Origin of the sequence: Bradyrhizobium sp. 87 (genome assembly GCF_023073015.1) — a bacterium.
GTDB lineage: Bacteria > Pseudomonadota > Alphaproteobacteria > Rhizobiales > Xanthobacteraceae > Bradyrhizobium > Bradyrhizobium canariense_D.
Map to the genome: position 1 here is coordinate 338,146 of NZ_JADPIQ010000075.1, position 47,475 is coordinate 385,620.

At 64.2% G+C, this 47,475-nt stretch carries 48 protein-coding genes and 2 tRNA genes (1 of these 50 only partly in view); 15 read left to right on the forward strand and 35 right to left on the reverse strand.

What is annotated here, in order from left to right; all coding sequences use genetic code 11:
• The 5 genes from IVB50_RS18185 to IVB50_RS18205 all read right to left on the reverse strand — a co-directional run.
• On the reverse strand, positions 1-1,932 hold the 5' portion of the coding sequence (locus tag IVB50_RS18185; protein ID WP_247296788.1) for a tetratricopeptide repeat protein. Its footprint begins 309 nt before the window's first position; the window shows 1,932 of its 2,241 coding nt (coding positions 1-1,932); it begins with the start codon at positions 1,930-1,932; its stop codon lies off the left edge, out of view.
• A gap of 100 nt (positions 1,933-2,032) precedes the next feature.
• Positions 2,033-2,770, reverse strand: coding sequence for an amino acid ABC transporter ATP-binding protein (locus tag IVB50_RS18190; protein WP_018457791.1), 738 nt, complete (start codon positions 2,768-2,770; stop codon positions 2,033-2,035).
• Positions 2,771-2,781: 11 nt separating this feature from the next.
• Positions 2,782-4,302, reverse strand: coding sequence for an amino acid ABC transporter permease (locus IVB50_RS18195; RefSeq protein WP_018457790.1), 1,521 nt, complete (start codon positions 4,300-4,302; stop codon positions 2,782-2,784).
• Positions 4,299-5,504: an ABC transporter permease subunit gene (locus IVB50_RS18200; protein ID WP_085394800.1), complete on the reverse strand. Its 1,206-nt coding sequence runs from the start codon at positions 5,502-5,504 to the stop codon at positions 4,299-4,301. Before IVB50_RS18200 ends, IVB50_RS18195 begins: the two co-directional genes overlap by 4 nt.
• A gap of 25 nt (positions 5,505-5,529) precedes the next feature.
• Positions 5,530-6,546 carry an amino acid ABC transporter substrate-binding protein gene (locus IVB50_RS18205; protein WP_247296790.1) on the reverse strand — a complete coding sequence of 339 codons (1,017 nt, stop codon included), beginning with the start codon at positions 6,544-6,546 and terminating at the stop codon, positions 5,530-5,532.
• 395 nt (positions 6,547-6,941) lie between these two features.
• On the opposite strand from IVB50_RS18205, the gene metC reads away from it, so the two are divergent.
• A complete protein-coding gene (gene metC, locus IVB50_RS18210; RefSeq protein WP_247296791.1) occupies positions 6,942-8,126 on the forward strand; it encodes a cystathionine beta-lyase in 1,185 nt (394 codons plus the stop codon).
• Positions 8,127-8,281: 155 nt separating this feature from the next.
• Complete coding sequence (locus IVB50_RS18215) at positions 8,282-9,973, forward strand: Na/Pi cotransporter family protein (RefSeq protein ID WP_247296794.1); 1,692 nt, start codon at positions 8,282-8,284, stop codon at positions 9,971-9,973.
• A gap of 10 nt (positions 9,974-9,983) precedes the next feature.
• Here IVB50_RS18215 and IVB50_RS18220 read toward each other — a convergent pair whose 3' ends face one another.
• The 6 genes from IVB50_RS18220 to IVB50_RS18245 all read right to left on the reverse strand — a co-directional run bounded on the left by IVB50_RS18220 (position 9,984) and on the right by IVB50_RS18245 (position 21,177).
• Complete coding sequence (locus IVB50_RS18220; RefSeq protein WP_247296796.1) at positions 9,984-10,322, reverse strand: lipid-A-disaccharide synthase N-terminal domain-containing protein; 339 nt, start codon at positions 10,320-10,322, stop codon at positions 9,984-9,986.
• A complete protein-coding gene (locus IVB50_RS18225) occupies positions 10,319-11,065 on the reverse strand; it encodes a glycosyltransferase family 2 protein (RefSeq protein WP_018457785.1) in 747 nt (248 codons plus the stop codon). The genes IVB50_RS18220 and IVB50_RS18225 overlap by 4 nt, the downstream gene beginning before the upstream one ends.
• 63 nt (positions 11,066-11,128) lie before the next feature.
• The gene (locus tag IVB50_RS18230) at positions 11,129-11,974 is read right to left on the reverse strand and encodes a phosphatase PAP2 family protein (RefSeq protein WP_247296797.1); all 846 of its coding nucleotides are present in this window, start codon (positions 11,972-11,974) and stop codon (positions 11,129-11,131) included.
• Position 11,975: 1 nt separating this feature from the next.
• On the reverse strand, positions 11,976-13,718 hold the full coding sequence (locus tag IVB50_RS18235; RefSeq protein ID WP_247296800.1) for a glycosyltransferase family 39 protein: 1,743 nt from the start codon (positions 13,716-13,718) through the stop codon (positions 11,976-11,978).
• Between the two features lie 50 nt (positions 13,719-13,768).
• The gene (gene pbpC, locus IVB50_RS18240; RefSeq protein ID WP_247296802.1) at positions 13,769-15,877 is read right to left on the reverse strand and encodes a penicillin-binding protein 1C; all 2,109 of its coding nucleotides are present in this window, start codon (positions 15,875-15,877) and stop codon (positions 13,769-13,771) included.
• Between the two features lie 95 nt (positions 15,878-15,972).
• Positions 15,973-21,177, reverse strand: a complete 5,205-nt coding sequence (locus IVB50_RS18245; RefSeq protein WP_247296804.1) for an alpha-2-macroglobulin — start codon at positions 21,175-21,177, stop codon at positions 15,973-15,975.
• A gap of 402 nt (positions 21,178-21,579) precedes the next feature.
• Between IVB50_RS18245 and IVB50_RS18250 the strand changes: the two genes are divergently transcribed.
• Positions 21,580-21,656: transfer RNA gene (locus tag IVB50_RS18250), tRNA-Arg, on the forward strand.
• Positions 21,657-21,774: 118 nt separating this feature from the next.
• Here the strand turns inward: IVB50_RS18250 and IVB50_RS18255 are convergent.
• The 3 genes from IVB50_RS18255 to IVB50_RS18265 form a co-directional block, all read right to left on the reverse strand.
• Positions 21,775-21,948 carry a hypothetical protein gene (locus IVB50_RS18255; RefSeq protein WP_245288489.1) on the reverse strand — a complete coding sequence of 58 codons (174 nt, stop codon included), beginning with the start codon at positions 21,946-21,948 and terminating at the stop codon, positions 21,775-21,777.
• A 169-nt stretch (positions 21,949-22,117) separates the two neighbouring features.
• A complete protein-coding gene (locus tag IVB50_RS18260) occupies positions 22,118-22,483 on the reverse strand; it encodes a hypothetical protein (protein WP_204511151.1) in 366 nt (121 codons plus the stop codon).
• 15 nt (positions 22,484-22,498) lie between these two features.
• The gene (locus IVB50_RS18265; RefSeq protein WP_085349861.1) at positions 22,499-23,782 is read right to left on the reverse strand and encodes a hypothetical protein; all 1,284 of its coding nucleotides are present in this window, start codon (positions 23,780-23,782) and stop codon (positions 22,499-22,501) included.
• A 148-nt stretch (positions 23,783-23,930) separates the two neighbouring features.
• Here IVB50_RS18265 and IVB50_RS18270 point away from each other — a divergent pair, with 148 nt between their 5' ends.
• Complete coding sequence (locus IVB50_RS18270) at positions 23,931-24,158, forward strand: DUF2171 domain-containing protein (protein WP_247296806.1); 228 nt, start codon at positions 23,931-23,933, stop codon at positions 24,156-24,158.
• A 335-nt stretch (positions 24,159-24,493) separates the two neighbouring features.
• On the opposite strand, the gene IVB50_RS18275 is transcribed toward IVB50_RS18270, so the two are convergent.
• A complete protein-coding gene (locus IVB50_RS18275) occupies positions 24,494-24,643 on the reverse strand; it encodes a hypothetical protein (protein WP_018457776.1) in 150 nt (49 codons plus the stop codon).
• Positions 24,644-24,887: 244 nt separating this feature from the next.
• Here IVB50_RS18275 and IVB50_RS18280 point away from each other — a divergent pair, with 244 nt between their 5' ends.
• Positions 24,888-25,049, forward strand: a complete 162-nt coding sequence (locus IVB50_RS18280; RefSeq protein ID WP_085349841.1) for a hypothetical protein — start codon at positions 24,888-24,890, stop codon at positions 25,047-25,049.
• A gap of 109 nt (positions 25,050-25,158) precedes the next feature.
• Here the strand turns inward: IVB50_RS18280 and IVB50_RS18285 are convergent, their stop codons facing one another.
• From IVB50_RS18285 to IVB50_RS18295, 3 genes are all read right to left on the reverse strand, one after another.
• Positions 25,159-25,965 (reverse strand): hypothetical protein, encoded by an 807-nt coding sequence (locus IVB50_RS18285; protein ID WP_085385254.1) that lies wholly within the window; start codon positions 25,963-25,965, stop codon positions 25,159-25,161.
• 184 nt (positions 25,966-26,149) lie between these two features.
• On the reverse strand, positions 26,150-26,398 hold the full coding sequence (locus tag IVB50_RS18290) for a hypothetical protein (RefSeq protein WP_247296808.1): 249 nt from the start codon (positions 26,396-26,398) through the stop codon (positions 26,150-26,152).
• A 76-nt stretch (positions 26,399-26,474) separates the two neighbouring features.
• Entirely contained in the window at positions 26,475-26,711 is a 237-nt protein-coding gene (locus IVB50_RS18295) for a hypothetical protein (RefSeq protein WP_085385256.1), read from the reverse strand.
• Positions 26,712-26,979: 268 nt separating this feature from the next.
• On the opposite strand from IVB50_RS18295, the gene IVB50_RS18300 reads away from it, so the two are divergent.
• On the forward strand, positions 26,980-27,327 hold the full coding sequence (locus IVB50_RS18300; protein WP_018457771.1) for a DUF6481 family protein: 348 nt from the start codon (positions 26,980-26,982) through the stop codon (positions 27,325-27,327).
• 138 nt (positions 27,328-27,465) lie between these two features.
• Here the strand turns inward: IVB50_RS18300 and IVB50_RS18305 are convergent, their stop codons facing one another.
• Positions 27,466-27,708 carry a pentapeptide MXKDX repeat protein gene (locus IVB50_RS18305; RefSeq protein ID WP_247296810.1) on the reverse strand — a complete coding sequence of 81 codons (243 nt, stop codon included), beginning with the start codon at positions 27,706-27,708 and terminating at the stop codon, positions 27,466-27,468.
• A 325-nt stretch (positions 27,709-28,033) separates the two neighbouring features.
• Between IVB50_RS18305 and dctP the strand changes: the two genes are divergently transcribed.
• The 3 genes from dctP to IVB50_RS18320 are packed head-to-tail and all read left to right on the forward strand — an operon-like array spanning position 28,034 to position 30,962.
• Positions 28,034-29,056 (forward strand): TRAP transporter substrate-binding protein DctP, encoded by a 1,023-nt coding sequence (dctP, locus tag IVB50_RS18310; RefSeq protein WP_085349845.1) that lies wholly within the window; start codon positions 28,034-28,036, stop codon positions 29,054-29,056.
• Positions 29,053-29,607 carry a TRAP transporter small permease gene (locus IVB50_RS18315; RefSeq protein ID WP_247296812.1) on the forward strand — a complete coding sequence of 185 codons (555 nt, stop codon included), beginning with the start codon at positions 29,053-29,055 and terminating at the stop codon, positions 29,605-29,607. Before dctP ends, IVB50_RS18315 begins: the two co-directional genes overlap by 4 nt.
• Positions 29,604-30,962, forward strand: coding sequence for a TRAP transporter large permease (locus tag IVB50_RS18320; protein ID WP_007591317.1), 1,359 nt, complete (start codon positions 29,604-29,606; stop codon positions 30,960-30,962). Before IVB50_RS18315 ends, IVB50_RS18320 begins: the two co-directional genes overlap by 4 nt.
• Positions 30,963-31,007: 45 nt before the next feature.
• Here the strand turns inward: IVB50_RS18320 and IVB50_RS18325 are convergent, their stop codons facing one another.
• From IVB50_RS18325 to IVB50_RS18340, 4 genes are read right to left on the reverse strand one after another with little or no spacing between them, the layout of a single operon-like run.
• The gene (locus IVB50_RS18325; protein ID WP_247296814.1) at positions 31,008-31,919 is read right to left on the reverse strand and encodes a hydroxymethylglutaryl-CoA lyase; all 912 of its coding nucleotides are present in this window, start codon (positions 31,917-31,919) and stop codon (positions 31,008-31,010) included.
• Position 31,920: 1 nt separating this feature from the next.
• A complete protein-coding gene (locus IVB50_RS18330; RefSeq protein WP_247296817.1) occupies positions 31,921-33,936 on the reverse strand; it encodes an acetyl/propionyl/methylcrotonyl-CoA carboxylase subunit alpha in 2,016 nt (671 codons plus the stop codon).
• 4 nt (positions 33,937-33,940) lie between these two features.
• Complete coding sequence (locus tag IVB50_RS18335; RefSeq protein ID WP_247296820.1) at positions 33,941-35,545, reverse strand: carboxyl transferase domain-containing protein; 1,605 nt, start codon at positions 35,543-35,545, stop codon at positions 33,941-33,943.
• A 24-nt stretch (positions 35,546-35,569) separates the two neighbouring features.
• Positions 35,570-36,742: an isovaleryl-CoA dehydrogenase gene (locus tag IVB50_RS18340; RefSeq protein ID WP_018457765.1), complete on the reverse strand. Its 1,173-nt coding sequence runs from the start codon at positions 36,740-36,742 to the stop codon at positions 35,570-35,572.
• Between the two features lie 113 nt (positions 36,743-36,855).
• Between IVB50_RS18340 and IVB50_RS18345 the strand changes: the two genes are divergently transcribed.
• The gene (locus tag IVB50_RS18345; RefSeq protein WP_247296823.1) at positions 36,856-37,884 is read left to right on the forward strand and encodes an AraC family transcriptional regulator; all 1,029 of its coding nucleotides are present in this window, start codon (positions 36,856-36,858) and stop codon (positions 37,882-37,884) included.
• Between the two features lie 72 nt (positions 37,885-37,956).
• Here the strand turns inward: IVB50_RS18345 and IVB50_RS18350 are convergent, their stop codons facing one another.
• From IVB50_RS18350 to IVB50_RS18360, 3 genes are all read right to left on the reverse strand, one after another.
• Positions 37,957-38,256 carry a DUF3551 domain-containing protein gene (locus tag IVB50_RS18350; RefSeq protein WP_247296826.1) on the reverse strand — a complete coding sequence of 100 codons (300 nt, stop codon included), beginning with the start codon at positions 38,254-38,256 and terminating at the stop codon, positions 37,957-37,959.
• A 273-nt stretch (positions 38,257-38,529) separates the two neighbouring features.
• A complete protein-coding gene (locus IVB50_RS18355) occupies positions 38,530-39,015 on the reverse strand; it encodes an Lrp/AsnC family transcriptional regulator (RefSeq protein WP_247296841.1) in 486 nt (161 codons plus the stop codon).
• A 193-nt stretch (positions 39,016-39,208) separates the two neighbouring features.
• Positions 39,209-39,514, reverse strand: coding sequence for an ETC complex I subunit (locus IVB50_RS18360; RefSeq protein WP_007591346.1), 306 nt, complete (start codon positions 39,512-39,514; stop codon positions 39,209-39,211).
• A gap of 260 nt (positions 39,515-39,774) precedes the next feature.
• Between IVB50_RS18360 and IVB50_RS18365 the strand changes: the two genes are divergently transcribed.
• On the forward strand, positions 39,775-40,944 hold the full coding sequence (locus IVB50_RS18365) for an OpgC domain-containing protein (RefSeq protein ID WP_018457761.1): 1,170 nt from the start codon (positions 39,775-39,777) through the stop codon (positions 40,942-40,944).
• A gap of 40 nt (positions 40,945-40,984) precedes the next feature.
• On the opposite strand, the gene IVB50_RS18370 is transcribed toward IVB50_RS18365, so the two are convergent.
• Complete coding sequence (locus tag IVB50_RS18370) at positions 40,985-41,179, reverse strand: hypothetical protein (protein WP_018457760.1); 195 nt, start codon at positions 41,177-41,179, stop codon at positions 40,985-40,987.
• Between the two features lie 335 nt (positions 41,180-41,514).
• Between IVB50_RS18370 and IVB50_RS42440 the strand changes: the two genes are divergently transcribed.
• Positions 41,515-41,646 carry a hypothetical protein gene (locus IVB50_RS42440; RefSeq protein ID WP_256374433.1) on the forward strand — a complete coding sequence of 44 codons (132 nt, stop codon included), beginning with the start codon at positions 41,515-41,517 and terminating at the stop codon, positions 41,644-41,646.
• 333 nt (positions 41,647-41,979) lie between these two features.
• Here the strand turns inward: IVB50_RS42440 and IVB50_RS18375 are convergent.
• The 4 genes from IVB50_RS18375 to IVB50_RS18390 all read right to left on the reverse strand — a co-directional run bounded on the left by IVB50_RS18375 (position 41,980) and on the right by IVB50_RS18390 (position 44,354).
• A tRNA-Pro gene (locus tag IVB50_RS18375) sits at positions 41,980-42,056 on the reverse strand.
• Between the two features lie 108 nt (positions 42,057-42,164).
• On the reverse strand, positions 42,165-42,650 hold the full coding sequence (locus IVB50_RS18380; protein WP_247296828.1) for a DUF192 domain-containing protein: 486 nt from the start codon (positions 42,648-42,650) through the stop codon (positions 42,165-42,167).
• 111 nt (positions 42,651-42,761) lie between these two features.
• The gene (locus IVB50_RS18385; RefSeq protein ID WP_018457757.1) at positions 42,762-43,394 is read right to left on the reverse strand and encodes a cold-shock protein; all 633 of its coding nucleotides are present in this window, start codon (positions 43,392-43,394) and stop codon (positions 42,762-42,764) included.
• A gap of 198 nt (positions 43,395-43,592) precedes the next feature.
• Positions 43,593-44,354: an NAD-dependent protein deacetylase gene (locus IVB50_RS18390; protein WP_247296832.1), complete on the reverse strand. Its 762-nt coding sequence runs from the start codon at positions 44,352-44,354 to the stop codon at positions 43,593-43,595.
• Positions 44,355-44,625: 271 nt separating this feature from the next.
• Here IVB50_RS18390 and IVB50_RS18395 point away from each other — a divergent pair, with 271 nt between their 5' ends.
• A complete protein-coding gene (locus IVB50_RS18395) occupies positions 44,626-44,790 on the forward strand; it encodes a hypothetical protein (protein ID WP_018457755.1) in 165 nt (54 codons plus the stop codon).
• Between the two features lie 67 nt (positions 44,791-44,857).
• Here the strand turns inward: IVB50_RS18395 and IVB50_RS18400 are convergent, their stop codons facing one another.
• Positions 44,858-45,151, reverse strand: coding sequence for a hypothetical protein (locus IVB50_RS18400; RefSeq protein WP_026233439.1), 294 nt, complete (start codon positions 45,149-45,151; stop codon positions 44,858-44,860).
• Between the two features lie 278 nt (positions 45,152-45,429).
• Here IVB50_RS18400 and IVB50_RS18405 point away from each other — a divergent pair, with 278 nt between their 5' ends.
• Positions 45,430-45,660 carry a hypothetical protein gene (locus IVB50_RS18405; RefSeq protein ID WP_007610151.1) on the forward strand — a complete coding sequence of 77 codons (231 nt, stop codon included), beginning with the start codon at positions 45,430-45,432 and terminating at the stop codon, positions 45,658-45,660.
• A gap of 78 nt (positions 45,661-45,738) precedes the next feature.
• The gene (locus IVB50_RS42445) at positions 45,739-45,864 is read left to right on the forward strand and encodes a hypothetical protein (protein ID WP_256464728.1); all 126 of its coding nucleotides are present in this window, start codon (positions 45,739-45,741) and stop codon (positions 45,862-45,864) included.
• Here the strand turns inward: IVB50_RS42445 and IVB50_RS18410 are convergent.
• The 3 genes from IVB50_RS18410 to IVB50_RS18420 form a co-directional block, all read right to left on the reverse strand.
• A complete protein-coding gene (locus IVB50_RS18410) occupies positions 45,861-46,058 on the reverse strand; it encodes a hypothetical protein (RefSeq protein WP_247296834.1) in 198 nt (65 codons plus the stop codon). The two genes, IVB50_RS42445 and IVB50_RS18410, sit on opposite strands and share 4 nt — an antisense overlap.
• 210 nt (positions 46,059-46,268) lie before the next feature.
• Positions 46,269-46,565 carry a hypothetical protein gene (locus IVB50_RS18415; RefSeq protein ID WP_247296836.1) on the reverse strand — a complete coding sequence of 99 codons (297 nt, stop codon included), beginning with the start codon at positions 46,563-46,565 and terminating at the stop codon, positions 46,269-46,271.
• Positions 46,566-47,232: 667 nt separating this feature from the next.
• On the reverse strand, positions 47,233-47,475 hold a 243-nt coding region (locus IVB50_RS18420; protein ID WP_247296352.1), incomplete at its 5' end, for a transposase.

Genomic DNA, 47,475 nt, shown 5'->3' on the forward strand with positions numbered 1-47,475 from the left:
CGATTCCCAGGTGCTGACGCCGCCATTTTGCGGGAACGTGTCGAGCGATATGTCGACGTTCGCAAAGGCCCGCAGGTGCTCGGGGCGCGGCGACGAGCCCAGGCAGGTGACATTCTCCTCGGCAACGCCCTGTGCCACGAACCGCGCGACCAAATTGTCGCGCAACATGGGATCGTCAAGCAGGGTATGTTTGACGATGATCTTCGAACCGGTCACCTCGCGCATCAATTTCGACCACACCCGGATGGCCTCGTCCGAGATCTTGTAGATGCGGTTGAACACGCCGAAGGTGACATGGCCGTTGCGGAGCATGGGCGGCTCCGATGCAGGTAGATCCAAAATGGGATCGATCGTGATCAGGCACGGCAGGTCGTAGACCTTTTCAGCCAGCAGATGGCGCGCCGATTGCGGAATGAAGACGGGATCCGCGAGCACGTAGTCCATGGTCTGAAGGCCCGTGCCCGTGGCGTGACCAAACCCCGAGACCTGGATCGGGGCCGGCTTGCGGGCGAAGACATGGAGCCTGTTGCCGGTCGTGTGCCCGGATACGTCGATCAGGATATCGACCTTGTCGGCCTGAATGCGATCGGCCAGTTCGTCGTCCGACATCTGCCAGGCGTCGACCCAGACGTCCGCCGAGGACCTGAATGCGGCGGTCATCTCATCTCTTACCGGCGAGCACGAATAGCAGACGATCTCGAACCTGGCATGATCATGATGGCGCAGCACCGGCAACAGAGCGAACGCTGCCGAGTGGTTCCTCAATTCGGAAGCGACATATCCGATCAAAATCCGCTTGTCCGGATCAAGCGTGCGGGGCGCCAACGCCCTTTGCGCCAATTTGGCGCCGATCGCGTCCCACCATTGTTTTCGCGCAGCCTGCTGAACCGAAAAATCGGCCTCCGGGAGATAGTCCAGGAAGAATATCTTGCGCCCGATCAAGTCCGCATAATCAGGCGCCATTGCCAGCCCGGCGTCGAGATGTTCGAGCGCCGTCGCGATGTCTCTCTGGCTCGCATAGCAGGAAGCAAGGAGCGCAATTCCGATGTCGGACCGCGGATTTTCCTCCAGCAAGGTCTCGACGGCCGCAATCGCCTCGGCCGTGTTGCCCTTGACAAGGTTGACTTGCGCCTTTCCCTGCAAGGCCACTTCGAGCCTCGGCGAAAGCGCCAGCGCCGCATCAAAGTCCGCGAGCGCCTGCTCCAGCCGCAACAGATCGAGATTGAGCCGTCCGCGCTGCGCCAGAATCTTCGGCGAATCCGGCTTGATCGCGAGCCCTGCCGCGATCGCCGCGGCCGCCTCTTCGTAGTGCCGGAGCTCGATGCATACCATGCCCCTGCCTGCGATCGCTTCCGCGTGACGCGGTTGAAACGCGAGGGCGCGATCGAAACTCTCCTTGGCGCGCTGGGACTGGCCTTCGATCAGCTCCGCCATGCCCCGATTGCAAAATGCATCGGCATAGTCCGGCTTCAGCCTGATAGCGCGATCGTGCAGCTCGATAGCCTGCTCGGCGAGGCCCATGTGCAGCAGCGTATTGCCGAGATTGGTCAAGGCGATCGGAGAATTCGGCTTCAGCGCAACGGCCTTCTCCTGGCATGCGCGAGCCTCCTGAAACTTCTGGAGGGTGAAATACACCGCCCCGAGATTACCATGGGCATCGGGCGAACGCGGATCGAGCACGGTCGCGCGCTCGAGCAGTTGTTGCGCCTCATCGAGCCGCCCGCCATCATACGCGCGCAGACCGAGCAAGTGCGCGGCGTCGAAATGATCCGGAACCTCCGTCAAAATCCGGCGGCAGAGTGTCTCGACCTCCGCGTATCTGCCCTGGCCGAGTGCCTGAACCGCGGCGGACATGAGTGCGTCCGCCTGCTTCTTCAATTTCTTTTGCAATCGCGCGTTCTGGAATGCGCGCGCGCCGGCGCTGCTCTGCAAAGTCTCTCTCCGGAGGATGGCCCGAAAAGAGCTTGGCCGATTCGCATGGTGCCAAGCTGGCGGGCCGGTTAGACCCGCGACGCCACCGGATTGCAGGTGCTCAGCGCAGGATCTGGCTCAGGAACAGTTTTGTTCGGGCGTGCTGTGGGGCCGCGAAGAACTCGTTGGGCGTGTTGGCTTCGATGATCTGGCCCGCGTCCATGAACACCACGCGGTTGGCGACCTCGCGGGCAAAGCCCATCTCGTGGGTGACCACCAGCATGGTCATGCCCTCCTCGGCAAGGTCGACCATGGTGTCCAGCACCTCCTTGACCATTTCGGGGTCGAGCGCCGAGGTCGGCTCGTCGAACAGCATCACCTTCGGGTTCATCGTCAGCGCGCGGGCGATCGCGACGCGCTGCTGCTGACCGCCGGACATCTGTCCCGGAAACTTGTTGGCCTGGTGCGGGATCTTGACCCGCTCCAGAAACTTCATCGCCGCAGCCTCGGCGTCCTTCTTGGGGATGTTGCGCACCCAGATCGGCGCCAGCGTGCAATTGTCCAGCACGGACAGGTGCGGAAACAGGTTGAAGCTCTGGAACACCATGCCGACTTCGCGCCGCACCGCATCGACGTGCTTGAGGTTCGGCCCGAGCTCGATGCCGTCAACGACGATCTCGCCTTCCTGAAACTCCTCGAGCGCGTTGATACAGCGGATCAGCGTCGACTTGCCCGAGCCGGAGGGGCCGCAGATCACGATGCGCTCGCCCTTCTCGACCGTAAGGTCGATGTCGCGCAGCACGTGAAACTCGCCGTACCATTTGTTCAGGCCGGAAATCTTGACGATGGGGTCGGACATGGTGACCTCGATCAGTTGCGGCGGTGAGCGTTGAGGCGGTGCTCAACGAAGAGCGAGTAGCGTGACATTCCAAAGCAGAAGATGAAGTAGATGATCCCGGCGAAGGCGAACCCTGTGAAAGCGGTCGATGGCGACGACCATTTCGGATCCGAGAACGACGCCCGCAGCGAGCCGAGGAGATCGAACAGCGCCACGATCGAGACCAGCGAAGTGTCCTTGAACAGCGAGATGAAGCTGTTGACGAGGTTCGGAATGACGTGGCGTAGCGCCTGCGGCAGCACGATCAGCGAGGTCGTCTTCCACCAGGACAGCCCCAATGCCGCGGCCGCCTCGCCCTGCCCGCGCGGGATAGCAGCCAGCCCGCCGCGGACGTTCTCGGCCTGATAGGCGCCCGTGAACAGAGAGATTCCAATCAGCGCACGCACGAGACCATCGACCGTGAAATTGCCCGGCAGAAACAGCGGCAGCATGTAGGTGGCAAAGAACAGCACGGTGATCAGCGGCACGCCGCGCCAGAACTCGATGAAGGCGATCGAGAAGATCCGGATCAACGGAATGGTCGAGCGGCGGCCAAGCGCCAGCGCAATGCCGATCGGCAGCGAGGTGACGATGCCGGTGACGGAGACCACCAGCGTCACCAGAAGTCCGCCCCACAGGTTCGTCTGCACGATCGGCAGTCCGCCGTGATCGAGCCCCATCAGCTTGATCACGATTGCGATGGCGGCGAAGGTGACGATGCTGGATGTGAGGGCCCGCCCCCCGGTGCGGAGGCCGCCGCCGAGAACGAAGGCGATCAGTGAGACGATCGCGGCAGTGATGGCGAAATCGGCCCAGACCGACTGGCCTGTCCCCTGCAACTGGTCACGCAGCCAGGTCAGCGGAAAGATCAGCCAGTAGATCGCGGTACCCACGAGCACGATGACATTGCCGACGACCCACAACAGCGGTGCGGCAGAGGAGGTCTTGCCGAGACCGAGCAGAGCCTGCCCAGCGCCGATGATGCTGTCGTCGAACAATTGCAGCAGGTCAGCGGTCCAGCTCAGGCCAAATCCCTTGATGCCGCCGCCATGCAGCAGAAAGAATGCGACCACCGGAAACGCAAGGAAGAACAGGCCAGCGTTCAATCCTTTCGACGGCAGTCGCGGAATGAGCAACGGCACCAACAGGACTACTGACAACACGAGCGTGAGGTTGACCCGCCAGCGTTCGGCTTCGGGGTAGAAGCCGTAGATCAGTTGCGGCAGCTTGGCCTGGATGTAGGGCCAGCAGGCGCCGACCGTAAAGCCGGCGTTCTCGGCGAGGCAGGCCGTGCGATCCTTGCCGGTCCAGACTGCATCGACCATCAGGAATTTGACGGAAGGAATGATGGTGAACCAGAGCAGCAAGGCGCCGACGATCGTGAGCAGGATGTTGGTCGGCGAGTTGAACAGGCGCGTCCGCACCAGGCCGACGAAGCCCGTGGTCTTCACCGGCGCGGGACGCTCATCCAGAAGATCCCGGCGAACGAAACTGGACGAGGTGATATCGCTCATGCGCCGAGACTCCGGCTGACGCGCCAACCGTAGACGCTCATGACGGCGCTGGTGATCAGCGAGATCAGGAGATACACGCCCATCGTCATGGCGATGATCTCGATGGCCTGCCCGGTCTGGCTCAGCGACGTGCCGGCGAACACGGAGACGAGGTCGGGATAGCCGATCGCGACGGCCAGCGACGAATTCTTGGTGAGATTGAGGTACTGGTTGGTCAGCGGCGGAACGATGACGCGCATCGCCTGCGGCACGACGACCAAGCGCAGCGTGGTGCCGCGGCTCAGGCCCAGCGACGATCCCGCCTCCATCTGTCCGCTGTGGACGGAGAGGATGCCCGCGCGCACGATCTCGGCAATGAAGGCGGCCGTATAGGTCGACAAGGCCAACGTGAGCGCCACGAACTCCGGGATGATCCGCGAGCCACCGGCGAAATTGAAACCCTTGAGCTGCGGCAGCTCGAAGCTGAAGGGCAGACCCGCTACCAGCATGGTGACGAGCGGCAGTCCGAACAGCAGGCCCAGCATATAGGGCCAGATCCGGATCACCTGACCCCGCTCGAACAGCGCCCGGCGCGCATGGATGCGCAACGCCACCGAAGCCACAATGCCGAGGGCCAGCACCGCCAGAAACGCCTCGAAGCCGCTCTCGCCGATCGGGCGGGGAATGACGAGACCGCGATTGCTGACGAAAGCTATGCCGAGCAGCGAAATGCTCTGTCGTGGATTGGGCAAGGCCGCGAGCACCGCCAGGTACCAGAACAGGATCTGGAATAGCAGCGGCAAGTTGCGGATGATCTCGACATAAATTTCGCCAATGCGCGCGAGCAGCCAGTTGGGCGACAGCCGGCACAGCGCGACGATGAAGCCGATCAAGGTGGCGAACACAATGCCCACCACCGAGACCACGAGCGTGTTGAGGAGCCCGACCAGGAATACGCGCAGGAACGTGTCCGAGCCGGTATACGAGATCAGCGTCTGATTGACGTCGAAACCGGCGTTGTTCGCGAGGAAGCCGAAGCCGGCGGCAATATGCTGGTTCTCGAGGTTGGCGCGGGCGTTGGAGACGATTTCATAGGCAATCCAGCCCAGGATCGCAGCGAAGGCAAACTGGACGGCGATGCCGTTCCAGCCTGTCTTGCCCCCCAGCACCCGCCTGATCTTCAGCGCGATCTGGGGCGGGGGTTTGCGAGCCTCGATGCTCATCGCCGCGAGCGCGGGTCAGGCCGGATCAGCGGATCGGCGGGGCGTATTGGAGACCGCCCTTGTTCCAGAGATTGTTGAGACCCCGATTGATACCGAGCGGCGAGCCTGCGCCGACATTGCGGTCGAACACTTCGCCGTAATTGCCGACGGCCTTCACGATGCGCACCACCCAATCCTTGCTTATGCCGAGCTGTTCACCGAAATTGCCATCGGTACCCAGAACGCGCTTCAGTTCAGGATTTTCCCCTTTCGCCTTTTCGTCGACGTTTTTCGCGGTCACGCCGAGCTCTTCGGCGGTGATCATGGCAAACAGCGTCCATTTCACGATGTCGAACCATTGGTCGTCGCCGTGGCGCACCATCGGACCGAGCGGCTCCTTCGAGATGATTTCCGGGAGCACCATGTGATCGCCGGGATTGGCAAGCTTCAGGCGGTTGGCGTACAGGCCCGACTGGTCGGTGGTGAAGACGTCGCAGCGCCCGGCCTCGTAGGCCTTGACCGTTTCGTCGTTGGTGCCGAACGCGATCACCTCGTACTTCATGTTGTTGGCCTTGAAGTAGTCGGCGAGATTCTGCTCGGTCGTGGTGCCGGTCTGGACGCAGACCGACGCGCTGTTGAGCTCGAGCGCCGAGTTCACCTTGAGCGACTTCTTCACCATGAAGCCCTGCCCGTCATAATAGGTCACGCCGGTGAAGTTGGCGCCGAGCGAGGTGTCGCGCGAGATGGTCCAGGTGGTGTTGCGCGACAGCACGTCGACTTCGCCGGATTGCAGCGCCGTGAAACGGTCCTTGGCGGAGAGCGGCACGTATTTGACCCTGGTCGGATCGTTGAAGATCGCCCCGGCGATCGCGCGGCAGACGTCGACATCAAGCCCGGTCCAGTTGCCCTTGTCGTCCGGCGAGGAGAAGCCGGGCAGGCCCTGGCTGACACCGCAGGACAGCATGCCGCGGTCCTTGACGGTCTTGAGCGTTTGCGCATCGGCGGCTTGGGCAGTCAGGCCGGCGGCGAGAGCGAGAGAGAGAGCCAGGGTTACGCGTTTCATGGGCTTTGGGCCTTTCAAAGTCGTCTCAAGGTCAGGAACGTTGTCTTTGCGATCGCCTCTGCCAGGGCTAGCCGTCTCAAGATCAGCCCTGCAAGAGTCATGCTGGAAATCCTTGCCGATCACCCGCCGATCCCGGGAGGCCCTGCCTTAATCCCCGCCGACAGGCGCCCGCCGTTACGGCTGTGGCGCTAGGTCCGGTCAGGCGATGGATCGATGGTCGCGGCAGGCCCCTCAACATGCGGCGACTGAATAGCACCTGCGATAACAGAACGACTGGCGTGCCGGGTCAAGGGGTTGACGGGACTCTTCTGTGTTCTGTTATTAACGACAGCGGCCTTTCGGCCAGCCCGCCGGCGCAGCGCGCCTCGTGGAAACGCGCTTTTGAAAGCAGACGCATGGATTCCTCACACCCCTCCGAGCAGCATGCCGAGACCCGATTGGTCACCTCCGGCCGCGACACCAAGGCGCAGAAGGGGTTCATCAACCCGCCCGTCTTCCACGGCTCGACCGTGCTCTATCCGACCGCCGAGGACCTGCACGCCCATCGCGGCGAGTTCCAGTACGGCCGGCACGGCACGCCGACGACCCGCGCGTTCCAGGAGACCCTGACGGCGCTGGAGGGGCCGCAATGCGCCGGCGTCGGCATCGTGCCGTCTGGGCTGTCGGCGATCTCGACCACCCTGCTCTCGGTGCTGAAGGCCGGCGACCACATCCTGGTCTGCGACAACGTCTATCGGCCCTCGCGCAATTTCTGCAACGGCATGCTCACCCGCTACGGCGTCGAGACCACCTACTTCGATCCGATGATCGGCGCCGGCATCGACAAGCTGTTCAGGCCCAACACAAGTGCCGTTCTGGTCGAGGCGCCCGGCTCGCAGTCGTTCGAGATGCCAGACATCCGCGCCATCGCCGAGGTCGCGCATGGGCGCGGCGCGCTCGTCATCGACGACAACACCTGGGCGACGCCGCTCTATCACCGCTCGCTCGAACAGGGCGTCGACATCAGCATGCAGGCCGCCACCAAATATATCGGCGGCCATTCCGACATCATGTTCGGCACCATCTCGGCCAATGCCAAGGCCTGGCCGCAGATCGCCGAAGGCATCCGCCTGCTCGGCGTTTGCGCCGGTCCCGATGACGTCTTCCTGGCACTGCGCGGCCTGCGTACGCTGTCGGTGCGGCTGGCGCAGCATCATCGCTCCGGGCTCGACATGGCGCGCTGGCTTGCGAGCCGTCCCGAGGTCGCGCGCGTGCTGCATCCGGCGCTCGAGACTGATCCCGGCCATGCGATCTGGAAGCGCGACTTCACGGGCGCGTCGGGCCTGTTCAGCATCGTCCTGAAGCCGGCGCCACAGAAGGCGGTCGACATCATGCTCGATACGCTCAAACTGTTCGGCATGGGCTTCTCCTGGGGCGGCTTCGAGAGCCTGGTGATTCCCTTCGATTGCGACGCCTATCGCACCGCGACCAAGTGGGCGCCGGGCGGCCCCACCCTGCGTCTGCATATCGGGCTCGAAAGCGTCGACGACCTCAAGGCCGACCTCGATCGCGGCTTCGCTGCCCTCAAGGCAGCAATGTGAGGCTGCTCACAAGGCATCGCGCCGCGGGACGCGCCAACGCGCACCGGGGGGACGTGCATAAGCCGCAAACGTTAACGCCGACGCGCCAACAAATGGTTTGAACCTCAAGCATTTGGCGCTAGCCTCACCAATCGACTCCAATCCGGACACGGAGCATGGGAACGTTGGTACTGCTCGATCTGATGGGCGGCGTGGCGCTGTTGCTGTGGGGCCTGCACATGGTCCACAGCGGGATTCTGCGCGCCTTTGGCCCCGACCTGCGACGGCTGCTCGGCAAGGCGCTTGGAAATCGCTTCAACGCGTTTGCCGCCGGTCTCGGGCTGACAGCGCTGCTCCAGAGCAGCACCGCGACCGCGCTGCTCACGAGCTCGTTCGCAGCCGAGGGCCTGCTCAGCCTGGTCACCGCACTGGCGATCATGCTCGGCGCCAATGTCGGCACGACGTTGATCGTGCAGGTGCTGTCGTTCAACATCGCCGCCGTCGCGCCGGTCCTGTTCGTGCTCGGACTGGTCGCCTTCCGCGTGGGTCCGCGCTCGCGGATCAAGGATGTCGGCCGTGTCTTGATCGGTCTCGGACTGATGCTGCTGTCGCTGCACATCCTGCTCGACACGCTGGCGCCAGCCGAGAACGCACCGGGCGTCCGCGTCGTGATGTCCTCCATTACGGGGGATCCCGTTCTGTGCATCGTGATCGCGGCGCTCGTCACCTGGGCGGTGCATTCGAGCGTCGCCAGCGTGCTGCTGATCATGTCACTCGCCTATTCGCAGTTCGTCTCGCCTTACGCGGCGCTCGCACTGGTGCTTGGCGCCAATCTCGGCAGCGCCATCAATCCCGTATTCGAAGGCGCCAAGCGTGACGATCCCGCCAGCTATCGCTTGCCGGTGGGCAATCTCGTCAATCGCGTGATCGGCATCGCCCTGGTCCTGCCCTTCCTGGGCCCGATCGCCGAGCACATGCACGCCTGGCAGCCTGATCTGGCCAGGATGACGGCGGCGTTTCATATCGCCTTCAACGTCGGCACGGCCGTCATCTTCATCGGGCTGCTCGATACCATGTCGCGCTTGTTGACCCGGCTCCTGCCCGATCGTGTTCAGGAGGCCGATCCGGCCCGGCCGCGCTATCTCGACGAGACCGCGCTGGAATCGCCGTCGCTGGCGCTGGCCGATGCGGGCCGCGAAACCCTGCGCATGGGCGATCTCGTCGAGATCATGCTGCGCAAGGTGATGGCGGCGATGATGAGCGGCGACCGCGCGCTGGTCGACCAGGTCTCGAAGATGGACAATATCGTCGACGGCCTCGACGAAGCCATCAAGCTCTACGTGACCAAACTCATGCGCGGCAGCCTCGACGAGAGCGAGGGCCGGCGCGCCATGGAGATCATTTCCTTCGCCATCAATCTGGAACATATCGGCGACATCATCGACAAGAGCCTGAGCGAGCTCGCGACCAAGAAGATCAAGCGCCGCTTTCAGTTCTCGCCCGAGGGCGCCGAGGAGCTCGCCGCCTTCCACAAGCGCACGATGGATTCGCTGCGCATCGCCTTTGGCGTCTTCATGTCGGGCGACGCCAACGAGGCACGCAAGCTGCTGGTGGAGAAGACGGCGCTGCGCAACACCGAGCTTGCCGCCGTCGAGCGCCACCTCGATCGCCTCCGCGAGGGCCGTCCCGAGACCATCGAAACCACGTCGCTGCATCTCGACGTGCTGCGGGACCTGCGCCGCATCCACTCGCATATCTGCTCGGTCGCCTACCCCGTGCTCGACGCGGCTGGCGAGCCCCATCGCAGGACCGAGACGGAGACCGCCGCCCTCCCCGCGTCGGGAGCAGCCTCGGCGCTGCCGCGCTAGTCGCCTCGGATCAGCGCTCCAGCGTCTTCGAGCCGCGGCCGCGGTTCTTGATGATCAGCATGATGTTGCGGATATAGATGATGGTCGCGAGCGCCTGGCCGAGGATGATGACAGGCTCGCGCTTGACGACGCCATAGACCAGCGTCATCAGCCCGCCGCCCATGGAGCAGAACCAGAACGCCATCGGCACTACGCTGTTGCCGGCGCGCTCGCTCGCGATCCACTGCACCAGGAAACGCGCCGTGAAGAACAACTGCGCGACGAGGCCGAACGCGAGCCAGAAGTCGAACTTGGCGACGAAGACGTCGTAGAAATAATTGCTCAGCGCCTGACCGTATTGGATGATCATGCCGTCACCTCAGTCACATCTGGCGTCGGCTTCTTGCGGCGGATCAGCCACCACACGCCCACGAGATCCATGATGCCGATCCACAGCCGGTCGAAGAACCCGTAGTTTGACACGCCGGAGCGGCGCGGACGGTCGATCACGTCGACATAGGCGATCTCGTAGCCCTCGCGGCGCACCAGCGCCGGCAGGAAGCGATGCAGCCCGTCGAAATAGGGCATCATCAGGAACACCTCGCGCCGGAACGCCTTCAGGCCGCAGCCGGTGTCGCGCGTACCGTCCTTCAGGATAGCGTTGCGGACGCCGTTGGCGACGCGCGACTGGAACTTCTTGAAGCCGGTATCCTTGCGGCCGACGCGTTGTCCGGCGGCAAGTCCGACCTTGCTTCCGTTCTCGACAGCCGAAATCAAGTCCGGCAGGAAGGCCGGATTGTTCTGGCCGTCGCCGTCGAGCGTCGCCACGATCGCGCCGCGTGCCGCACGCACCCCGCTGCGCACGGCCGCGGATTGGCCGCCTGATCTGGCATGGCGCAGCTGGCGCAGATTGTCCCGCTGCTTCATGACCGCGCCAAGCCGTTCGCCGGTCGCGTCCGTCGAACCGTCATTGACGTAGATGATCTCATAGGCCCAGCGGCCGTCGAGCGCCGCGCCGATCTCCTCGATCAGCGGCACGATGTTGTCGGCTTCGTTGCGCACGGGAACGACGATGGAAACCGAGGGCTGGAAAACCGAAGGCTGGGACGACAAATCGAAGCTCGTGGTTGGAATTGGCTTGGCTCGGGAACCGGCGGTCCCGGCAGGCAGCCGCTTTTATGGGGCGGATGCCCCGTGGGCAACCCTTTTGAGGCGGCCCGAGACCGCCCCTGCAAGAGGCACAATGGTGCCGTCGGCACGGATGGCAAAGCCGAGCCTGCGGGCCGCGAACCAGTAGCGCACCGCCAAGGCGCCGACCAAGCCGACCAGGGCGCCGGCCACCACGTCACTCGGGTGGTGCGCAAGCAGCACCAGTCGCGTTAGCAGGATCACGATAGCGTAAGTGAACATGAACACGCGCAGGCGCGGCCACAGCGCCGAGACCGCGAACGCCAGCGCGAACGCCGTCACCGCATGACCCGACGGCAGGCTGGCATAGGCCCCGGTCCCCTCGAACGGCACGAAGTTGAACGGATTGGCTTTGCCGCCGACGAACGGACGTCCTCGACCGATAAGATATTTCAGGATCTCGGCGACGAATACGGGCACGGCAACAGACAAAAACATGAACTGCAGCCGCGTGCCGAGGCCGAGCAGAAGCGCGCGGCTGGTGCCGTGCAATCCCGCCGCAACCAGCGCCAGGACCACCAGCAGGCCCCCGAGCACCGAGAGCACATACTCGTCCTTGCCGAAATCGGTAAGGATGCGGATCGGCCACAGTCCGGGCGCGCCACGTGCCGGCATCAGCTGGATCTCGGTCAGGTCGAACACGACCATCAGCGCGATGACCAGGGCTGCACCTGCAGCACTCAGCCAAAGCGAATGCCGCGCCAGCTTTCGCGCGGCCTCGGCGCGGCGCGAATGCGAGGGCGTGCGCACGAGCTGTGCCAGGGCGCGCCCCGAGAGCGTGAGCAATTGTGCGGGATAGCTCGCGCGCGGCGAGATGTCGGTTGGTGCCGACATCCTACTCGGTGCCTTCCGAGCGGAAGATCGAGATCGAGATCGCGCGCCCTTGCGAGAAATTGTAGCCGTCGATGCGGGTGCCAACCTTGTAGCGCAGCCCGATCGCCTCGGCGCGCTGCACGAAGCCGCGCTCCGAACGCTGCTCGATCAGCGCGAAACGGCAGCTCCCCTGCCGCAGGAAATCCGCCGCACCCGAACCGTCGGTGAGCAGCGTCTGCGTACCCGTCAGGAAGACCAGGCTCGGCTCGTGATAGCCGGCCGCGGCCGCCTTCGGGCCCACGCAGGTGACGTTGCGAAGCGCGCGTGCGATCTCGATGCTCGGAAACAGCGGCGTCAGCGACGGCAGCACGATGCCGTAGACCGTTAGCGCGAGCATCAGGGCTGCGACCAGCGCGTTGAGCAGCGAGCGCTCGGCGTGATTGTTGTCGTGAAGCCACCAGGCGAACAGGCCGAAGATCAGCGAGGCCGCGATGAACGGCCATGCCACGAAAGCAGGCTGCCGCGTCAGCATCACCGCGCCGACGACCGCGATGATCGAGCCGCCAACGGGGATCGCGAACCACCAGGCCGAGCCGCGCATCAGCCAGGACCACGATAGCACGCGCCGCTCGAGCGCGCCCGCGGTGAGGATCGCGATCGCAGGATACAGCGGCAGCACGTAATGCGGCAGCTTGGTCAGCACCACCTCGAACACGATCCAGGATGGGACCAGCCAGGCCAGCAGGAATTGCGCACCGGGCTCGCGCCGCGCGCGCCAGACCGCAGGCGCCGCCATCGCCGCAAGCGGCGCGCCGGGCCAGAACGTGATCCAGAACAGCGCCAGATACAGTCCGGGCGGCGCGCCGTGGGATTCCTGCGCGCCCAACTTGCTCAGCATATCGCCGCCGACGGAATCGGCGAAGAAGGCATCGCCGGCGCGCCAGAAGATCGCGACGAACCAGGGCAGCACCAGCACCAGCATCCACATCAGGCCACAGAGCGGGCGCAACTTCCATAGCCAGGAGGCATCGCGGTCCTGGATCGCGAGCGCGACGATGGTCAGGCCCGCGAACATCAGGATCAGCGGGCCCTTGATCAGGATGCCGACAGCGAGAGCCGTCCAGAAGATCGCGGGCCAGCTCCAGGGCGGATGGGTCTCGTCCTCGGCGCGTTGCCAGGACAGATAGGCCCGCGCCATCGCGCCCATCGCGGCGACCACGCAGAACAGCAGCATCGCGTCGGTCTTCGCAAGCCGCGCCTCGACGCCAAGCAGCACCGAGGCGCACATCAGAAGTGCTGCAAGCACTGCGGCGCGCCGCGTGACGAAGCCGAGCGCCGCCCAATAGGTCATGAGCACGGCACCGATGGCGCCGATCAGCGACGGCAGCCGATAGACCCAGATCCGCAACTCGGCCTTCGGCAGACCGAGCGCCGATGCCGTCTCGACTGCGGCCGATTGCAGCCAGTAGATCCCGACCGGCTTCTTATAGCGGACGTCCTCCTGGAAACGGATGTCGACATAATCGCCGCTCTCGACCATCTGCTTGGTGGCTTGCGCAAAGCGCGCCTCGTCGCGGTCAACCGGCGGAATCGTGAAGAAGCCCGGCAGGAATAGCAGCAGCGCGCACAACAACAGGAAGCTCACCGCGCGGACGTGGCTGGCCGTGGCGATGTCGAACATGGAGACGAGCCGGCTGCCCGGATTCACCGGGGATTTCGGCTCGCGGGGAGCTCCAAAACGGGGTGTTGGATAGGTCTCGGCCATCGGTTCCGCTTACGCTGAAACCGCCATCGCCACAACCGCTTGAGGCAGGGTCACTGAATTCGAATGACAACTGTGTCCGCGGCGCCCGTGGCATCGATGACGGTCAGCCGCGCAAAGCCCGGACCGGGCGGATCGATCAGCCGCTGGCGCCGTCCGTCGATCTCGCCCTGCGCCGTTCCGTTAACCATGACGGTCATGGGCAGAACGCCGCCGGCGACCTTGACCGGCATGGCTGCGCCGCCCTCGCCACCTGAGCGATCGACGTCGATCCGCGAGCCGTTCAGCGGAAACTGGATGTGCAGGGCCTGCTCGCCCCCGGTCCGCACCAGATCCCCGAGCGGGCGGAACCGCCTCAAGGGCAACGGCAGCTTGGCGTTGCTGGCCACGAGAGTTCCTTTCGGCGGCTTCGGCAACGGCAGGAGCGTCTTGCCGGTGCGGGCGAAGGCGTCGAACAGGATCGGCGCGGCGGCAACCCGACCGATCAGGCCCGGAACCGGCGCGCCATCGGGCCGGCCGACCCAGACGCCGATGGTCATGCGCCCGTCGAAGCCCATCGACCAAGCGTCGCGGTAGCCATAGGAGGTGCCGGTCTTGAAGGCGATGCGGTTGTGGGCCGCGTTCTCCGGCGGCGGGGTACCGAGCAGCACGTTGCCGACCTGCCAGGCCGCGACCTGATCGAGCAGCCGCAGCGGCTCGCGGTCGTCCCTGTCGCTCATGATCTCGCGCAACGGCCTGGTGGTGCCGAGCCGGGCGAAGCCTGCATAGAGCTGGGCGAGGTCCTGCAGCGTCACGCCGACGCCGCCAAGGCCCATGGCCAATCCCGGCGCCTCGTCCTTGGGCAGAACCAGATTGCCACCGGCCTGACGCAGCCGCGAGGCCAGCCGGCTCGCGCCGACGCGGTCGAGCAGCACGATCGCGGGCACGTTTAACGACAGCTGCAGCGCCTTCTTCACCGGCACCGTGCCCTGAAACGTCATGTCGAAATTTTCCGGCGCGTAGGAGCCGAAGCGCACGGGCCGATCGTCGATCAGACTGTCCGGATGAACAAAACCGTCCTCGAAGGCCAGCCCGTAGATGAAGGGTTTCAGCGTCGAGCCCGGCGAGCGGATGGCGCGGGTCATGTCGACCTGCCCTGCCCGGCGCTCGTCGAAATAATCGGCCGAGCCGACGCGCGCGAGCACGTCGCCGCTCTCATTGTCGACGACGATGATGCCGACCGAGATGTTCGGCCCCAACGCAATGGCACGATCGCGCGCTAGCGGCTCCAGCACCTTCTGGAGGGTGGCATCGAGCGTCAGCTTGATGACTGGCGCGTCCTTGACCGTCGCAAGCGCCGCATCGGAGGCGTGCGGCGCCAGGATCGGCATCGGCTTGCGCAGTTTCGGCACAGGAACGGCTTTCGCCTGCTTCGCATCGTCGAGGCTGATCTGTTGCTCCTCGACCATGCGGTCGAGCACGCGGTCACGCGCTTTGCGCGCCGCATCGGGATAGCGATCGAGCCTGCGGGTCTCCGGCGATTGAGGCAGCGCGACCAGCAACGCGGCTTCAGCCAGCGACAACCGCTTCGGCTCCTTGCCGAGATAGGCGATCGAGGCAGCGCGAATGCCCTCGAGATTGCCGCCGTAAGGCGCGAGCGCCAGATAGAGGTCGAGGATCTGCTCCTTGCTCAAGCTGCGCTCGATCTCGATCGCACGCACGATCTGCCGCAGCTTTGCATGGAGCGAGCGCTGCCGCCGAGGCTCCATCAGCCGCGCGAGCTGCATCGAGATGGTCGAGCCGCCCGAGACGATGTGGCCGCGCGTCGCAAGCTGAAACGCAGCGCGCCCCAGCGCCACCGGGTCGATGCCGTCATGTGCGTAAAAGCGCTGGTCCTCGTAGGCGAGCAGCAGCTTCAGATAGGTCGGATCGACGTTCGTTTTTGTCTCGACCGGTAGCCGCCAGCGTCCATCCGCCATCGCATAGGCGCGCAGCAGCTTGCCATTCCGATCGACGATGGTGGTGGAAACCTGGCGGGCGTCGTCGAAAGGCAGCGGACCGAGGGAGTAAACCCACGCGACGACGCCGACGATGGTGAGGATGAGCGAGAATGCCAGCGCGGAGAGGACACGCGGGCCCCTGCCCCTTGCTCCGTTATGGCCGGGCTTGTCCCGGCCATCCACGTTCTTGCCTCTCGCACCAAAGTCCGTGGATGCCCGGGACAAGCCCGGGCATGACGGCGGAGCATGTGGCTCCTTGTCGCTCATCCCATCACCACTCACTTCGCCGCCCGCACCTCGACCGTGCCGGTGCCGGTGCGGCCGTAGCGCGAGGGATTGTACATGTCCTCGACATAGGCCTGCGGCAGCACGTATTTGCCCGGTGAGACCACACGCACGACGTAGGCCACCGTGAAGACCGCCTTCGAATCCGAGGCCCGATCGACGGCAGCCGTGAAGCGATCGTCGCGGAACTCGGTATCTTCGGGCTCTTCGCCATCCTCGATCCAGCCCAGCGTGCCGCTGTCGCCCGACGACACCAGTTTTGGATTGTCGATTTCCAGGCCGGCCGGCAGATAGTCGGACACCATGATGTGGCCGTATTCGGGCTTGGCCTCGGTGATCTTCAGCACCACGGCGAAGCGGTCGTTCTGCTTGACCTTGCTGATATCGGCGGGCTTGCCGTCGAGCGTGAAGAAACTGCGCTCGATCTTGAAGCCGTTCGATGCCGCGGGCTCAGGCGTCACCGGCGACCCCGACACCGAGACCACCGCCTGCACCGGCGCGTCTCCGGTGTTGGTGATCTTCAGCGGCTTGCCTTCCAGAGTGGCGGCCTTGTAGCTGCGGTACAGCGCGGTCTTGACCGGCTGGCCGTCCACCTCCATCGACAGATTCTCCTTGGCGAGCGCGCGCGCCGCCAGCACCAGCCACGCATTTTCCTGCGTGGAGGTGTAGGGCGTCAGCCCGCGCGCAGTCTCGACCCGCGACACCGCCTGCGTCAGCGTTGCCTTCGGCGCGTTGCCTTCACTGGCAAGCGACACCAGCGCTGCGGCATCGCGGAGCTGCGAGCCGTAGTCGGTGCGGCCGAACTCCAGCACCGGCTTTGGGGCGAGACTGTCGAGGGCTGCGCCATAGACCCGCTCCGCGCGGTTGCGGTCACCGACCAGCGCGAGCGCCGCGGCGAGCTGCGATTTCGCGATGGGAGTGGCGAGGTTGCTCAGCTTGGTGTCGGCGAGATAGCGGAGGTCGCCGATCGGCGCCGCGCCGTTGCGCGCCAGCACATAGAGGCCGTAGGCGAGATCGCGGCCGCCGTCCTTCTCCGGCTCGTTGCCGTTGACGACCGAGTTGCGGATGCGGTCGAGCGCGGTCTTGAACAGCACATCCGGCACCACAAAGCCCTTTTCGCGGGCGCGAGTCAGGAAGTCCGTCACATACGCGTCCAGCCAGGAATCGTCACCGCCTGCCGACCACAGCCCGAACGAGCCGTTCGAGCCCTGGCGGGCCAGCAGCCGCTCGATGGCGTCGCGGATGCGCTGGTCGACCTCGGTGTCCATGGCCAGGTGCGCACCGGCCGCGAGCTCGTTGACATAGAGCAACGGCATGGCGCGGCTGGTGATCTGCTCCGAGCAGCCATAGGGATAGCGGTCAAGTGCTTTGAGGATCGTCGCCGCATCGAGCGCAGTGGACAGGCTGGCCGAGACCGAGACGCTACCGGTGCCCGGCACGAGATCGGCGAACATATCCGAGGTCAACGTCAGGCTCTCACCCTTCGCCAGCGTCCGGATCGAGCGCCGCGCCAGCACTTGCGTCGCCGCCTTGACGTCGAGCGCATAATGGCGCGCCAGCGCCAGGCCATTCGGCCCCTTGATGTCGACGTCGAGTGTCGCCTGCCCCGCCGCCGTCGCGTCGATGGCGAGCGTGAACGAATTCCGCTGCTTGGCGGCAAGCTTGACCGTGGTCGCGGGATTGCCGGTCATTCTCACCGGCCCGCCGGTCTTCACGTTGATGACGTAATCGCCGGCCTGCCCCTCGACATTGTCGATCTCGAGATTGACCGTGCCGTGGTCGCCGTTGAGCAGGAAGCGCGGCAAGGTCGTGGTCAGCACGACAGGGTCGCGGATCACCACGTCCGTGTTGGCGCGACCGAGCTTGGTCGCGGTCCACGCCACCGCCATCACGCGCGCGGTGCCGGCGAACTCCGGAACGTCGAAGCTCACTTCGGCCGTGCCGTCGGCGGCAACGGTGACGATGCCCGAATAGAGCGCGAGCGGCTTTTGCGCGGGCGGCGAGCCCTGGAGCTCGGCGGCACCGGCGTCGCCGCCGGACTTGATCTGCCCGCGCGTGCCCGACATGCCGTCGATGAGTTGCCCATAGAGATCGCGGATCTCCGCGCTCAGGCGGCGCTGGCCGAGATAATAGTCGTCCGGCGCCGGCGGCTTGTAATTGGTGAGGTTGAGGATGCCGACGTCGACCGCGGCGATCACGATCTTGGCGTCCTCGCCCGGATTGAGCCCGTCGAGCTTGACGGGGATCTTCAGCAACCCATTCGGCCGGATCAGAGCCGGCGGCGTCAGCTTCACTTGCAACGTGCGGGTCTGCTTGTCGATGCCGAACCATTTGAGTCCGATCGCCCGGCCCGGCATGCGTTGCGCGGCCGCATCGAGCGGACGGCGCAGCGTTGCCACCACATAGGCGCCGGTGCCCCAGTCCTTGCCGACCGGGAGCTTCACCTGGGCGGTGCCTTCCTTGACGTCGATGGTCTGCGTCGTCAGCAGGCGATCGCCGAGCACGTTGACCGTCAGCTTGCCGGCGCTGCGGACGTTGACCGACACGATCATCGTGTCGCCCGAGGCGTATTGCGGCTTGTCGATCGAGGTCTCCAGGAGGTCCGGCGTGTCGGCGCTGCCGTCGGAATACCAGCCGACGTCGAACTGTACCGAGGTCACGGGCCCGTCGGCGTCGTTCGACTTCACGTCCAACCGGTAGCGGCCGGGCTGTGGGGTCATCGAAATCCGCGACGGCTTGTCCGCAGCGACGGTCACGTCGCCGTCAGAGACGCGCGAGGTCGATTTGACCGGCTCGTACTCCCAGTAATTGCTCTGGCGATACCATTGGTAGCGCGACTCCATCTTCAGGAGCTCGTAGCGCAGGCCGTCGCGGCGAAGCCTCTCACCCTCGGGCGAGACGAACACAACATCGAACTCGGCCTTGTCGCCCTCGGCGACGTTCTTGTCGCCGAATAGCGGCTTGATGCCGATCATCGCGGCAGCAGGCGCGACCGGCAGCACGATCTTGCGCTCGACGGCGCGGCCGCCGGCCTCGACCATGCGGACGAAGATCTGCGCCTCCTGCGGCCGCGTCGAGGCCGGCTGCTTGTCGAGCGTGACCGGGAAGGTCGCAACGCCGTTGGCGTCGGCTTCCGGCAGGTTCTCCAGCGGCGTGCGCTCGTTCGAGGTGGTCTCCTCGTCGGCGACGCCGAACTGGTAACCGGCGAAGCCCGGCCGCTCGGACGCGGGCGCGACCAGCATGTCGCCTTCGAGCGCTAGCCCCGAGGCCGGCGCGCCATAGAGGAAATGACCGTCCGCCTTAAGCTCCACTGGAGCGTTAGCTTTGATCAGCTTGTCCTTGGCAGACAAGTCGAATTCGATCCGATCGGGGACGTAGTCCTCGACCATGAAAGTGGTCTCGCCGACCGAAGAGCCCTTCGGATCGGTGAAGGCGCGCACCCGCCAGGTCCCGGTCGGGACGGCCGAGTTGAGCGGCACCGACAAGGTGCGCCCGCCCGCGCCCTGGTCGGACAGCACGGCGCGGCGGAATTCGACGCCATCAGGACGCTCGATCACCAGGGTCATCGGCCCGCCGGTGACGGCGTTGCCCTGCCCGTCGCGCAACAGCGCGGTGAGATAGACGGTCTCGCTGGAGCGGTAGACGCCGCGCTCGGCATAGACGAAAGCGTCGGCGCCCGCAGGCACGGCCCTGCCCGAAACGCCGCGGTCCGACAGGTCGAAGGCGGAGGACTTGAGGCTGAGGAAGGCATAGTCGGCCTTCTCGCCGGTCACGGTGAGCATCGCCGGCGACAGGCCGCCATCGCCACGCGCAAGCCCCGCCTCGAACAGCACATGGCCGCTCTCATCGGTCTTGCGGGTGGCCAGGATCTCGTTGTTGCGCGCGACCAGCCGCACCTCGGCTTTGCCGACCGGATCGGTCGAGGCCAGCGAATTCACGAAGACATGGATGCCGTCATTGCCGGAATAGGCCGTGACGCCGAAATCGGAGACGATGAACCATTGGGTGGCGAGCTGATAGTCGTCGTCCGAGCCCGGCCCCTTGGCCGCGGCCGTCATCACATAGACGCCGGGCTGGAGTTCACCAAGCGCCTGGTCGACCGGGAATGCCGTGGTGACGTCCTGGTTGAGCGTCATCGCGGTGGCAACCTCGCCGGTCCAGACTTTCACGCCGCGCTCGCCGCCGAGATCGCTGAGCTGGTATTTCGACAGGGTCTTCTGGAAATCGCTGTCGACCACCGTGTTGATCAAATTGCGGTCGCCGATCCGGAACACGTTGATGTTGACGGCTGGCGTGTTGACGCTGACGACGGGAATGCCGCGCTGGCCCGTCCTCGGCAGCACATAGGCGCGGCTGGTGAAGCGCACGAAGGGCTTGCGGTCGCGCACATAGACGTTGAACTCGGCCGATTTCGGAAGGCCTTCCTTCACGCTGGACGGCAGGCCGGCGTGCAAATTGATGTTGTAGCGCTCGCCATGCTTCAGCCCGTCGACGCAGAGCTGCTTGGCCTCGGCCGACAGGGCCGGCTTGTCCTGGCCGGCCAGCGCGAGGTACGGCGCGAAATCGGTGCGTTTTGCCAACTCCTCCGAGAACTGGAAGCAGGCGCGCGGACTGGCGGAGTCCGAGTCCACGGTGTAGTCGAGCAGCCGAAAACCGTGCTCGTCGCGCATCTTCTCATATTGGCCGCGGACGTCGGCGACCTCGCGCATGTCGAGCGACAGCCGCAGAGCATCCAGCGCCGGCCGCCACAGCTTGCGTTCGGAAAGAGACTTGCCGAGCACCGCGAGCGCGTCGGCCTCCTCGCCCGCATTCCCGGCGCGCTGGTAGGCGATGTAGGCGGCGGTCGAGGCGCGCTCCAGCAGGAACGTCTGCTCGCTCGAGCTCTTCGGCGATATCTGGAAGATGACCTTTGCCAGCCGCAACCAGTTGCCGGCGTCCTCCGGCGTGGTCGCCGCGATCTGGCCGAGCACCGACAGGCCGGTGCGATAGTCGTTGCGCCGGAAGGCAGCATCGGCGTCGGTGCGCAAGCTCGCGCCGGTCTTGGCGACCGGCCCCGCCTCGCCCTTGATCTGCGCCTCCAGCTTGATCGCGGAATCGGATAGGTCGTCCCGCTTGAAGGCTTTGTCGGCGGCCTGCGCGACGCTAAGGCCGAACGCCAGCGTGGCGCAGAGTGTGACGGCGCGAACAAGACCGATCATGGATGGACTCCCGGAAATCGCGGACGAACGCCGCTTGTCGCATGAAATGCGCGGAAAGGTGACGGACTCAAGGCGATGGAACCAAAGGTGCAAACCGTCGCATTCGCCATGACAAGGCACGCCCAGAGGAGACCGATCAAGCTACCGCCGCGCACGCCGTCCTGATGGCGCAGCAATATCCGACCAGTCGTCCGGCGGCCGTGTCCCGGAAGCTGATCAGCATTCCCGGCGATGTGATCCATCGTCCAGTCTGCTGCCGCTCAACCCGGCACCCTGACACCCCACCGTTCCGCTTTGTCGCGGCTTCGACGAAAACGGTTCGGTTCAGGCTTGGCGAAAGACGATATTTTTCATAATGGCATGGTAGATGAACAGCGGCCCCCAACCAGGGCGGCTCAAGACGGTCCCGTAGCTCAACTGGATAGAGCATCAGATTTCTACTCTGAGGGTTGCAGGTTCGATTCCTGCCGGGATCGCCAATTTCGGTCTCATCCGTTCATCGTGAGCCCGATCTACGGCGCGCACCTGCAGAATCCGTCCTTCACGAACGCGTGGGCCGCCTCGCTCCGGCCTTTGATCCGGGCAAACGAGCCCTATCTATTCGCCGGGCGACGTGCGCCCGATAAGGACTTCGATGCCACTATCCGACTTGACGAGAATGGCGATCGCGTCGGCGGTGGCGGTTGTAGCAATATCGTTTTTGGCAGTTGACGCGGGAGTCGTGAACTCCGGTGTGGTCACAAAGCCGATCGCGACGGCCCGGGCCACCATCGCGGACGCGGCAGCGAGTCAGCACCAACTCGCCTTCGCCGTTCAAGCGTGGGCGCGTCGCGGCCACCAGAAGCCGGCCGTGGAAGAATGCCTGGCGATCGATTGAAACAGCGCAGTTTGTCGCCCCTCTCGTCTGGCGGATGTATGCGCAACGTAACAATCATGTTTGTTATAGGCCGTTATTCCCCCGGATGAAGATCGTCCAAATCCAGCCGAACAGTGCGCTCAAGGCGGCGACCGATGCGGCGATTGCCGCGGTCCGAGTCCACCAGATCTGCCGCTCGTGCCGTTCGATATCCGCCTCGGATTTTTGATTATCTTTCCAGTTCAGCCATTCCTGGGCGAACCCGATCGTCATGACGGGCGCGGTTCCGATCGCGATCGCTCCTGCGGATGCCGCGTCGGTCTGGGCAAGGCGCGCTCGGACGTTGGCTGCACCCGTCTTTTCAAGCACCGCAAGCCATTGCCGGGACTGTTCGTCTGAAACATGCCACGTGCATTCCCTGTAAGGAAACGCTTTCGGTCGCTCTGTCATGGCCTTGCACCGCACTCACCCTTCAGTGTCGCCTTGATGTCGCGCCCACCACCCGGCAATCGCCGCTGCTAGATCCTTCCACAACTCAGTCGGCAAATCCGGCACCGCCACCCGGACGCTGTACCGATCCGTCGTCGCGTCGTGAAACCACTCGGTCGCCGCGAAATCGAAACCAAAACTGCCGGCGTGGCGAATGGGGAAGCCTTTGCCGCTCAGGTCGCGGCTCATGTCCTCGGCGGCCTGCCGCGCGGTCGCCTCATCGAGGGCGCGCCTGCCGCGAAGCGTGACATAGAGGCCGTGGGTGAAATGCAGCTCGGCCGAGAGCGAAGCGAGCTCGGCGGCGAAATATCGCGCCGCGTGGCGACCGTTGCGCAGAATCGCAGCGACGCGCCTTTTCGTCAGGGCCCAATAGGCCACAGAGCCCACGAATGGCGGGAAGTGCGCCGGCAACGCCGCGCCACCGAGAAGCCGGACGGCATTGCGGGTTTCCGCCGCCAGGCTTTCGGACAGCAGCTGGCCCGCCTTGAGGTCCTTCCGGCTCCAATGCACGAACACGGCAGAGCCGAGCCGGCCGTATTCCACCCCGAGCGAATCCAGCTTGTTATGGCTTCGCACCAACACGACTGCAATGTCCCATCGCGCGGCCCATCTCAGGACGCGCCGGATGCGCCCCGATCTGCCAGCGAAACATGTCGTGTCGAAAATCAAGAGATCGAGCCCCGAACCGTCGCAACGCAGAGCCGCTTCGAACGCCCCGGCAGGGGCGCATGAATCGAGCAGGAGAAAGCGTGGCAAGGCTGCCGCAGCGAACGCTTCGCCCAGCGGGAGGCTGGCGGTGACAAGCCGCAAATGGGGAACGAGGCTCTCGATCAGCTCCAGTGTCTCGCCGTAAGTGCCCGGCAGCACCACGACGTCTGCTTTGCCGATGATCCGTGCGGACGCGAGCAGCAGCGCGGAGATCGCGGCCATGCCGGAGGCGGTATAGATCGCCTCGCCCCTGCAGCCCCGCTCGAGTTCATAGAACGAGGGACCACTCACCTTGAGGTCCGCGCGCTGATAGTCGTAGCTGAACACGAACGGACCGCTGCTGGGAGACGCCGCATGCGACCAGGCCGTCTCCGTCGCTCTCCAGTCCTGCAGCGCATGTTCCGCGCGTAGTGCGGCGGCGAGCTGAAACTTGGAGACCACAACCTCGTCGACCGATTGCGGCCGAGCCAAATGCAGCGGGCTCCTCAGGCAATCGTTCAGCAGCCCGATTTCCCTGTGCTTTCGATCGAGATAGGCCTCGGAGGTCTCCATGCGGATCTTGATAAGCGTCTTGATGCGGATCTTGGCAATTGCGACTGCCATTCAACGTTCGGCGAGCGCATTGGCTCCAACAGCCGGGCCCGCCTATCCTTGCAACGAAGACCGGTCCTCGCCGTTGACACGGCACAAGGAGAACATCATGAGCGAGATCAGAGAGCACATGAAGATCGTCGGCAAGGACGGCGCACATGTCGGCACCGTCGACCGCGTCGAGGGCAACCGTATCAAGCTGACGCGGAAGGACAACCCGGAAGGTCACAAGGACCATCATCATTACATCGACACGAAATATGTCGGTGCCGTCGAAGGCGATGTCGTCAAGCTTTCGGTCAATGCCGAGGCGGTGCCGAAGTCGGAAGCTGCCTGACACAGTGCAGCCCGTCGGGGACTTTTTGTTTGTTCACGGTCCTGCTCCGCTTCGTTCCCCGAAACGAATCGCGATCGGAAAATCGTCGTCCGAACGAGTCTTAACGGAGCGTTTCGGCGGCTCGCGTCAGGCGTCGAGTGTCACGAGCATAGGCGCCGATGGCGGCGTTCTCGCGCGAAAAAATTGAAGGGGGCGCGGAACGAACTTGCGATCGGCGCGTTCGAAATCCAGTGGTGCCGATTTGCCAGCCCCGATCGGCTCTCGAGAACCCCGTGCTTGTCCCCCCGAGCACGGGGTTTTTCTGTGAATACCAGTTCTCTCGTAACAGAGAGAGCTCAGTCCGTCCGCTCTTCGCGCCGGTCGCGGGCGAGTTGATGCCAGGCCAGGGCCAGCTCGATGAGACGTTGCCGGTCAGGACCTTCGGCCGCCACGGCGCGCTTCATCGCCGTCTCGGCTTCATGCTGTGGATCGTACTTGGTACACATGAAGCCAATTCTAGCCGGACGATCTGGACAAGCGCGTGGCAATTTCGTCCGTATGATTGCGGGGTAATGCCGTCCTCGCGGATTTGCGACGCAATCCAATTCACGCATCTGTCGAACGACCCGCCCCGATTGGGGGCTTGATGCGTACCGATCTGTGAAGTGCGTCACAGCCGGCGCACGGCGCCTCCGCTAAACAGTCCTCAGCGCTCCCAGAGAGCGAGAAGGCTTGGGAGATATTCCCGTCATGACGCAAGAAGCCGCAGCCGAAATTCCCGTCCCGACGCGAGGCGAAAGATCCGACCCGCTCGGCATCGCTTATCTTGCGACCATCGGCATCGTGATGCTGGCCTGGATCGCAGGCCTGGTCTGGGCCGCCATCGCGTTCTTCAGCTGGCTAGTGTCCTGACGCGCGGGGCGATCCCCTTGAATCAATTCCCGGCCAGCTGAGGGCCAGCGCCAAAACGAAAAGAGGCGGCTTTTCGCCGCCTCTTCGCTTCAGCCCTCGCCTGGCGTGCTCAGTAACAAGCCCGTGGATCAGCCTGCACGTACTGGCCGCTCGGATAGCGGTAGTAGCAGTTGCCTTGGGCCAGATAGTAGCCGGGGCGCGAAGCAGCCGTCGCGCCGGCGATCGCGCCGGTGGCACCGCCGATCACAGCGCCTGCGGCCGCACCCGAGGCGTTGCCCGAGATCAGGCCGCCCAGCACGCCGCCGACGATAGCGCCGCCAAGCGCGCTCGCGCCGGGATCGGCTGGTGGCGGCGGCGGCGGCGGTTCGTAGGCGACGGGCGGAGCATAGGCCACGGGGACGTCGTCGTAATAATCCTCCGAGATATAGGCCGGAGGCCCGTCCATCCGCTGCGGATAATAATACCGCGCGCCGCCCACATCCCACCACCAGCCAGAGCGGCCGTTGTGGACTTCGTGGCGCCAGCGTCCGCCATCCCAGGCGAGATGGCCGCGATAGGTGTGTCCGCCCCAGTCGCGCGCCGGTGCGGGACCCCTGGCGTAATTGCGTCCGGGCGGCGGACCGCCGGCATTGCGAGGGCCAGGACCTGGACTCGCGAGAGCAGGATTTGGACCCGGACCAGCATGACCAAGACCGCCGGCGTAGGGCTGGACGCCGGCCTGTGGCGCCGGCCGGGCAGCCTGCTGCGGCGGCGGCCCCTTTCGCATGTTCTGCGGCGGCGCGCCGGCGCCTGGCCCGGCCGATGGCTGGGCGGCGTCTCTCGGCGGTCTGGCGTCCTGAGCCTGCGCCGGGACGGCGAGCAATGACATCGCCGAAACCAAGGGAATGATGATCTTGATGCGACTGGACACACTCATGCGTGCTTGCCCCCTACTCTTTCGATTGCCGTCAACCGCCGTGATGCCTGGCGCGATAGACGATTCGGCTCGCGCTGAGCTGATGCCGGCTGACATGACTGACCTGCTTTGGTCGGCTAAGTCCCGTTACAAATGATTAAGATCACGACATTTTTTCGTCCGCGCGGGTCGCTCTGGCATGCCTCTAGTGGGCCGGCTCGATCACATTGCAGTTGCTTCGCCCGGACATCAGGCAGTCCTGCATCTTGCTCGCGGAGGTGAGATCGCGGGCGAGCCACCAGCCGACGCCGAGGATCAGGATCGCGATGATCAAGCCAGCGATGGCGCCGCGGCGGTTGTCACCGGATTGAGGTTTTGGAGTGGATTTCGGCTTCGCGCCCGGTTCGGGCTTAGCTTCGGAGCTGGCTTCGGAACTGGCTTCGGGCTTGGACATGGCTGACCGATCACGGGGGCGAGCGGGCTTTATCACCTCTGCGGCGTGGCGTCACATCCCGTCCAGCTTCTCCCGGTTAGCCTCGGGTCGGCCGGATCGCTTCCTTGCGGGAGGTTTCGGCCGCCGGGATCGCCTGCTGGACGCGCGGAGCGCAGGTCGTAAGCACAAACGCGGTCTGGGTGCATTCCCAATCCGTGCCCAGGACGGCACTTTCGATTGGTTGCGGACGGGCGAGCAGCAGCGCGGCAGTGGCCAAGGCTGCCACCACAACGGCGATTGCGAGCGCCTTCAGGCTCAGTCGTGAGATCGTCATACCCGTGCTCCGCGTCTCATACCCGGGCGGACGCTAGGCACCGCCCTGGTGCCCCCTTATGAGGGACATCACAATTCGGCAGTTTTTCGGGGCTACGAGAGATCGTCGGGGGCGGCGATTTTCGTCTACCTGATCGGCTGCGATTATAGGTGGCATCACGGCGCGCGCCGATGTACACGCATCTGCGTCGCGCGGCGCCCGCTATGCCCAGCCGACGTACCAACAGGCAGTGATGTAGGATCGAAAGCGAGGATGACAAGGTTCGCCGATGAGTGGATTTAGGGAACCAGGCTTCTCCGACCGGCAAAAGGCGGCACAGGAAGCACGCAAGAACCTTTTGAACAAATTCAAGTCGCAGCCGGGGCCGGATGATCCCGCGGTTGTGGCGAAGCGTGCGGAGCGCGAGGCCCTTGCGGCCAAGCGCGCCGAAGCAAAGGCTGCGCGCGACACGGAAAAGGCCGAGCAGAAGCGCCTTCAAGAAGAAGCTGCCGCGCTCGAGGCCGCGCGGATCGCCCGCGAGGCCGAAGAAGCCGTCGCGAAGGCGGCCGAAGCCGAGGCCGAGCAAAAAGCCAAGCGGGACGCCCGCTACGCCGCCCGCAAGGCGAAGCGCAAGTAACGTTTGCAAGTCTAACGCGCGCAAGTCACGTTCAATTGAATTTGGACTGAAACAAATGCTCTGGGGGCGGTCTACGTGACCGCCCCCGGATTTTTGGCGCGCGTCAGCCTGTCGCAAGCGCCTCTCGACGTTGGAAGATCAGTGCTTCTTCATCATCCCGTCGTCTTTCTTCATCCCGTCCTTCGACATCGTGTCCTTCTTCATGCCGTCGTCCTTGGACATGGTGTCCTTCTTCATGCCGTCCTTGGACATCGTGTCCTTTTTCATCATGCCGTCATCCTTGCCCACCTTGTCCTGGGCAAAGGCGGCCGGCGACAGCGCGAGGCCGAGCGAGAGAACGGCCGCCGAAACGCCGAGCGCGATGCGGGTACGAATGGTCATGACTGGTCTTCCCTTCGAGATGGATGTTGGTCAGCGACGGACGTCGCTATCTGATCTCGACGGATTGCCACGGGGCGTTGTTACGCGGCCGCTGATAAATTTCCGCGAGCCCGCCGCCATCCTTGGTTCTGCGGATGTAGGAGATCGGGAGTGTGCAATGCAGCATCACCGACGCTTGCCGCGGCATTCGGTCTCGAACTATCAGACTAGAGAACATTGTCTGAAAGACCGGCTAGGATGGGCCTCAGCGCGGTCTCCAAGACCGGCCCAAAATCACGGCAAAGCAAACAAGAACCTTCCAAGAACCGTCCAAGGGAATCACGCCATGTTCACGCGCCGCCACCTGATCGCGACCGCCGTCGCCGCACCCGCCATTCTCCGTTTCAGCACCGGCACCGCGCATGCCGCGACCACGCTGAAGATCTCGCATCAATTCCCGGGCGGCACCGTCGACAAGGGCGATTTCCGCGACCGGCTCTGTCGCGTGTTCGCCGCCGAAGTCAGCAAGCGCAGCAACGGCGACATCGCCGCCGAGATCTATCCGAACTCCTCGCTGATCAAGACCAACGCGCAGTTCTCCGCGATGCGCAAGGGCGCGCTCGACATCAGCCTCTATCCGATGCCCTATGCCGGCGGCGAATTGCCGGAAACCAATATCGGCCTGATGCCGGGCCTCGTCACCACCTACGACCAGGGCATGCGCTGGAAGAAGGAGCCGGTCGGCAAGGCCTTGACCGACTTCCTCGCCGACAAGGGCATCATCCTGCTCAGCTGGGTGTGGCAGGCCGGCGGCGTCGCCAGCCGCTCCAAGCCGATCGTGGCCCCCGAAGATGCCAAGGGTCTCAAGGTGCGCGGCGGCTCGCGCGAGATGGACATGGTGCTGCAGACTGCCGGCGCATCCGTGCTGTCGGTGCCCTCGAACGAAATCTACGCAGCGATGCAGACGGGGGCGTGTGATGCCGGCATCACCTCCTCGACCAGCCTGATCTCGTTCCGGCTTGAGGAGGTCGCGAAATCGCTGACCTCGGGCGCAGGCGCGTCCTATTGGTTCATGCTCGAGCCGCTGATGATGTCGAAGGCGATCTTCGACAAGCTGCCGAAGAACCAGCAGGACGTCCTGCTCGCGGTCGGCACCGAGCTCGAAGCCTTCGGCCGCAAGGGCGCGCAGGACGACGATGTCGAGGTCGCCAAGGTCTACGAGAAGGCCGGCGCCAAGGTCTCGGCGCTCGATGCCGCGACCGTCGGCAAGTGGCGTGACATCGCCCGCGACACCGCATGGAAGGACTACGGCGCCAAGACCGCGACATCTGCCAACCTGCTCAAGCTCGCGACCGACGTCGCCGCATGAGCCACGGTCCGCTTCCGGATCGTGACGGCCAGGTAAACGCTGCCGCAAGGACCGGCCTTGCGGCAGCGATCGATCGCGGTCTCGCCATCCTCAACAACATCATCGTCGTGTTCGCCGCGATTGCGCTGATCGCCGCCTGCGCCATCCTGAGCTACAGCGTGCTCAGCCGCGCCTTGTTCAAGGCTGCCAATTACTGGCAGGACGAGGCCGCGGTGTTCCTGCTGGTCGGCGCGACCTTCATGACGGCCGCCTACGTGCAGCAGAACCGCGGTCACATCGGCATCGAGGCCTTCGTCGGCCTGCTCTCACCACTGGCGAACCGGATCAGGCTCTGGCTGGTCGATGCCGTGACGCTTCTGTTCTGCGCTTTCTTCGCCTGGAAGTCCTGGACACTGGCGCATGAAGCCTATGTCGATGGCCAGGTCTCGAACTCGATGTGGTCGCCGCCGCTGGCCATCCCCTATTCGCTAATGGCGTTCGGCATGAGTCTGCTCTGCGTCCAGATCCTCGTGCAGCTTGCGCTGCCTTTCGCTGGAGCCAGGCGTTCATGAGCGTTTTCGGTATCGGCCTCGCCTACGGGATCGCGACGCTTGTCGTGATGTTTTCGGGCATGCCGATCGCGTTCGCGCTCGGCGCGGTCGCAGTCGTGTTCATGGGCATCTACATGCCCGCCGCCTCTCTCGACACGGTGACGCAGAATGTCTACGAGGAAATGGCCTCGATCACGCTGCTGTCGATCCCGCTCTTCATCCTGAAGGGCGCCGCGATCGGCAAGTCGCGCGCCGGCCAGGATCTCTACTCGGCCCTGCACGCTTGGCTGCACCGCGTCCCCGGCGGGCTCGGCGTCGCCAATGTGTTCGCCTGCGCGCTGTTTGCGGCGATGGCGGGCTCCTCGCCCGCGACCTGCTCGGCAATCGGCTCGGCCGGCATCCCCGAGATGCGCAAGCGCGGCTATTCCGGCGGCTTTGCCGCGGGGATCATCGCCGCCGGCGGCACGCTCGGCATTCTGTTGCCGCCGTCGATCACCATGATCCTGTTTGCGGTCGCCGCCGAAAAATCGCTAGGACGGCTGTTCCTCGCCGGTATCGGGCCCGGCCTGCTGCTGGTCTCGCTGTTCGGCGTTTACGCCGTGATTCGCTTCCGCCAGGAATACGCCGCGGCCGAAGCGATCTACAAGAACGGCGGCCCGGAAGCTGCGATCCTCGCCCGCGACGAGTACACGCTCGCGGAACGCTTCAGCGTACTGCCGCGCGTGATCCCGTTCGTGCTGCTGCTCACCGGCGTCATGATCGCCCTCTATGGCGGTTACGCCACGCCATCAGAGACTGCCGGCCTCGGCGGCCTCTTGGCGCTGGCATTGATCGCGGCGATCTACAGCGTGTGGCGGCCGAGCGACCTTGCCCCGATCCTGAAATCGACGATCCGGGAATCGACCATGCTGATGATGATCATCGGCATGTCGCTGCTCTATTCCTACGTGATGAGCTATCTGCACATCTCGCAATCGGCCGCCGAATCCGTCGTCGCGATGCATTTGCCCCGCTGGGGCCTCTTGTTCGCGATCCTCGTCATGGTCGTCGTGCTCGGTTTCTTCCTGCCGCCGGTCTCGATTATTCTCATGACCGCGCCAATCATCCTGCCGCCGCTCCGCGCCGCCAATTTCGACATCATCTGGTTCGGCGTCGTCATGACCATCGTGATGGAGATGGGACTGATCCATCCACCCGTCGGCCTCAACATCTTCGTCATCCGCAACGTCGCGCCGGATATTCCCCTGCGCGAGGTGATCTGGGGCACGCTGCCGTTCGTGCTTTTGATGATGCTCGCGGTGCTGCTGCTCTGCTTCGTGCCGGGCATCTCGACCGCACTGCCGGACCTGGTGATGGGGCCGGACGGGAGCAGGTAGCTGCGTCCACCATCATTGCTTCGCTGCGCTCGCAATAACGGAGAACTAGGAGCTGGCGCGCTTCCTCTTCGCGTTCAGTGCGGAGGCCACGCGGCTCACCGGCGGCTTGCCCAGCACGCCGCTCATCTCGTTGGTTGCCGCCAGCAACCGGTCCATATCGACACCCGTCCTAATCCCCATGCCACCGAGCATATAGACGACGTCCTCGGTCGCGACGTTGCCGGTCGCGCCCGGCGCGTAGGGGCAGCCGCCGAGGCCGCCGGCGGCGGCGTCGATGACGCGGACGCCTTCCTCCAGCCCCGCATAGAGATTGGCGAGCGCCTGGCCGTAGGTGTCGTGAAAATGCATCGCGAGATTGGCGGGAGGGATGTTGGCGCTGACCGCCCGCAGCATCTCTTTGGCTTTGGCAGGCGTACCGACACCGATCGTGTCGCCGAGCGAGATCTCGTAGCAGCCGAGCTCCCACAGCGTGGTGGCGAGATCGGCGACCGCTTTCGGCTGGATCTCACCGTCGAACGGACAGCCCAGCACGCAGGAGATATAGCCGCGGACCTTGACACCATCGTCCCTGGCGCGCGCCAGCACCGGCTTAAACCGTTCGATGGACTCCGCGACCGTGCAATTGATGTTGGCCCGCGAAAAGCCCTCGGAGGCCGCGGCGAACACCGAGACGATCTTTGCGCCGGCCGCGCACGCGGCGTCATAGCCCTTCTCGTTCGGCACTAGCACGTGGAATTCGGCACTGGTCAAATGGCTAACGCCGCGCAGCACGGCGTCCGAGCTCGCCATCTGCGGGATCGCCTTGGGCGAGACGACGGCGCCGACCTCGACTGTATTGAGGCCGGCCGCGACCAGCGCCTCGATGAAGGCGATCCGGGCCTCGACACTGACCGCCGTTTTCTCGTTCTGGAGGCCGTCACGCGGCCCCATTTCGATGATGCGGACCTTATCGCTCATCTCATTCTCCGGAAGGCTCGACCACGGCGAGCTCGACGCCCTCCTGGACGATGTCGCCGACCTTGCATTTGATGGATTTCAGCACGCCGGCATAGGGCGCACGCAGCGTCTGCTCCATCTTCATCACTTCCAGGGTGAGGATCGGCGCGCCCTTCTCGAGCTTGGCGCCCTCCTCCGCCAGCACGGCGACGACGGTGCCCGGCAAGGGCGCTGCGATCTTGTCCGCGCCGGCCTGCTCCTCCATCTCGCCGCCGAACGGATCGACCCAATGCAGGTCGAATCGCCCGTTGCGCGTGCGCAAATACAGCTCATGGCCGTCGATCACGGCCGCGACGAACGATTTGACGCCGTCAAGCGTCACGTCGAAGCCGCCGTCCCGGGGCGCGATCGCAAATGCCAGCTCGCGTTCGCCGATCACCAGCGTCGCTGGTCCGCTGCCATAGTTCAGCGTGATCTTCTGCTCGGACCCATGACCAACACCATGACCCGCGCGAAACGCAAAATTGCGCTGGCGGCGGCCGACCGGCATCCAGCCAAAGGTCTGCCAGGGCGAATTCGCGTCCGCCTGTGCAGCCTGCCGCTCGTGGTTGATCACAGCGGCCACCGCGGCGCAGAGCTCGAGCTCGCCCGGCGCCGCCGGGGCCTGCGTCAGAACCGTCAGTTCGCGCTCGATGAAGCCGGTGTCGATCGCGTTCGCCCTCACCTTCGGATGCGTCATCAGCGCCGACAGGAACGGGATGTTGGTCACGATGCCGCGGACGTCGGACTCTTCCAGCCCGCGGTTCAGCCGCTCGATCGCGACATCCCGCGTCGGCGCCCAGGCGATCATTTTTGCCAGCATCGCATCGTAGTACGGCGAAACCGTATCGCCTTCCCGATAGCCGGAGTCGATGCGCAGCCCCCCCGTTTCAGCGGGCAGACGCCAGGTTGATATCTTGCCCACCGACGGCATGAAGTTCTTGGTCGGGTTCTCCGCGTAGACCCGCGCCTCCACGGCGTGGCCGTGAAGCTTGATCTCGTCTTGCTTCAGCGGCAACGCCTCGCCGAAAGCGACGCGCAACTGCCACTCGACCAAGTCGATCCCCGTGATCAGCTCGGTCACGGGATGCTCGACCTGGAGACGAGTGTTCATCTCGATGAAGAACACGTCCTCGCCGTCGGACACGAACTCGATGGTGCCGGCGCCGACATAGTTGACGGCGCCCGCGGCCTTTCGCGCGGCGGCACAGACCGTCTCGCGCTGGGCGGGATTGAGCGTCGGCGACGGCGCCTCCTCGATCACCTTCTGGTGGCGGCGCTGCAGGGTGCATTCGCGTTCGAACAGCGAGAGCAGATTGCCGTGGCTGTCGCCGATCACCTGCACCTCGATATGCCGGGGGTTATCGACATATTTTTCGATCAGCATGCGGTCGTCGCCGAACGCGGCCTTGGCCTCGCGCTTCGCGCTGACGATCGCAGGCGCAAGTTCATCCGCGGAGCGAACGATGCGCATACCACGGCCGCCGCCGCCGGCGGACGCCTTCACCAGAATCGGGAAACCGACCTTCTCGGCCGCCTTCGCCAACGTCGCATCGTCCTGCGCCTCGCCGTGATAGCCGGGCACCAGCGGGACGCCGGCCTTCTCCATCAGCGCCTTGGAGCCGGACTTCGAGCCCATGGCAGTCATCATTGCCGCTGTCGGGCCGACGAAGACCAGGCCGGCGTCGAAACACGCCTGGGCGAATTCGGCATTCTCCGACAGGAAGCCATAGCCGGGATGGATCGCCTCCGCGCCGGTCTTGCGCGCGGCCTCGATCAGCCGTTCGGGATTGAGATAGCTGTCGCGGGCACGCGCAGGCCCAAGCAGCACGGCCTCGTCGGCGAGCGCGACATGCATTGCGTCGCGATCCGCCTCGGAATAGACCGCGACCGTGCGCAGGCCCATGGCGCGCGCGGTGCGGATCACGCGGCAGGCGATCTCGCCGCGGTTGGCGATCAGGAGGGTGCGAAAACGGCGGTAGAGCTTTGAGCGGTCCATCGCATCACATCCTGAACAGGCCGAATTTCGTCGGCTCGATCGGCGCATTCGACGCCACCGAGAGGCCGAGGCCGAGCACCAGCCTTGTATCGGCCGGGTCGATCACGCCGTCGTCCCAAAGCCGCGCGGTCGCGTAATACGGGTGCCCCTGGCTCTCATATTGCGCGCGGATCGGCTCGCGGAATTTATCTTCGTCTTCTTTCGACCAGCTGTCGCCCTTGGCCTCGATATTGTCGCGGCGGACCTGGCTCAGCACCATCGAGGCCTGCTCGCCGCCCATCACCGAGATGCGCGCGTTAGGCCACATCCACAGGAAGCGCGGGGAGTAGGCGCGGCCGCACATGCCGTAATTGCCGGCGCCGTAGGACCCGCCGATCACCACGGTGAATTTCGGCACCGACGCGGTCGCGACCGCCGTCACCAGCTTGGCGCCGTCACGCGCAATGCCGCCGGCTTCGTATTTCTTGCCGACCATGAAGCCGGTGATGTTCTGCAGGAACACCAGCGGAATGCCGCGCTGGCAGCACAGCTCGATGAAATGCGCCCCCTTCAGCGAGCTCTCGCTGAACAGGATGCCGTTGTTGGCAATGATGCCGACCGGAAAACCCCAGATGTGGGCGAAGCCGCACACCAGCGTCGTGCCGTACAGCTTCTTGAACTCGTCGAACTCGGAACCATCAACCACGCGCGCAATGATGTCGCGCACGTCGAACGGCTTGCGCCCGTCGACGGGCACCACGCCATAGATCTCCTCGGCCGCAAACAAGGGATCACGCGGCGGATGCATGTTGAGGTTTGGCCGTACCGATGGCTTCAGCGTGCCGACGATGCGGCGGGCGATGCCGATCGCGTGTGCGTCGTTCTGGGCGTAATGATCGGTCACGCCTGATTGTCGCGAATGCACGTCGGCGCCACCGAGCTCCTCGGCGGTCACCACCTCGCCCGTCGCCGCCTTCACCAGCGGCGGCCCGCCCAGGAAGATGGTGCCTTGATTGCGCACGATGATGCTCTCGTCCGACATCGCGGGGACATAGGCGCCGCCGGCCGTGCAGGAGCCCATCACGATGGCGATCTGCGGGATGCCTTGCGACGACATCTGCGCCTGGTTGTAGAAGATGCGGCCGAAATGCCGCTCGTCCGGAAAGATCTCGTCCTGCAGCGGCAAAAAGGCGCCGCCGGAATCGACCATGTAGACGCAGGGAAGATTGTTCTGCCGCGCCACGTCCTGCGCGCGCAGATGCTTCTTCACGGTCATGGGATAATAGGTGCCGCCCTTGATGGTGGCGTCGTTGGCGACGATCACGCATTCGCGGCCCGCGATGCGCCCGACCCCGGTGACGACGCTCGCCGAATGGACGTCGCCGCCGTAAAGGCCATAGGCCGCGAGCGGCGACAGCTCCATGAACGCGGTGCCGGGATCGACCAGCAGGTCGACGCGCTCGCGCGCCAGCATCTTGCCACGCGAGGTGTGGCGGTTGCGCGAGACCTCGCCGCCGCCGCCCGCAACCTGGCTCAGCTTTTCGCGCAGATCCGCGACGAGGGTGCGCATGGCCTCGGAATTGCGCGCAAAGTCCGAAGAAGACGTATCGATGCTGGAATGGAGCGGCATGTTGGTTCCAATTGCGTGAAGGTTTTAAGCCGTCTCAGCCATCAATTCGCGACCGATCAGCATGCGCCGGACCTCCGAGGTGCCGGCGCCGATCTCGTAGAGCTTTGCATCGCGCCACAGGCGTCCGACCGGAAATTCGGAGGTGTAGCCGACCCCGCCAAGCGCCTGGATCGCCTCACCCGCCATCCACGTCGCTTTCTCGGCGGAATAGAGGATCGCAGCGGCGGCGTCCTTGCGCAAGCTGCGCGCGTGATCGGCGCGGTCGCAGGCACGCCCCACCGCATAGACATAGGCGCGCGTGGCCTGCCAGGTCGCGTACATGTCGGCGAGCTTGCCCTGCATGAGCTGGAAGTCGCCGATCGGCTGCCCGAACTGCTTGCGCTCGTGCATATAGGGCACCACCGCGTCCATGCAGGCCGCCATGATCCCGAGTGGTCCACCCGAGAGGACCGTACGCTCATAGTCGAGGCCGGACATCAGCACCTTGACGCCCTCCCCGACCTTCCCAAGCACGTTCTCCTCCGGCACCTCGCATTCGTCGAAGAACAGCGGATACGTGTTGGAGCCGCGCATGCCGAGCTTGTCGAGATGCTGGCCGTGGCTGAAGCCCTTCGTCCCCTTCTCGACCAGGAAGGCGGTCATGCCGCGCGGGCCCGCTTCCGGATCGGTCTTGGCATAGACCACCAGCACGTCGGCATCGCCGCCATTGGTGATCCACATCTTCGAGCCGTTGAGCACGTAGCGGTCGCCGCGTTTGTCGGCGCGCAGTTTCATCGAGACGACGTCTGAGCCGGCGCCGGGCTCGGACATCGCGAGCGCGCCGACATACTCGCCGGAGATCAACTTTGGCAGATAGCGCTCGCGCTGCGCATCATTGCCGTTGCGGCGGATCTGGTTGACGCAGAGATTTGAGTGGGCGCCATAGGAGAGCCCGACCGCGGCCGAGCCGCGCGAAATCTCCTCCATCGCGACGATATGGGCGAGATAGCCCATGTTGGAGCCGCCATATTGCTCCGGCGCGGTCATGCCGAGCAGGCCGAGGTCGCCAAGGCGCTTCCAGAGGTCCGCCGGGAATAGATTGGCCTTCTCGATATCGGCGGCACGCGGGGCGATCTCCGCCTCCACGAAGGCGCGCAGCGTGTCGCGCAGCATGCTGATGTCTTCGCCCAGATCGAAATCGATGCTCGGGATATTCAAGGCGATTCCTCCCTATTTTGGGGACCGAACCTAGCGGCATCGGGGCCCTTCTGCGGTCGAAAAGGTTGCATTTTCCGCCAAACTTGGCGAGGATTTTCCCAGAGGATTTTCCGATGCCTTTTCAAGTCGCAACCGCGATCCCGCGCCGTGCCGTGACCCCTGCCGCCTTCGTCCGCGGCGTCGTTGCCGCTTACGACCGCTACGGCCGCGATCCGACCGAGGCGCTGAGCCGGGGTCAGGTAACGCCGGACCTTGTCAATTCTCCGGATGGGCGGGTCACGGCCGGCCAGTTCGAGGCGCTGGCGGGCCATGCCATGCGCGAACTCGATGACGAGGCGCTCGGCTGGTTCTCGCGGCGGCTGCCCTTTGGCACCTACGGCATGCTGTGCCGCGCCTCGATCACCGCCCCGACGCTGGAGGTCGCGCTCAAGCGCTGGTGCCGGCACCATCGTCTGCTCACCGAGGACGTGCTGCTCGATCTCGCCGTCGGCGAGGAGACCGCGGTCGTGTCCATCCGCGAACTGGCCGACCTCGGACCTCTACGCGAATTCTGCCTGGTCACCCTGCTCCGCTATGTTCTCGGCTTCTCCTGCTGGGCGGTGGATTCGCAAATCGCGCTCCGCGCCGCGGAATTTCCGTACCCCGAGCCCGGCCACGTCTCGGTCTATCCGACCATCTTTTGCCGAAACATCCGCTTCGGTGCGGACCGCGCTTCCATCACCTTCGACAAGCATTACCTGTTGCTGCCGCTCACCCGGAGCGCGGCGGACCTCGACAACATGCTCAAGGGCGCGCTGCGGCTGACCGTACTGCCCTATCGGCGCGACCGGCTGCTGGTCGAGCGCGTTCGCCGCGTACTCCGCAATGCGCGCGGACGCAGTCTCGGCGCCGAGGATGTCGCAAGCGAGCTGGCACTCTCCACCCGCACCATGCATCGGCGCCTGCGCGATGAAGCGACCTCACTGCGGGATCTCAAGGAAGAGGCCAAATTCGAGCTCGCCAAGCAGGAGTTGATGCGCGGTCGCAGCCCGATCAAGCGGATCGCGGAGATCGCCGGCTTCCGCAACGAGAAGAGCTTTTCTCGCGCCTTCCGCACCTGGGCCGGCGCCTCCCCGCGCGAGTTTCGCGGCAGGTATCGCTGAAGCGCGGGTTGTCATGCTGTTGCGGCCTCCGAGATCCAACTCGGAGGCCGCAACATTTCCAAACGGTCTCGCTCAGTTCGAGTTGGTCTGCCCGCCCGGGCGCAGCTTGGTGCGCGAGTGCGTCTGCTTCGGCTGGAAGGCCAGCGCGTCGGCCGACGTCTTCGCGCCGCCGCTCTGTGAGCACGAGCCGCCGATGCCGCCGGCCGCGGCCCGGCAGGCCTCCATCGTCGGATAGCCGCAGCCATGCGCGGCCTGGGCACCATTGGTGATGCAGTAGTCTTCTGCCTGGGCAGCCGGCGCGGTCATCATGAGAAACGCAGATGCAAACAGCGTCGCAGCGGATACGACGAACGTCTTCGAGATCGAGGTCATGTTGTCTTTTCCTGCTTCAGGGTCCCACAAAAGAGGCCTCGGCATGCGACGCAGGCTGAGGTTCACACCTCGCATGTAGGCCAGCACCAGGAACCGGCAATCACGCTTCGGCGCATTGCAGAACTTCGCAAATCACATGTCACAGTTAGGTGAGTTACTTATGTTTATATCCGCCTTATCCGAACCTGTATCCCGGTAAGGGAGTCACTCCCGCGCCTTCGGATGTTTGGATGTCGTTACGCGAGCTACGTTTTGGGACCCGTCGCCGCCGAACTATCCTACCGCCGCGATCTCCTGCAATGGCAGCGGCACGTCCTTCGCCACGCCCAGCACCGGAAAGCTGCGGACGTTCTTCACGTTCCGCATCGCGGCGAAATGCAGGAGCTGCTGGCGCATGCTCTCGACGCTCGGCGCCACGCATTTGAGAAGATAGTCGGTGTCTCCCGAAATCCGCCAGCACTGCTGGATGCGCGGGATCGCGGCGATCGAGCTCTCGAATGCCGCCAGCACCGGCTGGGCTTGGCTGCCGAGCTGGATCGAGACGAACGACACCACCTCGTAGCCGAGCAGCCGCTCGTCGATAACGGCGCGCACCGCCCGGATCACGCCGCGGCTGAACAGCGATTTCAGCCGCCTCACGCAGTTGGGCCCGGACACCCCGACGCGCAGCGCCAGCTCGTTATTGCGAACCCGCCCGTCCTGCTGCAACTCGGAGAGTATTTTCAGATCGACGCCGTCGAGCTGGTCACGCCCCGCCATAGCCCACCTCGTCATGGTCGCATCATGCGAGACAGCGAAGCACGGGGCGGAATGGCTGCCAAGGGCAGGACGATGGGAAGAACCGGCGTGGTTGGCCGAGCATGTCCCGGCCAACCGCGGGCTTTTTACGTGGACGCTAAAACGTGGATGCCCGGGACAAGCCCGGGCATGACGAGAGTTTCGTTGCCCGCCCTCAATGCGTCCACGGCTCGCCGCGGCGGAACGAGAAATTGTCCGCATAGGCGACCGGACGGCGCACCGATTCCTTTGGCTCGATCACCTGGTAGGCGATGCCCTTGCGCTCGCAATAGGCGACCGCCTCTTCCTTGCTGTGGAAGTGCAGCGTGATCTGCTGCTTCATGTCGCCGGACGAGGTCCAGCCCATCAGCGGCTCGACCGCGCGCGGCTGCTCGGGCTCGTAGTCGAGCTGCCATTCCTTGGTCTTCGACCGGCCGGATTGCATCGCGTTCTTGGCGGGCTTGAAAATGCGTGCGGTCATGGACGGTCCGGGCCTCTTGTTCGTCTTTTCGTTCGATTTCGATGCGTCACGGTAGCAGTTGGTGGAAACCGCGGGCATAGTATAGAGACACCTTTAGGGAACTGATCGGTGATTCCGGCCCCCCGGGATGGCTCGCCGACGGGTATAATCATTATGCTGCATCGTGACAATTGCATACCCGCCTTCCGCGCCGGGGTCTCGCCCGGTGGCCCTGCTTCGTTGACATCTACCTGTCCGTCCCCTCCGAAAGCTCCCGTCGCATGTCCTTCCTGAACATCAACGCCACGCTCCCCGAGAAGGGCCGTGACCTCAGGCTCGACCTGTTTCGCGGCATTGCGAACTGGGCGATCTTCCTCGACCATATCCCCGACAACGTGGTGAACTGGATCACCACCCGCAACTACGGCTTTTCCGACGCCGCGGATTTGTTCGTCTTCATCTCCGGCTACACCGCCTCCTTCGTCTATGCGCGGATGATGCTCGAGCGCGGCTTCCTCGTCGGTGCTACGAGGCTGACCAAGCGGGTCTGGCAGCTCTACGTCGCCCACATCATCCTGTTCGTGATCTACATCGCCTCGATCAGCTATCTGGCGCTGCGCTTCGGCGATTCCGAGATGATCAACGAGTTCAACGTCGCCGGCCTGGTGGACAACGCCACCGAGACGCTGCGCCAGGGCCTGTTCCTGCGCTTCAAGCCGCTCAATCTCGACGTGCTGCCGCTCTACATCGTGCTGATGGGGCTGTTTCCGCCCGTGCTCTGGTTCATGCTGCGCAAGCCGGACCTGACGATGGCATTGTCCATCGTGCTGTGGCTGACCGCGCGCCATTTCGGCCTGAACCTGAACGCCTATCCGGCCGGACAGTGGTACTTCAACCCGTATTGCTGGCAGGTGCTGTTCGTGTTCGGCGCCTGGTGCGCCATGGGCGGCGCGCGGCGCTCGATGACGCTGATCAACGCACCGGTCACGCTGTGGCTCTGTCTTGGTTACATGCTGTTTGCGCTGGTCATGACCATGGCCGGCCGCTTCCCGACCCTCGGCGGCATGTTCCCGGAATGGCTGTTCTCGGCGTTCAACCCGAACGACAAGACCAACCTCGCGCCCTACCGCTTTATCCACTTCGTCGTGATCGTGATCCTGGTGATCCGCTTCGTGCCCAAGGACTGGCCGGGCCTGGAATGGAAAGGGTTCGACCCCATCATCGTGTGCGGCCAGCAGTCGCTCGCCGTGTTCTGCGTCGGCGTGTTCCTGTCCTTCGTCGGTCATTTCGAGCTGTCGATGAGCTCGGGCTCGCTGTTCGCGCAGATCTTCGTCAGCGTCGCCGGGATCGCGATCATGACGACGGTGGCCTATTATATCTCCTGGTCGAAGAAGCAGGACAAGCCGCTGAAGCCGCCGCCGCCCAAGACTGCGGCCGCAAAGGCCGCTTGAACGGGCAGCTCCGATCCCGCCGGACGACAGCGCCCCCGCTTCAGGCCGCCGCTTCGCTGTCGTACTCGGTAAACTTCTTGTAGATCCAGTCACGGCCGTCGTGGCGGCGCCAGACCTTGCCGTAAACGAGCTGCCCGTTGATCGAGCGGCGCGGCACGAACACGGTCCAGAGGTGCCAGATCTCGGTCCAGCTCGCCTGCGGACCGACGGTTCGGACGTTGCGATCGAGAGACATGATACAGAACTCACAGGATACGAGCGCTGCGACGAACTGTGATGTCGTGTGAGCACGAATTTCAGGCAGACCGTCGCAAGCCGAACCGATCTGATAACAGTCGCGAAGGCGCCCGCAACAACCGCTCGCTCTTAACCTAACCGATCAACCTTACCTCCTGTGAGCGCGTGGCGAGACCGGTTGAAAGCGGCCGCCGATTTTCCTAGACTGTGTGCGATTTGAGAATGAGCGCGTCGTTTTGAGGACGCGCGTTGATTTCCAGGCTGACGCGAATTTTTGAAAACGATTGATGGGCGGGGGCCACCACGATGAATTTGCAATGTGCATGTCTGCGCTTGGCGCTGCATTCGACGCCGCCTGCTCTGCCCGCGAAGACGCCGGAGCAGGAGCCGCGGAAGGTCGCCAACGACAATCAGCTGGCCTGGCCATTCCTGCCGTTTCCGTTCGGCTGGTACGCGACGAACTGATGGTTGGAAAAGCGTAACGCGCGCAAGCGGAATATCATCGCTTGGCGGCGTCCGTTAGGCATTGGGCGCTGAAATCCCCAACACCAATATGTCTAGGACGACGCCTAAAGGTTCGACAAAGTTTTACGCATTCCGCGCCGCCCGACCCGCCCCAATGCCTTGAAAAGTCGCGGAAAGTCGCGTTGCGCAGGGAATGAGCGCCGAGGGTTAGGAAGGCTTTGGCGGCTGCGGGCATCGGCATCGAACGCGCGCCATGCACGGCTGGAGCTGCGCTCGCCTGGCGCCTCGCCGATTGGCTATTGTTCTGAGGCGCGGGTCTGGCCCACCTCGGACTGGTCGGGGCAGCTGGATTCGAACCAACGACCTGCAGTACCCAAAACTGCCGCGCTACCAGGCTGCGCTATACCCCGAATGTCCGGCCCGTCGATACACGCTTCCCAAAGCGCCAGCAAGCCTTCCAAAGGCGCGAGCAAGCTTCCCAAAAGACCGCCAGGCGGGGGCAATGGCTCCCTTCCCGGCTACTTGCTGCCGAACAGCGGGTGGCCGACGCGGTCGCCGGCGCGGATGCCATATTTCTGCGCCGTCCCTGCCACCACCTCCAGAACAGCCCGCGCGGGCCACCTGGATGAGATGATCTTTGTCGACATCGGCTCGGTATTTTCGGCGATGCGCAGAATTCGGCCGTCGGCGCGAATGAAGATCATGTCGAGCGAGACGTAGGTGTTCTTCATCCACATCGACACCTCCTGCTCGGGATTAAAGTCAAACAGCATGCCTTTGCCGTCCGCCAGTTCCTTACGGTACATCAGGCCAGTCTGCTTTTCTTCCTCCGTCGTCGCGACCTCGACCGAGAACACCTGCACGCCGTTCCTGGTGACGATCTCGAGGGGCTGGAAGCTGGCGGCGCGCACGGGTGCGCTCGCGACGGCACAGCCGGCGATGACAAGGATGGCGGCAAGCCAGCCCTTCGCAAGGGCGAAGACGGCCTTTCGATCGAAATTCATGGATGGCTCTCGAGGCGTGGGACTGGACCAGTCCTTACGTGGCGGTCACCGGAAAAGCCAGAGGCGCGCCGGCCAGCCAGCGCGCCTCTGCTCACGATCGCGGGAATGGAATTAGTGGGACGAAACCGGCGATCCCGTCTCGGGATGGATCTCGGCCGCCATCATGCCCTTGGAGCCGGGCCCGAACCGGACCAGGACATACTGGCCGGGCCGCAACTCGGTCATGCCGAAGCGGCGCAGCGTCTCCATGTGCACGAAGATGTCGGGGGTGCCCTCGCCGCAGGTCAGGAAGCCGAAACCGCGCAGCCGGTTGAACCATTTGACCTGAGCCCGCTCCAGCCCGCTGGTCGCCGTCACCGTGACATGGGTGCGCGGCGGCAGCATCTGCGCCGGATGGATCGCGGTCGACTCGTCCATCGAGACCACGCGGAACGCCTGGTAGCCCTTGGCGCGCTGGATGCACTCGACGACGATGCGGGCACCCTCGTAGGCGGTCTGGAAGCCGTCGCGCCTAAGCACGGTGACGTGCAGGAGCACGTCGGGCCAGCCATTGTCGGGAACGATGAAGCCGTAGCCTTTTGAGGCGTCGAACCATTTGATGACGCCGTGAACCTCGACGAGGTTGGCGCTGCTCTCACCAAGTCCGGTGAACGGACTGAGTGCACTGTCGCGACCGCCACCGCCGTGTTCGCCCACCGCGGGAACTCCGACCTTCTTGGACTCAAATCCGTCCGACGACCCCATAACCCCGGACCCCACACATGCCATGCAACCCGCCTGAATGGCGGCGCCGAATCACGCGTCTTTAGAGAATCTTCTCAACTCGACGCGACGCGAATCTTTCGACTCAAAAGATAACACTCCCGGTTGCGACGCATAGACAAAAAAGAGATTCGGCGGAACCTATGAACAGCTTGCACAGCCGCGAATCAAATTGCTGCCTCAATTACCGACAAAGGGCCCCAGCGTTTCGCCGATGTCGTGGCGGATCACGAGGTCGGCGATGTCGTCCTGCTCCGTCGGCTCGCGATTGACGATCACTAGGCGTGCACCCGATTCCTTCGCCATCATCGGAAAGCCCGCGGCCGGCCATACCACCAGCGAGGAACCGATCGCGATGAAGAGATCGCAGGCTTGCGACAGCGCCGTCGCGCGCTGCATCTCGTCCTCGGGCATTGTCTGGCCGAAGGAGATCGTGGCGGTCTTCACCGGCTCGTCGCACACGGTACAGTTGGGCGCGGCGCCCTCCTCGTCGAAGCGGCGCTTCACCCAATCAAGCGGATAGGCCTGCCCGCATCCAATGCAGCGCGCATACGTGGTGTTGCCGTGAAGTTCGATCACGTGATCGCTTGCGACGCCGGAGGCCTGATGCAGATTGTCGATGTTCTGGGTGATGATCGCGGGAACCTTGCCGGCGCGGTAGAGTGAGGCGAGCGCGCGATGGCCGCGGCCGGGCTTAGCCGCCGCAAAGACCTCCTCCATCGCGAAGCGCCGGCGCCAGGATTCGTCGCGCGCCTCCTGGCTGGCGACGAACTCGTCGAACGGGATCGGGCGGTTGCGCGTCCAAATTCCGCCCGGCGAGCGAAAGTCGGGGATGCCGCATTCGGTCGAGATGCCGGCGCCGGTGAACGGCACGATCCGTTTGGCTTCGGCGATCATGTCGCCAAGACGCTCGACGCCGCTGCGAAGATCCGATGCAATCAACGCCGCCTCCCGTTTTGCTGTTTTACTGATTTGTTTTTGCGCTAGCTGCAACATGCGCAAGCGACAAGATTATTGACGCTGTTCTCCACCGCCACGCAAGACATGGTCGGCAATTTTTTCCGACCCTCGCTTATCACAATCCTGCAATGCCTCCTCCCCATTGACGCCCCAATCAGAAGCGCCAATGCATGTGTTGACGCGACTCAACGTGATTGCGGCGGCAGTGCTTGGGTTCAGTAGGACACATACTCACGTGCAGAGGGGATTTAACATGACCGAGGACGAACAACGCAAAATCCGCGAACGCGAAGAGATCGCCGCCCGTGTCGCCGCCTTCCGTGCCACCCAGGAAAAATTCAAGCGCGAACGTGAAGAGTATTTCGTGTCGACGCTCGACAACGCGCGCAAGGCGGAACGGCCCTCGCTCTGGCCGTAACGACACCGGATCACCGAGCATGAAAAAAGCCCGGAGCATTGCTCCGGGCTTTTCGTTTGTTCAGCCGTTACCAGTGACGGTAATAATGGTGGCGGCGGTAGTATGGTCCATCACCGTAATAAGCGTAGGGACCAGGGCCGTAGGCATAAGCGGGGCCGCCGTAGTAGCCATACCGCGGGCCGTAGCCATAGCCGTAAGGATGCGACGCGGCGACGGCGCCCGCGGTGATGGCGCCGGCGGCAAGACCGAACGCGAGGCCCGGACCGATGCCGCGGCCGCGCGCCTCGGCAGGCGAAGGCGCCGCGACCGCGGTCACGCCAACGGCCGCGACGGTAGCCAGAACTGCTAGTGTCTTCCTCATCATGAATCTCCTCCTTCGTATCTCGCACAGACAACGCCGGCGCGTTGCTATGGTTGCGCGCAAGCCTGTGGAACCGAGTTCGGAATAAATCCGGCCACGCATGGAACGGGCACGCGTTCCGCGAATTGTTTGCTCAAGTGCGGAAGCCTCCGCCGTCCGGTTGAGGCAACAGCACGAAGACCCCGTCAGCATCACCGATGCTGGCGGGGTTTTCAGTTGCACGCACAGCATTGGCAATGCGCCACAATTGCTGCCAGCGGGGAGCCGAGGAGGATAAAGTGCCGATATCCAAATTGCTGGCCCGTATCCGCAGGCTCGTTCCCAGATCCGGAGATCAGCATTACGACGAGATCGTCCGCAGTTTCGGTGTCGGTACGCTGCGCCCGCCGCCGACCCCGATGAGCGACGGCGAACTGGCGCGGGCGATTGCCGAGTTCCTTAAGGAACAGCCGTCGAGCGAGTCCGTAGGCGCCCTCGGCCGGCGGCTCGACCCCACCACCCCACTTTGAGGCGCCGGTCCGCCTTTGTCCGGGAACATGCGCTTCGCGCGCACGTTGGCGTAGCCTTCAAGGAGAAAGGAGGCCGACATGCCCGTTTGGCTCGAAATCCTGCTCAACCTGTCCGGCTATGCCGGCTTCGTGGCGCTCGCCTCACACGGCACCGCGTGCCCAAGCAATTGCGCCGACCATCAGACCTCCACCGACGACCGTTAATTCGTGTGCGGTAGCTGGCCCGCCGTACGCATCAGCCTGTCGGCCTTGACCGCGACACGCGTGTCCTCGAGCTGTGGCCGCAGCGAGACGCTGATCACCACGAAAGCCAGACAAAAGAGCGTGCCGACGATGGCGATGCGCCGGTAGGTGTGGCGGTCGCCCTGATAAAAGGACGGTTCTGAAAAGGGTGTCATGAATTCGTTCTTGGCAAAATTGCTTGTTGGCCAAAGTCGCTTGTTGGCCAAAGTCGGATCGCGTCTTCGCCAGACACCTATCGCAAGTGGCGGCAAGTGCAACGCGATTGCGCTTTTAACCTAACCGAATAGGGTTATCGGCTTCGCGGCAAGCTTCCGTTAGGAGTTCGCCAAGCCTCTTCAGAACAAGCGTCTTCAGAACACGCGTCTTCAGAACTCGGCGAGCCGCTTCAGGCTCGCACGAAAACCGAGGCTGCGATGGCCTGCGACCAGCACGGTGCCGAACACCTCGGCCGTGTCGTCGCTGAACGTTCCGGAGAAGCCGCTCGTTGCCTCCACTCCGCCGAACGGCGGCCGGGCGAAGCCATCCGCAAACGGCGTGTGCTGGTTGGTGACAAGCTCGCCCTTCCAGGTCCCGTGTTTCGAAGGGCCGTTGTTCGAATTGCCGTTCCGTGTAGACGCCGCGCGACCAGAAATACGGCCCGCCGCCGAGCAGAACGCCGTCACGCAGGATCAGCACGCCGCTGTCGCGCCCCTTCAGGCCGTCGAGCATGTGGAGGTGGATGGAATAAAGCCCGTTCTTCATGTTGCGTCCGCCGCTGGAGCAACGATAGCGCCGGCGACGGAGAGCGTCGAGACGGTGAAGCGAAGCTTGTGGTGATCCGTCGTCCGGCTTTGTTCCAGCTTCGCCTGCCTTTCGTTCTCGGAGAGCGAATCGGAATCGCAGAAATCGGCACGAAGCAAGCCTTAATATATCGTTCGCACGCAAACGACCGCAGTCGCCAACGATCGCGCGCTCACATCCCGTCTTCGGATTTCGACCGCGGTGGCACCGGCGGCACCGAGGGCCTGTCGTTGCGCAAGCGCGGGTGCGGTCGTACCAAAACACTTTTGCGATCTCGGCGAACATCTCGAGCAACAGCACGCATCCATGTCGCGTCTCCCTCGCCTCACTCGTAGCGAGGACAGGCGAACGGGACTATGCGAAGCATCACGCCGGCTTGGTCAGGAAAGGCGTGTCCCGCATCGACACAGAAGCCACGACTTGTTCTGCATCCGACTCCATTTCGTTCGCAAGGAACGAATCGGAGTCGAGAAATCCAGCGCAAAACGATCCCTAACGATCGGTGAAGGCGCGCGCGATTGCCTGTTGTCATCGAGCTAGGGTTCAGACTCAATTGATCCAATAAGCGACGAGAGCGGCGAGGTGGACGGCGGCCAAGAAGTTTCTGGCAAGTTTGTCGTAGCGAGTAGCAACACGCCTGAAATCCTTGAGCCGGCAGAAACAGCGCTCGATAACATTGCGCCCTTTATAGAGGCGCTTGCTGAAGCTGTGGAGGGTTACCCGGTTGGATTTGTTTGGAATGACGGGTTTCGCGCCGCGATTGACGATTTCGGCGCGAAAGCCGTCGCCATC

What these genes read in the sequence shown, in the direction of transcription:
- IVB50_RS18230 (WP_247296797.1), bottom strand. Translation starts at nt 11,974, where the DNA reads ATGTCGGCACCAACCGACATCTCGCCGCGCGCGAGCTATCCCGCACAA.
- IVB50_RS18220 (WP_247296796.1), bottom strand. Translation starts at nt 10,322, where the DNA reads ATGATCATCCAATACGGTCAGGCGCTGAGCAATTATTTCTACGACGTC.
- IVB50_RS18335 (WP_247296820.1), bottom strand. Translation starts at nt 35,545, where the DNA reads ATGCCGCTCCATTCCAGCATCGATACGTCTTCTTCGGACTTTGCGCGC.
- IVB50_RS42445 (WP_256464728.1), top strand. Translation starts at nt 45,739, where the DNA reads ATGCCCGTTTGGCTCGAAATCCTGCTCAACCTGTCCGGCTATGCCGGC.
- IVB50_RS18315 (WP_247296812.1), top strand. Translation starts at nt 29,053, where the DNA reads ATGAGCCACGGTCCGCTTCCGGATCGTGACGGCCAGGTAAACGCTGCC.
- IVB50_RS18320 (WP_007591317.1), top strand. Translation starts at nt 29,604, where the DNA reads ATGAGCGTTTTCGGTATCGGCCTCGCCTACGGGATCGCGACGCTTGTC.
- IVB50_RS18190 (WP_018457791.1), bottom strand. Translation starts at nt 2,770, where the DNA reads ATGTCCGACCCCATCGTCAAGATTTCCGGCCTGAACAAATGGTACGGC.
- IVB50_RS18290 (WP_247296808.1), bottom strand. Translation starts at nt 26,398, where the DNA reads ATGTCCAAGCCCGAAGCCAGTTCCGAAGCCAGCTCCGAAGCTAAGCCC.
- IVB50_RS18295 (WP_085385256.1), bottom strand. Translation starts at nt 26,711, where the DNA reads ATGACGATCTCACGACTGAGCCTGAAGGCGCTCGCAATCGCCGTTGTG.
- IVB50_RS18395 (WP_018457755.1), top strand. Translation starts at nt 44,626, where the DNA reads ATGACCGAGGACGAACAACGCAAAATCCGCGAACGCGAAGAGATCGCC.
- IVB50_RS18215 (WP_247296794.1), top strand. Translation starts at nt 8,282, where the DNA reads ATGGGAACGTTGGTACTGCTCGATCTGATGGGCGGCGTGGCGCTGTTG.
- IVB50_RS18265 (WP_085349861.1), bottom strand. Translation starts at nt 23,782, where the DNA reads ATGGAGACCTCCGAGGCCTATCTCGATCGAAAGCACAGGGAAATCGGG.
- IVB50_RS18325 (WP_247296814.1), bottom strand. Translation starts at nt 31,919, where the DNA reads ATGAGCGATAAGGTCCGCATCATCGAAATGGGGCCGCGTGACGGCCTC.
- dctP (WP_085349845.1), top strand. Translation starts at nt 28,034, where the DNA reads ATGTTCACGCGCCGCCACCTGATCGCGACCGCCGTCGCCGCACCCGCC.
- IVB50_RS18360 (WP_007591346.1), bottom strand. Translation starts at nt 39,514, where the DNA reads ATGACCGCACGCATTTTCAAGCCCGCCAAGAACGCGATGCAATCCGGC.
- IVB50_RS18270 (WP_247296806.1), top strand. Translation starts at nt 23,931, where the DNA reads ATGAGCGAGATCAGAGAGCACATGAAGATCGTCGGCAAGGACGGCGCA.
- IVB50_RS18355 (WP_247296841.1), bottom strand. Translation starts at nt 39,015, where the DNA reads ATGGCGGGGCGTGACCAGCTCGACGGCGTCGATCTGAAAATACTCTCC.
- IVB50_RS18285 (WP_085385254.1), bottom strand. Translation starts at nt 25,965, where the DNA reads ATGAGTGTGTCCAGTCGCATCAAGATCATCATTCCCTTGGTTTCGGCG.
- IVB50_RS18275 (WP_018457776.1), bottom strand. Translation starts at nt 24,643, where the DNA reads ATGTGTACCAAGTACGATCCACAGCATGAAGCCGAGACGGCGATGAAG.
- IVB50_RS18350 (WP_247296826.1), bottom strand. Translation starts at nt 38,256, where the DNA reads ATGACCTCGATCTCGAAGACGTTCGTCGTATCCGCTGCGACGCTGTTT.
- IVB50_RS18280 (WP_085349841.1), top strand. Translation starts at nt 24,888, where the DNA reads ATGACGCAAGAAGCCGCAGCCGAAATTCCCGTCCCGACGCGAGGCGAA.
- IVB50_RS18365 (WP_018457761.1), top strand. Translation starts at nt 39,775, where the DNA reads ATGTCCTTCCTGAACATCAACGCCACGCTCCCCGAGAAGGGCCGTGAC.
- IVB50_RS18300 (WP_018457771.1), top strand. Translation starts at nt 26,980, where the DNA reads ATGAGTGGATTTAGGGAACCAGGCTTCTCCGACCGGCAAAAGGCGGCA.
- IVB50_RS18195 (WP_018457790.1), bottom strand. Translation starts at nt 4,302, where the DNA reads ATGAGCGATATCACCTCGTCCAGTTTCGTTCGCCGGGATCTTCTGGAT.
- IVB50_RS18410 (WP_247296834.1), bottom strand. Translation starts at nt 46,058, where the DNA reads ATGACACCCTTTTCAGAACCGTCCTTTTATCAGGGCGACCGCCACACC.
- IVB50_RS18370 (WP_018457760.1), bottom strand. Translation starts at nt 41,179, where the DNA reads ATGTCTCTCGATCGCAACGTCCGAACCGTCGGTCCGCAGGCGAGCTGG.
- IVB50_RS18400 (WP_026233439.1), bottom strand. Translation starts at nt 45,151, where the DNA reads ATGAGGAAGACACTAGCAGTTCTGGCTACCGTCGCGGCCGTTGGCGTG.
- IVB50_RS18205 (WP_247296790.1), bottom strand. Translation starts at nt 6,546, where the DNA reads ATGAAACGCGTAACCCTGGCTCTCTCTCTCGCTCTCGCCGCCGGCCTG.
- IVB50_RS18235 (WP_247296800.1), bottom strand. Translation starts at nt 13,718, where the DNA reads ATGGCCGAGACCTATCCAACACCCCGTTTTGGAGCTCCCCGCGAGCCG.
- IVB50_RS18385 (WP_018457757.1), bottom strand. Translation starts at nt 43,394, where the DNA reads ATGGGGTCGTCGGACGGATTTGAGTCCAAGAAGGTCGGAGTTCCCGCG.
- IVB50_RS18200 (WP_085394800.1), bottom strand. Translation starts at nt 5,504, where the DNA reads ATGAGCATCGAGGCTCGCAAACCCCCGCCCCAGATCGCGCTGAAGATC.
- IVB50_RS18380 (WP_247296828.1), bottom strand. Translation starts at nt 42,650, where the DNA reads ATGAATTTCGATCGAAAGGCCGTCTTCGCCCTTGCGAAGGGCTGGCTT.
- IVB50_RS18305 (WP_247296810.1), bottom strand. Translation starts at nt 27,708, where the DNA reads ATGACCATTCGTACCCGCATCGCGCTCGGCGTTTCGGCGGCCGTTCTC.
- IVB50_RS18345 (WP_247296823.1), top strand. Translation starts at nt 36,856, where the DNA reads ATGCCTTTTCAAGTCGCAACCGCGATCCCGCGCCGTGCCGTGACCCCT.
- IVB50_RS18245 (WP_247296804.1), bottom strand. Translation starts at nt 21,177, where the DNA reads ATGATCGGTCTTGTTCGCGCCGTCACACTCTGCGCCACGCTGGCGTTC.
- IVB50_RS18330 (WP_247296817.1), bottom strand. Translation starts at nt 33,936, where the DNA reads ATGGACCGCTCAAAGCTCTACCGCCGTTTTCGCACCCTCCTGATCGCC.
- IVB50_RS18260 (WP_204511151.1), bottom strand. Translation starts at nt 22,483, where the DNA reads ATGACAGAGCGACCGAAAGCGTTTCCTTACAGGGAATGCACGTGGCAT.
- metC (WP_247296791.1), top strand. Translation starts at nt 6,942, where the DNA reads ATGGATTCCTCACACCCCTCCGAGCAGCATGCCGAGACCCGATTGGTC.
- IVB50_RS18255 (WP_245288489.1), bottom strand. Translation starts at nt 21,948, where the DNA reads ATGGTGGCCCGGGCCGTCGCGATCGGCTTTGTGACCACACCGGAGTTC.